This window comes from Nostoc sphaeroides, from assembly GCF_003443655.1.
GTDB lineage: Bacteria > Cyanobacteriota > Cyanobacteriia > Cyanobacteriales > Nostocaceae > Nostoc > Nostoc sphaeroides.
In genome coordinates this window covers 4,526,012-4,583,682 of the sequence record NZ_CP031941.1, presented here as the reverse complement: position 1 = coordinate 4,583,682, position 57,671 = coordinate 4,526,012, and the positions used below count along the sequence as shown (strand labels likewise).

Here is a 57,671-nt window from a genome sequence, read left to right as displayed (position 1 = left end):
TCGTAGGTTCCCCGAACGTGGAAAGCTGGTAAATTTTCAATCGTTAGGGGTTGTTCCTGGGTAATTGATAGCCGCTTGATTTCAAACCCTTGAAAATCTAGATCCAACTGTTGGCTAAGTTTTTGTTGAGTTTGCTCTAGCCCAAGTGCGATCGCTTTTTGCACTAACTCGCTAGTTGGTAGCAGTCCAATACTGCCACAAGCTGTCACTAGCACCAGCAATATTGCTATCAAAATTAACCGCACTATGTTATTCACTCCTTGTTCTGCTATTTTCATAAGAATACCTGTTATGCGAGAAATTCAGTCCTTCGACAAGCTCAGGAACCATCACTGTTAGCGTCGAGGTGTGCATTACTGCATCACCCATCCGAAACCGTGCTTGCGACTTTCACCGCACACGGCCTTTAGATACCGTCAAAAGTAGGTTTGATAATTCAGGGTAGCTTAACCGTTTTTATACGCAGAAAAATATATATCTGCGTATTTTTCATGAAAATAAATATTCATACCAATGCATTTTTCCGCATTCTTTTGGGAATCCTAAATTTAGGAAGCATTATAAACCGCAAGGTATGACTTCCTGAAATATCACGTAACTTTTAGAGGATAATTATGTCTAAACGCAAATTGCCCAAAGGCCGTAGTGTTAGTTCAGTTGCTCTAGAACCAGAAGTTGCGATCGCAATCCTTGGACTGTTTTCAGCTGCGGCTGACGGTGAAGGTATTTCTTCAACAGAAGAATATGCTTTAAGTGAATTTCTCGGTCAGGTTGGCTTATTTGAAGATTACTCTGAAGAAGACTTTGAAGAATTGACCGAAAAAGTCGTCAGCTTGATAGAAGAAGAAGAACCAGAAGATTTAATCGCCCAGTCCATCGAATCCTTACCGAATAAAGGCTATCGTGAAGCTGCATACATCACCGCTATCTTAGTAGTAGGGGTTGATGAGGAAGTACCCGAAGCTGAACAAGATTATATCTCTGAACTTCAAGAAGCCTTAAAGATTTCAGACGAACGCGCACAAGAACTTATAGATGGAGTGTTTGGCGAAGAAGAGGAAGAAGAAGAATAAGAGTATTAATTTACTCCCGTCGAACTAAGGTATTATCATCAAGTAGTTTTAAGAACTATCTGATGACCAGGAAAACTTCTCTTGGCTTGATGCTGCTGTTTCTGGGTACTCAAATTGGTGTTACCCAGCTAGCAGCTAAAGCACAAACCCCAGTTGCACCAACAACTACCACAAAATCAATTTGCTCTACCCAACTGGGAACAGCTATAGATGCTGTAATCAATCGTCCTTTATTTAGTCGGGTGCGCTGGGGAATTTTAGTGCAACCCCTGTCAACGGGGCCAGTTCTTTACAGTCGGGATGCTCAGAAATATTTTACTCCCGCTTCTAACCTGAAATTGCTGACAACAGCAGCTGCATTGCAGCAATTGGGTGCTAATTTTCGGATTCGCACCTCAATTTATCAGGATGGCAATGGTGTTTTACGTGTTGTCGGTAGGGGAGATCCCAGCTTAAGTGATACTCAACTGCAAACATTAGCACAGCAGCTAAAACAGAAAGGTATTACTCAAATTCAGCGATTGATAGCTGATGATAGTTTTATTCAAGGTGATATTGTTAACCCCACCTGGCAATGGGAAGATGTGCAGTCAGACTATGGCGCACCAGTCAGCAGCTTTATTCTAAATCAAAATATTTTTAGCTTAAAACTTGTACCGCAAGCTGTAGGTAAATCTTTACAAGTGGTGTGGATTGATCCTGGCGAGGCAAGACAGTGGCGGACAATTAATCAGTCAGTAACCGTTCCCCAAAATCAACCAAGCTACGTTAACATTACCCGTGAATTATCAGGAACAGTATTACGAATTCAAGGACAATTAACAGCAAATACTGAACCATCTTTAATAGATTTACCTGTAGTTGACCCTAATTATTACTTCTTACGGCGCTTCCGTGCAGCTTTAGCAACAGAAAAAATTCCTTTGGGACAAATATTAGTAGCAAATGGTGGTGTGAATCAAGAAGAAATAGCATTTGTAGAGTCGCCACCGTTATCTGAATTATTAGCAGAGACAAATCTAAATAGTAATAATCTTTATGCTGAAGCACTTTTGAGAGCATTAGCTGTGAAAAAACCCAGAGTGAATCAGACTAGCGCTGATGTAGGCTTGGCAGCTGTGAAAGCGAGTTTAACTCAATTGGGAGTTGATCCAGCCAATTATATTTTAGTGGATGGTTCGGGTTTATCGCGTCGTAACTTAGTGACACCAGAAGCTTTTGTACAAACTTTGCGAGGAATCGCAAGAACACCAACAGCATATATATATCGCGCATCTTTACCCGTGGCGGGTAAAAGTGGAACCTTAAAAGACCGCTTTCAATATACACCTGCTGAGGGCATTGTCCAAGCAAAAACAGGTACGTTAACGGGTGTAGTTTCTCTATCTGGATATATGAATGCGCCTAAATATGAGCCGTTGGTTTTTAGTATTCTCGTCAATCAATCGGAACAACCTGCAACAGTTTTGCGGCAGGCAATTGATGAAATTGTTGTGTTGTTAACACAATTGCAGCGTTGTTAACAAATGTTTAGAGATATAAATATCAAAAGTAAAGGGATTTTAGGCTGGTTAGCTCAAGCAAAGACAAGTGATTTTACCTTCCTAGAACGACTGGACGAAATGAGCGATCGCTATGTTGATAACTGCGATGTTTTCAGTTTAGAAGATCCAGAAAATATAGCGGATAAAGAACTTTATGATTTACTGATGACTGAATATCCAAACTGGCTAAAATTAGCTAAAATTAAGAAGTTATTACCATAAAATTTATTTACTTTAAATAAATGTCTCTTTACGATCGCCTGAATTGAACCAAACCAAATCGCAAGCTCAAAGCCCCTATTTAGCAACCTATAGACTTGAGTAGACTTCCCAAAGTCTGTTGTCAGGGATGTCAATCAACAAATCACTCAAACCTTGCAATCCCACAGCTTGAAGTTGTGGGAGTGTCAATAATTTGGAGTCCCATTATTACTAAGTCGCGTTCAACGCTGTCAATTTCGGCAACTTTAGGTAAATGTCCCCAAGGTTGAAAACCAAATGTTTCAAAAAGTTTTAAACTGGGTTGATTGTGGGCAAAAATAAAGCATAGTAAGGTCTTTAAACCCAAAGTAGGACTTTCATTAATTGCTTGTGCTAATAGTTGCCGTCCCAAACCACATCGATGGAAGCCAGGGGCTATGTAAATACTAATTTCGGCAGTAGTATTATAGGCGGGTCGCCCATAAAAGGATTGGAAACTCAGCCATCCAGCAATTACTCCCTCTACTTCGATTACCCAAAGTGGGCGTCGTGAAGGCGATCGCGCCTTGAACCAAGGAAGGCGACTTTCTACAGATACTGGCTCTAAATCAGCAGTTGCCATGCGGCTAGGAATTGCAGCATTATAAATTGCCACAATTGCAGGTAAGTCAGTTTCAGTCGCATGGCGAATAGTCATTGGTAGCGTCTCGGAAAAAATCTTGAGAAAATATTCAAAAATAATACAGCGTTACGCAAGCCGAAACACACCCTTCTCTCTTAGAAGAAGTGGTATTGTAGGGGTGCGATCGCAATCCTCGTCAAAATCATCCACAAGGGTTAAGCTTGCAAAGTTTGTTTTATCCTAAATATGGCTCTCATTTTATAATTCACCTCTATAAATCAGCTTTTGTCTATGTTTTTGTATAAAATACTACTATGAGTATTTGGGTCTTGGGAACCAGGACTCCTGACAAGAGGAGGGAATGTAAGACCAAAAAAACTACGAAGTAATTGATGGCTATTCCCGATGAATTGGGAGAGCTACGTCCGTCTTACGGCGGGGTAGCTCACAGGTTGCTTATATGTCTTCGCTCCGCAGTTCGTGCAGGGAAAAGAACCTGCCCCCTGCCCCCAAGCCCTACAGGCGTTCAATCAACTCGGTCAAACTCAGACTAGAATTAGAATGGATGTGACGTTCTCTAGTAGCCAAAGTGCCAGACTCTTTGCCATTGCGCGATCGCTATCTTGCCTTAATCGATGAAATTGTCGAAACCACCCTCAAGGGCAAAATTAGCTCTGTGGAGATGGTGTATCAAATGCTGCTTAAAGGAATTACTTCCGGGACAGGGGAAGTCTTTGAGCTAGCTTTGAGCGATCGCTTGAATGCTCTCCAAAATCAAGTCGATAGTGAAAAAGACGAACTAAAAAAAGCCAAGGCTACTCGGAGTTTGAGAGCCATTAAAACCATTCAAAGTCAATGGCAACGTTGGCAAGAGCAAAACAAGTCCACAGAAGCGATCGCCTCCGCAGTTACAGAAATTACCTCAGCTCCTGCTGACGAGCGTCTAGCCGTATTTTTACGGATTACTGACCCCAATCAGAAGTATCCGCTAAATTTGCAACAGTTACAGGAATTATCAAAAGCATTGCAGCAATTTGCCCAGGCAGATGCTGATTTAGAACAATTTTCTGAAGGGATTACCCGTGGTTTAGCTTCTTGGCAGCGATTGCAAGACAACTTGCTCAGTTGGCTGTACGAGCAAAAAGAATCTCTGGGATTTGGTGGCGTACCGGGAGAACGTGGCCCTTGGGCAAGTTGGGCGAAACAACTCAATAGTGAGTTACCCCAAGAACTGCTTCGCACCTTGGCTAGGGAAGAATCGGCAATAGAGTTTGCCGAACGACAACGGGGTATCACCCTCAGAGATTGGGTGGAAATGGCATTGATTTTACAATTCTTGCAACGAGGACTAATTAACTGGTTTGACCAACAAGCTTACGATGTTAAAGCCGGGCCAAAGTTGTCCATTTCCACATTCTTGACCTTTGCAGTGATTTGGAGTCAGTTAGCAAGTGGTTTTGGGAGCATTGGTAAAGTATACAGCAATGCCTGTTCTCAAATCATGCTCCAGATATTGCGAACCTTTGCCCAGCGTCCATATTTTCCCTTTTACGGCGGGATTTTTGCCTCTTTTACTGGCAATTATTTGCGAGATGCCCTCGATTATTTGGATGAACCATTGCGACGAGGCGAGGGAACCCAAGAAAAAGCGCGGATTTTGACACTTTTAGGTTATTCCCAGCGTGCTTTGGGACAATACCAGCGCTCACTTGATTTTCATCATCAGGCGTTAGAGATAGCCAGAAATGCAGGCGATCGCGCCTGTGAAATTGCCAATCTCAACCACCTCAGCCGCACTTACGTGCAACAGCAAAATTATGCTGAGGCAATTAACTACAGTCAACGAGCATTAATACTAAGTCGGCAAGCAGGCGATAGAACAGGAGAAGCAAACGCGCTGGTAAATTTAGGTTACAGCGAAGTGATGCAAGCTCAAGAACTGGAAAACTTAGAACCAGAAACTTATGAAGCTGCAATTAACTATTTGGAACAAGGTTTAAAATTATCAGAAAAATTAGGTGATATTCAAAGTAAAGCCTTATGTGTCAGCAGTTTAGGAATTGCTTATCTAGTAATTGGAGAACACCAAACTGCAATTAAATATCTTGAAGATGGCTTTAAAACAGCGCAAGTTTCCGGCGATTTGTATCTTCAAGGGCGAAACTTAGCTTATTTAGCAGAAGCTTATTATCACTTACAAAATTCCGAAAAAACTGTTTACACAGGCTGCTTAGGAATGTATCTTTTGGAGCAAATTGCTTCTAATGAGTGGCGACAACCAGCAGGGTTACTGACAATTTTACAAGGGCAAATCGGGGCAGAAGCTTTCCAAAAGTTCTTACAGCAACATCGCCCGAAAATTATTGCGGTTATTGGTGTAGATGGGTACGATCACATTCCGCAATTATTAGAAGAATATAAACAAGATATGTAAAAAAGTATAGCGGTTCTCGTTTACGTGAGGTACACCCGTAGGGGCACGGCACTGCCGTGCCCTTACACCTCGCGATATAATGTTGTACCGCATCTGAATGGGAACCGCTATAATTTGATTCAGGTTTAACTGCTTCCAAGTGCCGTAGCTTTCGTGTTCAGCGACTTGAAGAGCAAAAGTAGTGAATTAAGCCCCCCTTTTGAAGGGGGGTTGGGGGATCTTCCGGGGCAAAATATCACTAACACCAAGCGTATTGCTGTCTACTCAGGAAGTTTGCTTCTTATCTGTTTGGTAAGCCTGCAATAGATATTCACCATTGAAATGAATCAAATGAGTTGCATCTTCAGCAACCCAAACATCGGTTTCCCAAGCAATTTCTGCCAGATATCCCACCATTGCTTTACGACTGAGAAATGTTGTTACCATCACCAGAGGTATTTGGGCACTTCTAAATAAAACTTCAAGTTCCTTCTTCCGTTTAGGATTAATTGGGCCGTGTGAGGTTACAGCTTCAATCAGTACCAACCAGTTATTTGTTGTGAAGTGAATAATCACATCTGGCATTTTGCCATGTGAATCGATGTTAACGCCCAAATCTGCCAATGCTGCTTCATCGAAGTGGGCGAACTTTTCATCTGTATCGCCAACATAGATTAGCTTTCCGCTAGGAGTAAAACGAGGGGCAAAATCATTAATAACTTTTTCAATTAAAATATTTTGACCACCTGGTGATAAATTTTTAATTTCTCGGTTAATCACTATTGGAATACGGGACATTTCGCGCTCTTGAGCATACTGCTTTTTCAGAGTTTCAACTGAAGCAAGGTAAGTGCAGATGCTCTTTTCCCAGTCGTTAGTGGCGTAAGTTTTTAATAGTTCTAACGCACTGTTTTCAATTTGATATACAGTTTTAGGACTGTTGATAGGGCGGCTTAAATCATCTGGATTAGCAACTATCAAAGCTGCATCTAGAAATTGATGCACTGTCTGGCGGCGAACTGTTTCCCGTGTGTTGGGCTTATAGGTTTTACCATAATGTTGAGCCATAAAGTTCATCATCGGCGTAATTCCCATCAAAGGGGAAGTGGCTAATTGCCAAGAGTCTGTCGGTTTTAAGTCAAGCAACGCCAAGAGAGTTAAAGCTGATCGTTCGTTAAGCTGCGATCGCAGAAAGCCCAATTGTGTCAAAATTTGCAGCGCTTCATCAATTCGAGACTTAGTTGCAATTGGATTATTCTCTGACAGATTGGACATACTCAGTAGCTGATTTTCTATAAGTTCATCAATTTCCTGCAAAGAAGGAAACTGATCTTTAAACTCCGTCCCTAAACATAATAGCTGTGACAAATTAGGGTACTTTAATTTTCGCAAATCTGTTGCATTGACCTGAGTATGCCCATTGAACAACCGAAAAAAAGCATCAACTAAGGTTGAATTGAGATAAACAGCAAGTCCACGAGCCAAGGTAAGGCTAAGTCCACGCCCATCTTTGTGAAAGTAATTCAAGTGATTTTCAAAGCCGACATAGGCATAATTAAATTGGTCGGCATCATAAACCACTGCAACAACACGCCTTTTCTCTTCTTTCGATGAGAATCTTTTGCACAGGACATAATGCTCATTTGGTATCAGAAGATTCGCTGTTTCTTCTATATAAACTATCCCTTGAGGTTTTTTCGTTATTTTTGGATACTCTACATATCCATTCGATAAATTCACCGGGTAAATCAAAGGAACAGTATTATTTTCTGGATTTGTCCTTAAGTACTCTTTTGCTCGGAAATCTACTACCCGTCCAGTTGAAACTGTTAATCCTAAATCTTTCAATGTACATGTAAAAATTGACATTCGCCGAACGATTTGCTGGCTAATATCATCTGGAATAATATGAATAAACTGCTCTAAATCATTAGGGTGAACTAACTGCGAATATGTTACAGAGTGTGACATTATCAAGTCATCATTAGCGCCACAGCTGCTATTGATAATTACGCTGTTAGACTTTTGCTTTTGTTTTGTAGCTTGGATAATGATAGTTTCTTGCAAAACATCATCATCATTAAATGCTTCTTGCCGCGACTCAAATAGATGCACTTGCTCTAAAGCCATCATCTCTAAAAACATCTTGCGAAAGTCACGGAAATACGGCCCATTGCAAAAACTGCGCGGGGTAATCGCTACAAACTCCCCACTTGGTTTTAAAAGTTGCGCTGTTGCAGCCATAAAACCAGTATAAAGATTGCTAGTTTCCAAACCGATGGAACGCAGCAACTCGCGCACCTTGGAATGAGCATTGATTTTTAAATAAGGCGGGTTGAGAATAGCATGGGTAAATTCTGTTGCGATTGCACTATTCAATAAACCAAGCTTTTGCAGCCTGACTGCATCTTCGATAAAATCAGTCTCACGAATTTCGTAATTGAAGGAAATACCTACATGTTGACATTCCTTCTCACATAGCTTTAGAGTCTGATGCAAATATCGAATTAGAAAAGGGTCAATTTCATAAGCTACAACGCGCAAACTTGATGTGGGTTTTTGATGCTGGCATACTTGTACCACAAAAGCCGCTAGTAATGAACCGATTCCTGCTCCAGCATCAAGCAAGGATATTTCAGGCAAATCAAGGCTATTAAACATCCCAGCCATCAATTGGGCTACTGAGGCGGGAGTGAGAAACTGACCCATCGACCCTTTTTTGTCTTGCCTTAGCTTTAAACTTACTACAGCCCGATAAAGATCGACTTCTGCAAGCAAGTTTCCACTTGATAGTTTTGCGAGGCTGGTAAACTCTAAACTACTGTTATCACTTGCTACTAACGCTCTACTGCTTGATGGGACGATCACGGTCTGTCTTCTTAATTGCGATCAAGTTTACAACAACTTTACGGCATCCTAATGTCTAAGACCGATCGCGTTGTGCAAAACCTCATATCATTTCGCTATGAGGATGCATTTAATATTTATTTTAGGACTTACGCAAAACTATACGGTGTAGGGGCAATTCATGAATTTCCCCTACCTGAAAGATAAGGGTTTTGTCTATTGTTTGCGTAAGTTCTGTATTTATTAAACGAACCGCAAAGGACGCAAAGGGCACAAAGGAAGAGAGGGATCAAGTAATTATTGCAAGTTTATTTACTCAATACTCAAAGAAGTCCTGCTGATTCATATAATCGTTTGAGCATTGCTGAAATTTTTGTACCATAATCTAAATCTGCTGACCAGCGCCCTGATAGCTGATCAATTAATGGTGCAATCCCGCGTGTGACAAAGCGAAATCTTGGATCTACTACTTCTTGTACCAAAGGTTCTAAACTAGCGTAAGCTTTCAAATGTTGGATGTGTGCCCTCACTCCAATTCTGGCACTTGGAAAAGACGCAGCCTCGGCACCACCACCGATCGCACCTAAGCCTGCAAAGTTATTTTGCTCAGGTCTAATATCGCCACCAAACCGTAAAAATCCAGTTTCTACACACATTTGGCAAAAGGCAATATCATAGTTAACTCCCTCTATCCCTGCTTCTTCCCGATAAATTTTTGGGATGTCAGGAAACTGTACTAAAGCATTTTCATTATTATTTCTGAGGAATAATTGTAACTGTACTTCAGAAGTATTACCGTTCGACATCACCCGCGAAAATTGACCAGGGCAAACCACCAAATTTGATCGCAAGCTAACAGTACGCGTTGCAGCATTCCAACTGACTGCAACATTAAAATCTCGCAGTTCAATCGCTTTGACGTAAACTACTTTGCGATAGGTAATCCGATTGACATTAGCCGCTTTTGAAAGGTCAATTCGCAGAAGGTCTACTAAATCAATGGGGATGTAAGCATTACCATTAACTAAAACTCCTTGCTCTGAATAATTTTGTCCATTAATATTAATATTAATTGGCGGATAATTTGCTGCGGTCGGAGTTCCAGGAGTGGGGTCAATTGCACGACTCCAAGTCACCAATCCATCGACAATTCCCAAAGCAAAATCGCGGCGACGACTTTGCAGCAAAGCCCGATCCTCTGGATTACTGAGAAACCCCACTTGCATCACCAAAGCTGGAAGCGTTGTCTGACGACAGAATGCTAAACTACCCAATCCACTATTTGTATCTGCCTTGACTCCCCGATTCGGCAATTGGGGTACGCGGCGCAACAACGCCACTAACAACTGTTCAGCATTACTCTTGCGATCGCTATTATTAGCAATATAGAAAACGCCAGCCCCACGCACAGAAGGGCTGTTAGCTGCGTCAGATTCAATCTCTAGGGCGACATCACCCCGGCGGCCACGGGAATTGATCCAGGTGATAGTTTGGGCGGCGCTTAAGTCATCAGGAACCGCCAAAATTTCCAAATTCCGCGCCCTCAGTTCTGTGACAATCAAATCCCGCAGCAGAATCATTTCTTTAGCTTCAGTTGTACCACCTGCGATCGCACCTGGATCTACCCCTCTAGCTTCTTTGCCTCCGTGAGCCGCCGAAATAAAAATACGCCCCATTTTAAGTAATTCCTCTGATAAAATTCAATGTAAAATTATATAGATCACTCTTGGTCTAGCAACAAGAATATAATAGCCATCAGAAGTCTTTTGTCATTTATCCTTTGGTATTTCTCCAAAGTTGATGGCGAGGAACTGGGGACTGGGGACTAGGGACTAGGGACTGGGTAATAGGTAATGGGTATTTCAATCCCCAATCCCTAATCCCATGCAAATCCCCCGCTTGCACCCAGATACAATTGAGGAACTGGGGACTAGGGACTAGGGACTGGGTAATAGGTAATGGGTATTTCAATCCCCAACACCCAATCTCTCATCCCTAATCCCCAATCCCCAATCCCCAGTCCCCAATCCCTAATCCCATGCAAATCCCCCGCTTGCACCCAGACACAATTGAGGAAGTTAAACTACGGGCTGATATTGTAGATGTCGTCTCGGAATACGTAGTTTTACGCAAACGTGGGAAAGATTTCGTCGGGTTGTGCCCCTTCCACGATGAAAAATCTCCCAGTTTCACCGTCAGCCAAACCAAGCAATTGTATTATTGCTTCGGTTGTCAAGCTGGAGGAAATGCCATTAAGTTTGTCATGGAGTTGGGGAAGCGTTCTTTTGCTGATGTGGTGCTGGATTTAGCACGGCGTTACCAAGTACCTGTGCAAACTCTCGAACCCGAACAACGCCAAGAATTACAGCGTCAGCTATCTTTGCGTGAACAGTTATATGAAGTTCTGGCAACATCCGCACAATTTTATCAACACGCCCTCAGACAATCTCAAGGGCAACAGGCACTTCAATATTTGCAATCTAACCGCCAATTCAAAGAAGAAACTATACAGCAATTTGGTTTAGGTTATGCCCCCGCAGGTTGGGAAACTCTCTATCGTTATCTAGTGGAAGATAAACATTACCCAGCGCAGATACTAGAAAAAGCGGGATTGATTAAGCCACGCTCTTCCGGGGGCGGTTATTATGATGTATTCCGCGATCGCTTGATGATTCCCATCCGTGATGTGCAAGGGCGTGTTATTGCCTTTGGTGGTAGAACCCTGACGGATGAGCAACCTAAATATCTGAATTCACCAGAAACCGAGCTTTTTAGTAAAGGTAAAACATTATTTGCCCTCGATCAAGCTAAAGGTGGGATTTCTCAAGTCGATCAAGCCGTGGTGGTAGAGGGATATTTTGATGCGATCGCTCTCCACGCTGTTGGTATTAATAACGCCGTCGCCTCACTCGGTACAGCTTTAAGTTTAGAACAAGTCCGGTTAATATTACGCTACACCGAATCGAAACAATTAGTACTCAACTTTGATGCTGATAAAGCCGGCACTAATGCTGCTGAAAGAGCGATCGGTGAAATTGCCGAATTAGCATACAAAGGCGAAGTTCAGTTAAAAGTTCTCAATTTACCCGATGGTAAAGATGCTGATGAATATTTGCATAGCCACACCCCAGAAGATTATGGAGAACTGCTAAAAAATGCGCCACTTTGGTTAGACTGGCAGATTCAGCAAATTATTCAAGATCGTGATTTGAGACAGGCTACTGATTTTCAGCAAGTAACTCAACAATTAGTCAAATTACTTAAAAATATAGCTAACAGCGATACACGCAACTATTACGTTTCTTACTGTGCAGAAATACTCAGCTTAGGAGATACCAGACTTATACCCCTACGAGTCGAAAATCTGCTAACTCAAATTGCTCCTCCTCCGGCTACATACTCTAAACCTGTGTCAGCCAGAAAAGCATGGGGAAGTAGCAAATCCCCACTCCCCACTCCCTACTCCCCACTCCCCACAGAACGCAGCCTTTTAGAACACGCAGAGGCTTTATTACTGCGAATTTACTTGCATTGTCCTGAACAACGTCAAGCGATTATTGACGAACTAGAGGAGCGAGATTTGCAATTTAGTCTTTCCCACCACCGATTTTTATGGCAACAGATATTAGAAATTTCATCCGTTGATGGAGAAACAAAAAATTTTGCGTCTCAACCAGATTTAATTTCCCGCCTGCAAGACCAGTTTTTAGAATTTGGTAGCGAGATGGGGTTAATTTCCCATTTGTTTCATATCGATGAAAAAAACCAGAAAGAAATACTTCGGACTCCGCAGGTAGTTCAAGCTGCGATCGCTTGCATGGATTTAGTGATGCTTGAAAAACGCTATCGCCACTTTTTGGAATTATGGCAACAAACCGATCCAGAAACTGAACCAGAGCGATATCAATCGTATTATCAGGCTTTCTACGCTGAAAAAATCAAGCTTCAGAAAATAGACCGACAACGGTTATTTTCCATCACCGAGTTGTTATAGTCTAACTCTTTATTAGACCTGAATACATTATCAGTTAAGCATTTCTTTCAACTCTTGGAGACGCTGCGCGAATGCGCTTATACCATTTTTTTGTGAGGCTATACTAAACTCTTTTAACTTCTTTCTTTCTTTCTTTCTTTCTTTCTTTCTTTCTTTCTTTGTGTCCTTTGCGGTTCGTTTTTCTTTCTTGTACTTAAATATCAATACAGTTCAGTTAAGGATTTGTGGTACTGATTTTAAACCTGTAGAGACGCGAAATTTCGCGTCTTTACCAAGGTTTTTGGGCTTAACTGAACGGTATTGACTTAAATATAGTTTAGCGCTCGTTTAACTTCCTAATACCAATTCAATTAATGATTGCAACACATCCTTGGGTAAAGACGCGATGAATCGCGTCTCTACAAATGGTCTATTTGTCGCATTATTTTTTCCAATTGGTATAACTTTTCAAATCCCTCTAAATCCCCCTTAAAAAGGAGAACTTTAAGATTTTCTGCCCCCCTTAAAAAGAGGGGTTGGGGGGATCAAAAGCCTCTCGTGCAACGTTAAAAGACTTGCATGTACACCCTAACCTTGTAGGGCAGAGAAATGGAAGTGAGGTTTTCCAGAACCCGTGAAAAATCAACTTATTGAACAGCTAACAAAGATTAGCGATCGCGTTTAGCAGAACGGCGCGATGCCGACGAACGCGCACCAGGCTTATCGCCATTCGTGGCAGGTGGCGCTGCCTTCCGTTTAGCCGATGTCTGTGGTAAAGGTTTAGGAGTACGAGCCGGACGCTGATCACGTTCGGGTTTGGCTCTGTGTTGCCGTCCATTTGGCATTGGTTCGGCATTGCTATCGGGGTTAGGTGCAAAACCAGCCACTACTTCCCTTGGCAAGCGCTGCTCGATCAGTTTTTCAATATCTTTCAATAGAGGGTATTCATCAACGGACACCAGCGATACAGCTTCACCTGACGCGCCAGCGCGGCCAGTACGCCCTATGCGATGAACATAATCCTCCGGTACATTGGGTAGGTCGAAGTTAACTACATGAGGCAGTTCGCTGATATCAAGACCCCTAGCAGCAATATCTGTCGCCACCAATACCTGTAAGCTACCATTCTTGAACTTTGCCAGAGCATTGGTACGCACCGGCTGGCTCTTATTCCCGTGGATTGCCAGTGCTTGAATGCGGTCTTCGCCCAACTGCTTAACCAAACGGTCAGCACCGTACTTAGTGCGGGTGAACACTAGAACTTGATACCAATTATCTCGGCGAATCAGGTGAGCAAGTAATTGACGTTTCTTGTCACGGTCTACTTGATAAACTTTCTGTGCGATCGTCTCGGCGGTAACGTTGCGGCGTGCTACCTCAATCATCGTCGGGTTATTCAGCAGTCCGGCGGCGAGTGTCTTAATTTTATCCGAGAAAGTAGCGAAGAATAGCAAATTTTGTCGCTTTTTGGGCAATAGTGAGAGGATGCGGCGGATGTCATGAATAAAGCCCATGTCCAGCATCCGATCTGCTTCATCTAGCACCAAAACCTCAATATGCGACAGGTTCAGCGTCCCTTGCTGTACATGGTCTAACAGTCGCCCTGGAGTAGCGACTAGAATATCCACTCGGTTCTTCAAACGCTGTTTTTGCAGATTAATACCGACTCCGCCGAACATCACCATCGAGTTTAGCTGCAAGTACTTGCCGTACTCGCGCACGCTTTCTTCAACCTGTGCGGCGAGTTCACGAGTCGGGGTAAGAATCAGCGCCCTGATCGGCGGGTATCCCTTATATGTACCTTTGATGCTTTTGTCAGACGACAACCGATGCAGAAGCGGTAGGGTAAAACTAGCGGTCTTTCCAGTACCAGTTTGTGCCCCAGCTAGCAAATCGCTACCAGACAAGACGGCAGGAATCGCCTGCATCTGAATTGGCGTAGGTTCAGTGTACCCGCGTTCGGTAACCGCACGGATAATTTCATTGGACAAGCCGAGATTAGAAAAAGACATAAAACTCCAAAAATAACATCGGCCTGTCGCCAATGGCGGCGTCAGTCTTAGGCGGACGGATAAAAAAGCGTTGAAAGGCTGATGGGCAATAGCGCAAAGACTGAAGAGCGAGTGCCGCAATTCCACATTTTAACAGATTGTAGTCCATTGTGTGGTTAAAGTTGCTCTGATTGAGTGTTGTGTTAAATTAGCATTACTTGGAATGTAAAATGTTGAACAATTAGGAGAAATTCGTTATCGCAATCCAAAAGCAACTGATTAATTCACAAATCAAGTCACCTAGTGTCTTCTTGATTGACCATGAGAATAACAATCGTGGTCTGATCGACACCAATGAGGCGCTACAGCTAGCCGAGAGCTTAGAGCTTGACTTAGTTGTAGTCTCCCAAGGTAAAGAGGCTCCAATCGCCAAGATTCTCAACTATGGCAAGCTTCAATATCAAAAGAAAAAACGTCAGAGCCAGAGTGCTAGACCCACGGTAAAGGAAGTTCGATTTGGTCTAAACGTGGGCGTAGCTGATTACAATTTACGCATCCAACAAGCAGGTGAGTGGTTGAGTAAAGGCGATTCAGTCAAGTTTGCCATCCGTTTACGAGGCCGAGAACATCAATATCGTGACAAAGCAGGAGAACTGCTAGACCGAATTGCAAATGATCTCAGTCAAGTAGGTAAAATCCAATCGCTGGATAAACGCGCACTAGTTGTTCAAGTTATTCCTGCTTAGTTAATCTTGCGATCGCTAGAGGATATATTTGTAACAGCTTGTAAATGAAAAAACCCAGAGGCTACACTGTCGCTTCTAGGGAAAAAACATTGAGAATTATCCCCACTGAAGATAGCAAGGGGATTTTTCGCTGTCCAATAGTGGACATGAGCTTGTTCTAAGCATATAGAACAATACAGTTCAGTTAAGGATTTGTGGTACTGATTTTAAACCTGTAGAGACGCGAAATTTCGCGTCTTTACCAAGGTTTTTGGGCTTAACTGAACGGTATTGGCATATAGAATAGTAGACAACCCTGTACAATAAGGTAAAACTTTGTACAGGGTTTTGTTTGATGTATAAACCGCATAAAATGCTCAGGAGATAAATCCCCGACTTTTGGTGAGAAGCCGGGTTTCTGAGTATTGTCTTTATTTATACCCAATCAATTATCAATCCTGAGCTATTGCTAATATCCAATTAGGTGTAGTACGTCCCTTAAGACGCTATAACCAGACAAATCCCAAAGTAAATATGCAAGGAATCCAATTGCTGCCAAGCGACCATTCCAAATTTCGGCTTGAGGTGTCCAGCCAAACAGAAATTCATTGCGATCGCGCCCATTGTATTCTGCTGCAACAGGTGGTAAATCTGTAGATGGACGAGTTCCTTGAGTTGCCATTTTTTTTCTCCAATATTTACTAACTTTTCAGGTGTTTAATGTTCTAGTAGCCAACTATGCGTAAAACGTCACGAACAACGCTATAGCCTGCTAAATCCCAAAGTAAATAGGCTAGAAAACCAATTGCTGCAAAGCGACCATTCCAAATTTCGGCTTGGGGAGTCCAGCCAAACAGAAATTCATTGCGATCGCGCCCATTGTATTCTGCTGCAACAGGTGGTAAATCTGTAGATGGACGAGTTTCTTGAGTTGCCATTTTTTTCTCCGATATCAATGTTTCAAATGTTTAATGTTCTAATAGCCAACTAAGCGCAAAACGTCACGAGCAACGCTATAGCCAGCTAAATCCCAAAATAAATAGGCAAAAAAGCCAATCATTGCAAAATGACCGTTCCGAATTTCGGCTTGAGGAGTCTAGCCAAACAGAATTTAATTGCGATATTTGCCATTCCATTCTGTTGTAATTAGTGGCAAATCTCTGGAATAACGAGTTGCCATTTTTTTCTCCTCAACGATTCATTTGTTAACTTTAATGTAGCTGTTTATAACTAGACTTATTTCTGTCTATGGGTACAAACCGTAGGCACTTCTTCTGGACGATTATCAGAAACGTATTTTTTTAGACAAATCCACCTTGAGAGGGTGACTAAAAACAAATATGTAAATAAATGTAAAGACGTTATAAAAAACTATAATTCAAAAAGAATCAATCGCTACAAATAAGCAATTCAAAAGTAAAAATTAGCTATACATAATTAAGATTAGGTAGTAATTTGATTAAGATTCTCATCGAAGGATAATAAAAGTTATATCTTTCGTTGGATAGACTTTTCAATCTTTAGAGAGATGCTTTAAACAGCCAAATTCCAGCATTCTGAGCTAATGAGTTAGGTATTGCCATAGGTACAAACATACATAAATACTAAGAGTTGCTTCTCAAGAAAATCTTAATTCCCCAAATTTAAACCTTAGAAGAAGGAAATACAATGTTCCAAAGTACGGAAATCATGCTGGGATACAAACCACTATGGTGGTTGGCACAGGTTCCAGTAGAATCTTCAAACGTTACGCCAGCACAGGCATCGGCTCTCATTTCCGGGCCGCACTTTTTTGTGGCTTTAATCTCCGGCGTGATTTTAGCCTTTGCTTTCCAATTAGTTCTAACTAATCTCTCCCTTGCAGCCGGTATTTCCTACCTGGGGCACTCATCTGACTCGGATTCAGATAGTGGGGAAGCGGAAAGTTTGGGCGGTAACATTCGCAAAATTGGCACCGCAGTAGGACTTTGGACATTAGTCACTGTGACGGTCGCCTTATTTATCGCTTGTTTTCTGGCAGTGAAATTGAGCCAGGAAATCTTTAGCCCAGGATTGGGAGCGATTCTCGGTTTGGTGATTTGGGGTGCTTACTTTTTACTCCTCGTCTGGGTAAGTTCCACTACCGTAGGTTCCTTAATTGGTTCAGTCGTCAATACGGCAACTTCCGGTTTTCAGGCGATTATGGGCACAGCTACCGCCGCACTGGGTGCTAAAGCTATCAATAACCAAGTTGTAGCAACAGCTGAAGCCGCCGCCGCCGCCGTCCGCCGGGAACTAGGAAGCGCCATCGACCCTGGAAGTATCCGGGAGAATATAGAAGATTACTTAGACAAGCTGCGTCCTCCAGAGCTAGATTTGTCAAAGATTCGCAGTGACTTTGAAAATTTACTCAACGATCCGCAACTAAAAGCGATCGCAGGGACTCCAGATATTCGCAACATCGACCGCCAGAAGTTTATCGAGTTAGTCAGCAGTCGCACTGACCTTTCCAAAAAAGATGTTACTCGCATTGCTGATACCTTGTATAAAGTTTGGCAGCAAGTCGTGGGTCAGCAATCACCCACCGAAGACCGCCTGGGTGAGTTAATGGATTATCTGAAATCACTTCCAGCAGGACAAAACAAAACCGATGAACTCAACGCCAAGCTGGATCGGTTATTAGCCGAACAGGGTGGTTCCAAAGAAGCTGACCAAAACCAAAAGGCAGCCCCTAGCGCAACGCAAAGTACAATCCAGCAAGCACTATCCGCCTTAACCGCCACTGTGCTGGGACGGGCAGATTTGCCTGATTTGGATGTGGAAAAAATCTTGCGTAGTCTCACCACGGCCAAAGAGAAAGTAACTCAACAAGCAGATAAGCTAGGTTTGCCAACACCATCACAACCCTATAGCCCAATTCGGGCTGATGTCGAAAACTACCTGCACAATACTTATGCTTGGCAACTGAGTCAGGAAAAAATCGCCCAGGAATTTCGTGATGTCCTCTACGACCCAGCTGCTGATCCTGGAATAGTCCGTAGGGAACTAGAACGACTATCGCGTAACGATTTCGTCAATATCTTGCAACAACGCGGACTCCTTACCCAAGCCCAAATCCAGCGCATTGCAGATCAGTTAGAAACTGTCCGCAAAGATGTGCTAGTGATAGTCACAGGTATTGAAGAAAGAGAGATAGTCCAAGACTTGCAACGGGCAGTGGAAAGTTATCTGCTGGTTACTCCGAAAGCAGATTTGACTTCCGAAGGCATTGAGCAGAATTTCAAACCACTGGTGCAAGACCCAGATGCAGATTATGAAACTCTGACATTGCGACTAGCCCACCTAGATCGTCAGGAAATGCGGGCGATATTGCTGCAACGGAATGATGTCCAGCTATATGAAGTAGATAGCATTCTCGATGAGTTGGAAAAACAACGCGATCGCATCTTGGTAGAATCCAAAGGGCTAGCAGAACAGGCGCAATATCAAGCAGAAACCCTGTGGCTGAATGTAGAATCATATCTGCGTAATACTGGGAAATCAGAACTGAATCCTGATGCTATCCGCGCGGAGTTCAAAAAGTTACTGGAAGATCCCCAAGCTGGAATTAGCTCAATTCGGGCGCGGTTGTCTCGCTTTGACCGCGATACCTTGGTGCAATTGTTGAGTCAGCGCGAAGATTTGAGTGAAGATCAAGTTAATCAAATCATCAATGCTGCTGAGGAGTCGTGGCATAACATTCGCCACACACCTCAAGCTGTAGTGGATAAAGCCAAAGAGCAATACGACTCTGTTACTACCACGATCGCAGATTATCTGCGAAATACTGGTAAACAAGAATTGAACCCAGAAGGTATCGGGCGAGATTTGACCAGATTGTTTGAAAATCCCAAAGAGGGAGCCGTAGCACTGCGCCATCGCTTGTCGCAGGTAGACCGGGATACACTGGTGAAGTTACTCAGTCAACGTAAAGACTTGAGTGAAGAACAAGTCAATGAAATCATTGATTCCACCCAAACTTCGATTCGCAACTTTGTGCGTGCGCCTCGTCGTTTAGCTACCCGCACACAGCAAAGAGCGGCAACATTCAAAGCTTATCTGGAAGAGTATCTGCGCCAAACTGGTAAAGAAGAACTGAATCCTGAAGGTATCAAACGCGACTTACAACTACTGTTGCACGATCCGCGAGTTGGGGTAGAAACTTTTAGCGATCGCCTTTCCCATTTTGACCGTTCTACCATCATCGCCCTGCTGAAAATTCGGGAAGATATTTCCGATGAAGAAGCGGCGCGGATTGCCGATAATATTGTATCCGTAAGAGATCAATTTGTAGAACAAGTGCGGAATATCCAACGAGGCATTCAAGATGCAATTGATGGGGTTTTTGCCCGCATCCGTAACTATCTCAACTCCTTGGATCGCCCAGAACTGAATTATGATAGTATCAAGGGCGATGTTCGCACATTTTTTGACGATCCCCAGGCGGGGTTTGATGCCCTGCGCGATCGCCTATCTTCTTTTGACCGTGATACCCTAGTGGCAATCATGAGTTCTCGTGAGGACATCTCTGAGGAAGATGCCAACCGGATCATTGATCAAATTGAACGGGCCCGCAACACAGTATTGCAACGTGCAGAACGCATACAGCATGAAGCCCAACGCCGCCTAGAACAGGTGAAAAATCAAGCACAACGGCAAGCGCAAGAAACCCGCAAAGCCGCAGCTTCAGCAGCATGGTGGCTGTTTGCTACAGCATCCGTCTCCGCGGTTTTCTCTGCATTAGGAGGAGTAATCGCTGTAGTTACGCAGTAGTTTAACAAGTTTAAGTTTCTCCGCTAAATTTAAAGCCTCCTGTTATGGGAGGCTTTTTTCTGTTTGGGATGTCATATTATGTCTGCTTGATTGTTTATAGCGCAATACAGTTCAGTTAAGGATTTGTGGTACTGATTTTAAACCTGTAGAGACGCGAAATTTCGCGTCTTTACCAAGATTTTTGGGCTTAACTGAACGGTATTGGTTTATAGCGGTTCCCATTCAGATGCGGTACAATATTATATCGCGGGGTGTAGGGGCACGGCAGTGCCCATAGGTGTCAAAACAATTCAAAATTCAAAATTATCAATTTCATTATTACAATCAGTGGGGGCTTGAAACCCGCCACTGATTGTAGACCACTGATTCTTTGAATCAGTGGGGGCTTGAACAAGCGAATTAATTAATTCAAAATTATTCTTCTTACTCATTTTGAATTTTGAATTCAAAAAATGGTCAACTTAGGCTCAAAGCTAGCTTAACTGTTAGCTGACTCGCCCGCCTCGAACTGAAGTTCAAGGCTCATAGCTCAAGTCTACTGAAGTAGACTAAAGATTATTAGGTATATTTTAGTCATCTTTAGATGACTTGAGCTATTAGCAAGGAACTTCAGTTCCTTGCGGGACATGACTTATACCTTAAGTTGACACCAATGGGCACTGCCGTGCCCTCACTTAAACAAGAAGTGCTATATTAAACCAATACCTTTGGGTTAAGGGTTATTGGTGTAGATAATTGGGCTTTCAAGACGCGATAAATCGCTAGGTTTTGTTGCTAATTCTGAACTGTATTGGCTTATTAAACCCGAAGAACCTGGATATAGGATGATACCAATTTTGACATATACAAACCTGTAAATCCAGATTAAAGAAGGCTTGTGGAATTTGTAATTGGTATAACTATGCCTTTAAATATAGTCATATATGAATATCTATTACCGCTCTAATCTCAGCAATTAGATGGGTGAAAATAGATTTTATTTAATGCTTTAATATTATTAAATAACTTGCAATAAAATTTCAGCCTATTCTCGATCGTTTCGGAGTTTTTGCAAGTTAATAATTTTTACCTAGATGGCAATTTCAAATCATGGAAAATACATTAGTTGATAAAACCTTCCGTGACAGCAATGGCGATATTGTTATAGCTCAAATGCCAAACCCACCACTGATTCTTTGGATAGGAGCTAGTTTACTAACTCTAATTTTTCCAAGTGGTAACATCAATACAGTGCTAGACGTTTTGGCAACTGGCTCATTGTTTACTTGGGGGTGGCTGGAACTATTTCAAGGCGTTAATTATTTTCGCAGAGGGCTAGGTCTTGCCGCATTGATTGGTCTTATCGCATCAAAAATTTTGTGATGACAAGGAAGCGATCAATAATATTAATCAAATGGGAGTTATAGCGGTTCCCACTCAGATGCGGTACAAGATTACATTCCAAGGTGTAGGGGCACGGCACTGCCCATTGGTGTCAACTTAGGCTCAAAGCTAGCTTAACTGTTAGCTGACTCGCCCGCCTCGAACTAAAGTTCAAGGCTCATAGCTAAAGTCTACTAAAGTAGACTAAAGATTTTTAGGAATATTTAGTCTACTTCAGTAGACTTTAGCTAAAAGCCAAGGAACTTCAGTTCCTTGCGGGACATGGCTTTTATGTAAAGTTTACACGTAGGGGCACGGCACTGCCCCTACGGGTGTAACTCACGTAAACGAGAACCGCTATATTGAACTCCCGTTTCTGTTCAAAGTCCAAAATGTGAATAAAGTTATGAAGGTGACGATCGCACTCAACGAGGAGCGCTGCTTTCTATCTCAGATATGGTAGATTTTTGGCGATGTCTTGACGACAAGCCGCTTCTCTACGAGAGGCTACGCTAACGCGTCTACGCACGATCAATGTACTTCATCAAATAAATCTCCTAACTTTTCTGAAGATAAAGTAAAAACCGCTATCTACACAGGTTGTAGTGGCAACTCAGAAGTCTGGCATTTTTGAAAGTCACAGTTCGTAAACCGATACCGTTAAACACCATTTTGCTTAAACCACGCCAAAAGACGTTTCCAACCGTCCTTAGCATCTTTCTCGCGGTAGGAGGGGCGATAATCGGCAAAAAAAGCGTGGGGTGCATCGGGATAGACAATGATTTCAGATTTGCTGCTGCTAGACTTTAAGCGATCGCGCATCTGTTCTACTGTATCAAGAGTAATACCTGTATCTTTCCCACCGTAGAGTCCGAGAACGGGGACTGTCAGGGACGATGCAATATCGACGGGATACTTGGGTTGAAGTTCGGTAGCATCGCCCACAAGTCGCCCATACCATGCCACACCAGCCTTCACCTTGGGATTGTGTGCGGCATATAACCAGGTAATACGGCCACCCCAGCAGAAGCCTGTAATCCCCAATTTACCGGCATTACCTTTAGCTGATTTCACAGCCCAGTTTACAGTCGCATCAAGATCGGATAACACTTGGGCATCTGGTACTTTGGCGACAATTGGGCGAATTTCGTTTATGTTGCTTAATTTAGTGACATCGCCTTGACGGATAAATAATTCGGGTGCGATCGCTAAATACCCCAAGTTGGCAAAGCGACGGGTGATATCCTGAATATGCTCGTGTACTCCAAAGATTTCTTGAATTACCAGAACAATTGGGAAATTTTCACCAGTGGCTGGTGCTGCTCTATAGGCAGGAATTTCGCCATCTTTAACAGGAATTTTCACCGCACCAGCTACCAACCCCTTGGCATCGGTGGTGATAACTTCGGCAGAAATGGGTTGTACTGCGAGGGCAAAACCCGTCGCCACGGTGGCTGTTGCGATAAATTTGCGACGTGTTATTTCTTTCATCATCTCTACTTTACAATTGGCGAAAACTTTATTATTGCTTATCCGTACAGTACTACAATGTAAATACTACGGTTTAGCAATCAGTTTATCGTGATATTGGCTTTGTTTGCTACCTCAGTTTTCGCCTGTATAGAAATAGCGATCGCTATATAAAAAGTAACTCTTCATAGGATCTCAAACGCTACAATCATACAATTTTAGATTTGAGATTGACAAACTTTAAGTTAAATTGTATTTTTTATATGTAAATTTAAAATAGCAAAATCAAAATTTTGTATTCTCTTCAAAAGTTGACGGTAAAAATCTCAATTTAACACTTGGTATCACCGCCTAACAAAGAGCAGATATTTATTTTTCCCGATTTATCCAATCTTCACCACCAGCTAACTGACTGAGATAATCATCCATAATCGCCGGTAATTCCTTTGGCGAATAATTATATGTTAAAGCCAGTAAACTAGTAGCTGTAGTCAAAATCTGGCTTTTATCTAGCATTCCAGACAACTGAGAGCGAGTAAATTTGCCATTCATCACTTCATCACTCGCATCTGCGATCGCATCCTCAATTACTTGATCTTCTATGAATTTTTCCCATTCATTTGAATTGATATAATAAGATGTTTGATTGTCTTTTAGATTGACTTCTTTAATTTCGCGGATTGCATTGCGAATAGAAGCAGCCCAAGAATTTGTTAATCGTTTTTCTACTTGATTTTTAATCAAATGAATTAATAGAATTCTTAAAAACGATTTAATCTGCCGCAGAATTGCCTTTTTACTCATCCCCTCTAATTCATCTACAATTGCCAAAGCATCTCCATAACGTCCTTCCAAAATACTTTTTTTCAGGTCTATTAGTTCCTGGGTCATTTTTTTTACCGCCTGCGTACTTTCCAATCTTCTCCACCGGATAGCTGAGTTAAAGTTTCAGCCACAACTGTCGGTAACTCCTTAGCTGAATAGGAATAAGTTAGTGCTAAAAACTTCAACGCAGTCTGAATAAGTTGTTTCCTATCGACTATTTCAGCGAGTTGAAATTGATTATATACTCCATTCATTACTTCATCGCTAGCATCTGCGATCGCATCTTCAATCACTTCCTCTTCTATCAAAGTCTCCCACTCATCTAAATTAATATAGTAAGATTTTTTATTATCTTTGATATTTAGCTTTTTAATTTCTCTGATTGAATTACGAATAGAATTTGCCCAGGAACCAGTTAATCGTTGTTCTACTTGGTTTTTAATCAAATGAATCAACATAATGTTTAAATAAGCTTGGATATTCCGCAGAATAGCTTGTTTACTCATGCCTTCTAATTCATCTACAATTGCCAAGGCATCTGCATAACGTCCTTCCAAAATACTCTTTTTGAGGTCTATTAGTTCCTGCGTCATTTTTTTATCGCCTACCTGCTTTCCAATCTTCTCCACCAGTTAGCTGAGTTAAATTTTCAGCCACAACAGCCGGTAACTCCTTAGCTGAATAAGAATAAGTTAGCGCCAACAACTTCAGAGCAGTCTGGATTATCTGGTTCCTATCCACCATTTCAGTAAGTTGGAATTCATTGTACATTCCATTCAAAACTTCCACACTGGCATCACGCACTGCTATTTCTATTTCATCTTCAATATAAGTATCCCATTCGTTTAAATTTATATAATAGGATTTTTTATTGTCTTTGAGGTTGAGTTTCTTAATTTCTATAAGTGAATTACGAATAGAAGCAACCCAAGAATTGGTTAATCGCTGCTCTAGTTGGTTTTTAATCAAATGAATCAGTAGAATCCTTAAATAAGCTTGGATATTCCGCAGAATAGCTTGTTTACTCATGCCCTCTAATTCATCAACAATTACCAAGGCATCTGCGTAACGTCCTTCCTGAATGCAACTTCTGAGGTCTATTAATTCCTGTGTCATTTGTTATTAACCTCAAAATTTCATCATGCTAATTTGAATATAACAGTTCTCACTTGGGTTCTATACAGTCGCAACCTCACCCCGTATTTTATGGGTGCAAACAATTCCCTCTCCAAAGCATCCTACGGTGTACACACAAGTCTAAAAAAGCTCTATTTCTCATTATTGTCTTGTTACTCTCATTGCCATGAAGAGCATGGGAGTGCCTGATTCGAGGCTACTGCCTCAAGTTTTATATTGAGTCAGAGACTCAATGAATGCATTCCCAGTCGGAGACTGGGAACGAGTCAAGTCTTATCAAGCAAGGTTTTTAGGACTAGTATTGTTCACTTCTGAGCCTGTACCACTTGCAAACTCCCACCTGCATATAAAGTTGGCTCACCCACATTAAACCCAGTCTCAGTTAACAATCGAGGCAAATCAGTTTTCAACAATTGCCAAGCTGTTTCCGTTTCAAACAACAACAAAAACACTGATATTCCAGGCCAAAATATCGGATTCGTCGGAGCATGAAAATCCACCAGTGTAAACACTCCTCCTGGCTTCAACACCCGATAAACTTCACTAATAATTTTTCGCAATTGCTCAGGCTGCATCTCGTGTAATGCAACGCTGGTATGCACCACATCAAATAGATTATCTGCAAATGGCATCTTCTCGGCAAAAGCTTCGAGATAGACTGCTGATGGTACATTTTGCCGCGCTCGTTGCAAGGACTTGGGTGAAGCGTCCAATCCTGTTACATTTTGTGATAATTTTACTAAAAATTGCGTCGTTTGACCACTGCCGCAACATAAATCTAAAACCTGAGTATCTGAGTGAATTGTTAAGCCTTGCAAAGCAAGTTGTCGAAAACGGGCTTCACCACCTACACTTAAGGCTGCTAAACGAGAGATACCATCATATAGCCACTGATAACGGTAACTCCAATCCCTTAAAATTGTTGCCATTGCATATTTCCTTGCTATTAAGCTTTATATTTAATAAAGATATATTGTTAACATTAGTAAAAAACCTGAAAAGATTGGGGGAAAGTAACTGCTATGGGTCGTGTAGGCGTCTTATTACTCAATCTCGGTGGCCCCGATAAGCTAGAGGATGTCGGGCCGTTTTTGTACAACCTATTTTCCGATCCGGAAATTATTCGCCTACCATTTCGCTGGTTGCAAAAGCCCCTAGCCTGGTTTATTGCCTCACGGCGAACCAGAACATCTCAAGAGAATTATAAGCAAATCGGTGGTGGTTCTCCACTGCGGCGGATCACAGAAGCCCAAGGGCAAGCTTTAAAAGAACAGTTGAGTCATTTAGGACAAGAAGCCAAGATTTACGTGGGGATGCGTTATTGGAATCCCTATACAGAAGAGGCGATCGCACAGATCACCCAAGATAATATAGAACACCTGGTAATATTACCATTATATCCCCAGTTTTCTATCAGTACGAGTGGTTCTAGCTTCCGGCTTTTAGAAAAACTTTGGCAAGAAGACCCAAAGCTTCAACCCATTGATTACACCGTAATTCCTTCCTGGTACAAAGAACCAGGCTACCTCCAGGCAATGGCGGAACTCATAGCCCAAGAATTAGAACAGTTTCCTAACCCAGATGAGGTTCATATATTCTTCAGCGCTCACGGCGTTCCTAAAAGCTACGTTGAAGAGGCTGGCGACCCTTATCAGCAAGAAATTGAGGAATGTACTGCTTTGATTATGCAGACCCTCAATCGACCCAATGCGCACACCTTAGCTTACCAAAGTCGTGTCGGCCCAGTAGAATGGCTCCAACCTTATACTGAGGATGCCCTCAAAGAACTAGGCGCAAAGGGCGTGAAAGATTTGGTTGTCGTACCAATCAGTTTTGTCTCAGAACACATCGAGACTCTGCAAGAAATTGATATTGAATATCGGGAAGTAGCAGAAGAAGCAGGAATTCACAATTTCCGTCGTGTACCTGCTCCCAATACCCATCCAGTATTTATTAATGCACTTGCAGACTTGGTGATTAATGCGCTGAAAAATCCCAGTTTCAAGCTTTCGCAAGCTGCCCAAATGAAAAAAATGGTGAAAATGTACCCTCAAGAGGGTTGGGAATGGGGTTTGACTACTAGTGCTGAAGTATGGAATGGGCGGATTGCCATGCTGGGTTTTATTGCATTAATCATCGAGTTGATTACCGGTCATGGCTTCTTGCACATGATTGGACTTTTGCAGTGAAAAGAGTTAGGAGTTAGGAGTTAGGAGTTAGGAGTTTGGAGTTTGGAGTTTGGAGTTAGGAGTTAGGAGTTTGGAGTTAGGAGTTAGGAGTTTGGAGTTTGGAGTTTGGAGTTTGGAGTTTGGAGTTAGGAGTTAGGAGTTAGGAGTTTGGAGTTTGGGGTTTGGAGTTTGGGGTTTGGAGTTAGGAGTTTGGGGTTTGGAGTTAGGAGTTAGGAGTTAGGAGTTAGGAGTTTGGAGTTTGGCGTTGCTGATTAGATGTATGAATCTTGGTATAGAGACGTTGCATTGCAACGTCTCTACAAAGGTTTTGAAATTATGCAAGATCATTTTCATACCTGAATTCAGCAACGCCTAAATTCTTGTCCCTAGTTCTTCACTCTTAACTCCTAACTTTTCACTCTTAACTCCTAACTTTTCACTCTTAACTCCTAACTTTTTACTCTTAACTCCTAACTTTTCACTCTTAACTCCTAACTTTTCACTCTTAACTCCTAACTTCTCACTTTTAACTCCTAACTTTTCTGCCGATACCAGTCATACCATTGTTTAGCACTACGAACTGCAAACCACAGCAGTATTAAAGCAATTAATCCTCCTTGCCAGGGAGCATCAAAGGCAAAAAGTACTAGAGCAACACACAAGGTATCTTGAAGAAAGACTGCCCACAATGGTAAGCCGCGTAACCGATAGAACCAACCAACTTGAACTAGCTGGAGTACTAAAGCTAAGGAACCCCCAATACACCCAATCATCCAGCTTGGCGTTGCTGTTGCATTAGCTACTGCTAACCCCATAATTGCCCCCACGACGGGAGACATGAATAATTGAACTAGTTGTAGCAATCTTTGCCCCCATAGCTTTTTTGAGGCTAATAATTCAACTAAAGACCAACAGCTGAGGCAGGCTAACAAGATTGGTGGAGAAATGTGAGATAAAATTGGAACTTGCGACCACAAGCTACTACCCTGCAACAATCCAATAAGCAGCAGAGGTGTAGCTATTCTCATTCCTGCTGCCGCCGAGGCTGAAAGTGTGGCTAGGATTTCAATCATGAAAGCACTCGAAGCACTAATAAATAACAAGTAAATATGTGTTATTTATACTACCCAGTGCTGTCAAAAATTCCAGCACCAAATTAACAGTCTTCAGCAATGCAATACTAAAAATTTTTGGTATTTTTATAGCGTTTCCCGGCCTAGTGACGTACACTCGTAGGGGCACGGCACTGCCGTGCCCCTAAACCTTGCGATATAATTTTGTACCTCATTTGAATGGGAACCGCTATATATATCTAGGACTTACGCACTTTACAAATTAAGCATCTTATAAATCTCAAGCTTATTAAGATAAAAGCCTTGCCTTCCCTCGTTCCTGGGCTGCTGCGTGGGAATGCGATCGCTCGGAGGCTCTGCCTCCTAGTTTGACAGGAGGCAGAGCCGGACACAAGAGCATTACAAGATAGAACCTTGTAACGAGAATTCACCTTTCGTTATGTCTGTCAATGGGTAAGTTTTATATATCTTCTTTGAAAAACTTTGCGTATTTTTTGAGTAACAGGTTAGTAGTAAGCGCTTCAGCGCTCACTACAAGCAAATTAATTCCTAAATTCCCAACCGTTGATAAACCTCTTCTAAATGGCTTAGATGCTGCTGGGGGTCAAAACATACTTCTAGTTCTGCTGGGGACAACTTTTCGGTAACGCGAGGATCTTTGCTAATCAAGTCCTGGAAATTACCTTCTGGCTTGTTCCAAGCGGCGTGAGCGCTTTCTTGAACGATCGCATAAGCTTCTTCTCGCTGGCTTCCCTTGTCTATCAAGGCAAGCAGGACTTTTTGGCTGAACACAACGCCGCCGTAGCAGTTGAGATTTCGTTCCATGTTCTCAGGATAAACCAACAGGTTTTTTACCAAGTCGGTTATTTCTATTAACATAAAATGCGTCAAAGTGCAAGCATCTGGCAAAATTACCCGTTCTACAGAACTATGGGAAATATCCCTTTCATGCCAGAGAGCAACGTTTTCCAAAGCTGCACCGGCATGGCTTCTGACGAGTCGCGCCATTCCCGTCAGCCGTTCCGAACGGATGGGGTTGCGTTTGTGTGGCATTGCCGAAGAACCTTTTTGACCTTTGGAGAAAAATTCTTCAACTTCCAGAACGTCTGTTTTTTGGAGATTGCGAATTTCTACAGCAAAACGTTCGATGGATGCTGCTACCAAAGCTAATTGTTGCACATAGTCGGCATGGCGATCGCGCGAAATAACTTGCGTTGAGGCCGTATCGGGTTTGAGTCCGAGTTTTTGGCAAGCGATCGCTTCTACACGCGGTTCCACATTGGCATAAGTTCCCACCGCACCAGAAATCTTACCCACAGCGATCGTTTCGTGGAGAATTTTCAGGCGTTCTTGGTGTCGCAACACTTCTGCTAACCAGCCAGCTAACTTGAAACCAAAAGTAATCGGTTCAGCATGAATACCATGCGATCGGCCAGCCATCACTGTATGACGATGTTCCCGTGCTTTTTCACGAATTACCTGAATCAAATCTTCCAAACGTTGCAATAATATATCTAGACTGGCAACCAATTGCAGTGCTAAAGCTGTATCCAAAACATCCGAACTAGTTAAACCCAGGTGAATGTAACGTCCTGCATCACCTACATATTCGTTGACATTTGTCAAGAAAGCGATGACATCGTGGCGCACTACAGCCTCAATTTCCAGCACCCTATCGGGGTCAAAATCTGCCTTGGCCTTAATTTCCTCAACCGCCTCAGATGGGATGTAACCAAGTTCAGCTTGAGCCTCGCAAACAGCAATTTCGACTTGCAGCCAAGTTTTTAGCTTATAGGCTTCACTCCACAGATTAGCCATTTCGGGCAAAGTATAACGCTCAATCACAGTTTGGCACAGAATACAACCGTCATATTTTACAGTTTAATTAATGTAGATCGCTTTTTAGTACTGCTTTTTGCTCAGGGACGGTACTAGTTTTAGAGTCGAAGGTGATGATACTAATCCTGCCATCAGCCTCGATATATGCAAACTTCACATCTGTTAAAAATTCCACACCTTGCTGGCGTAACTTGCTCATCAACTCATCGTCTGTAATTAACTCTCGTTGCAAATGACGCTCAATCATCCGACCATTTTTTACCAGTAGCAGTGGTGGCTGATTCAGAAAACGTTGGAACTGGGGGATTTTGTAACCTAACCAGTTCAGCAAGTAACTCCAAAAAATCACAGTTCCTACCAGGATAGCGCCTTCAGTAATTGATGTATAATTACTTGCCATAGCATTTTGGGCAGCTTCAGCAAATAGCACAACTACGAGTAAATCAGTAATTCCTAGTGTTCCTAGTTGTCGGCTAGGAAGAAAACGTAGCACTGAGAATAGTGCTAAATAAACCAGCGAACCACGGATAATTAACTCAAAGATGCTGATGCTAGGAATAAAGATTGCCTGCCAATTGATAAAAAACCATTTTTCCATTAGCACTGATTTTCTTCCTTTGTTAATAGACTTCTGGAAAAAATCCAGTATCACGTTATTTATCTGTGGTCTGATTTCATCAGACTAACTTTTATTAGAGGTTAAATACTTCAACATCTATCAGAGTTACAAACATATAATCTCAGTATTCAGGGATTAAAATCGCTGATTTTTTCTTCTCTGTTTTAAACGCTTGGGCTTATTGAAAGACTGGAACAAGCGATTAATCAAATTAGAATAAGGCTTTTTCTTAGTGGACGATTGCCCCGTTGGAGCCTTGCCATTATATTCCCTGTTATCAGATAAAGGTATGGCATGTTTAGATGGAGTAATGCCGCTACCGTACCTTCTGGCATAAACTTGAGTAAACTCTGCACCGAAGAAAAGAATCTGCGCGGCATAGTTAACCCAAGCTAAGATTACCACCAGTGAACCAGCTGCACCATAGGCTGAACCAAAACTGCCATTACCTAAATATTGTCCTAACAAAAATCTCCCGATAGAAAATAAAAAGGAGGTGAGCATGGCTCCAATTAAAACATCACTCCAAGCAATTTCGACATCTGGTAGAACTTTAAAAATGAGTCCGAATAGGAACGTAGTGATGGCAAAAGAGATGATGAAATTGAGAATCTGCCAGAGGAAATCGACACCAGGTACTAAGTTACTAAAGTATGCTACTAATGCTGCTAATGCCGTACTAATTACCAGAGAAACTAAAAGTAAAAAGCCAATACCTATTACCATTGCAAAGGACAAAACCCGTAGGCGAATCATGTTAGTTACATTGCGTCCGGGTTTCGGTTTCACTTCCCAAATTGTGTTGAGGGAATCTTGCAACTCGGTAAATAAGCCAGTAGCACCTAATAACAAAACTACGACACTAATGATAGAAGCGATCGCTCCTGTTTGTGGTTTGTTAGCATTGCTAATAGCTGTTTGGATAAATTGTGCGCCATCTTTGCCGACTAAACCTTGAATTTGTCCGACGATTTGACCCCTTGCCGCTTCTTCTCCAAATACTGCCCCTGCGATCGCAATTACAATAATTAGTAACGGTGCAATAGAAAAAATCGTGTAATAAGCTAGCGCCGCCGCTAACCGTGAGGCTTTATCCTCACTCCATTCTTTGAATGTCTCTTGTAATAACTTCCAAATTGCCTGCAAATTCATTCAATCAGTCTCCTTAAGGAATCTCGCGTACTTCCTGATATATTGGATACTGATTTCATCAGTAAAGGCATCCTCCCAAGGGAGTTTGTGCAGCATCCTTGCGGAGGAATTGAGAATTTTAGGGAGCATCCCAAATGTGTAAGTTATATCAAACCCACATTATGAATTGTCATTGCGAGCGCAACGTAGTGGAGTGAAGCAATCCCATATCTTGCGATTGCTTCATTACGCTATCGCTTCATTCGCTTTTGACTTACACCTTTGTGCAAAATTGGGATGCTCCCCAATACTGCTCGGATAAGCAGGGGAGGCAGGGGAAGCAGGGGAGGCAGGGGAGGCAAAAACTCAACGCCAGCCTCCATTTCTCCCCCAGCTATTGAACAGCTTGCCTCAACCAAGAAATTCCTTAACCGAGCAGTATTGGGATGCTCCCGAATTTTATAGTGATATGAGAATGCCATAGCGCCAATTGGCGATAAGAAAGATGCACTGATGTTGATAATGTAGGAAAACAACTGTTACCTAAAAGCAATGACACGAACAGCAGCAATTACGGAAGCGATTACCACTCTTCAGGATGCAGAAAATCGATTCGGTTTTGTCCGTGTTGAAGACGAGAAATTTTTCCCAGAGTGGTATGAGGGATTGTCTGAAATTACAGAAGTAGAAAAAGCCTCTGTGGATGTCGTGCGGCGCAGGTATCTTTATCACCGTGGCGGAGGTGATTTACTAGAAGGGACAGTCCTATTATTGTTGGTGTCACCAATACTTGCACTCTCTGGATTTTACGATCCTCCTTTCAGAATTAAGGCTGAATCATCTGTGGAATTAGTGCTGGATGATGGCGAGGAAATACTGCGCGGGCGGATTGATGTTTTAGTTTTACAAAATCAGTTGTGGGTGATGGTGTTGGAGTCGAAAAAAACCACGCTGTCAGTTTGGGCGGCTGTACCGCAAGCCTTAGCTTATATGATGGCTAACCCCAACCCCAGTAAACCTGTATTTGGGATGTTGACGAATGGAGACGATATTTTATTTGTTAAAGTGACACAAACAAATACACCACAGTACGATTTGTCAAGGGTGTTTGCTCCGTTTGCATCTGCGAGAGAATTGTACGCCGTTTTGCAAATTCTCAAGCGTATTGGTGAGTTGATTTCTTCTGCGTCTTAGAGGTTGTTTGAAAAGTATCAAGCTGTATAAAGATCCCCCCTAACCCCCCTTAAAAAGGGCTAGGGTGTACACACAAGTTGAAAAATTCTCTACCCACATTTTTGTCAGAGTGAAACTGTCACACTTACCAACATCCCGCCCAGAACTGAAGTTCAGGGCTGATAGCTGAAGTCCACTCAAGTGGACTGAATTAATCATTTAGTCCACTTGAGTGGACTTTAGCTATGAGACTCGGAATTCATTCCGAGGCGGGATAGAAACGCAGTGCCAGATTTATTAATAAAGATATGGCTGCGGCAAGACTTGTGTGTACACTGTAGCTTAAAAAGGGGGGAACCGGAATCAAAGTCCCCCTTTTTAAGGCAGGCTGGGGGGATCTATTGGGCAAAATATCACTAACCGAAACGTATTGGGTGATATTTCCAGTTTAGAGGCTCAAGTGCCGAGTTCAGAGGCTCAACTTCCGAGTTCAAAGGCTCAACTGCCTAGTTCAAAGGCTCAACTGCCGAGTTAAAAGGCTCAAGTGCCGAGTTCAGAGGCTCAAGTGCCGAGTTCAGAGGCTCAACTGCCGAGTTCAGAGGCTCAAGTGCCGAGTTCAGAGGCTCAACTGTCGAGTTAAAAGGCTCAACTGCCGAGTTAAATAGAGCAGGTGCGCTACGAATTCACTGAAACCTTCTGCCTACTTTGGAAAGTCAGAAACCTTAGTGGCACTAAAGTTGTAATCAACTCCCCCAGCTGCGCCATCTGATATGTTCCAAACGTTGAATTGTCCCCCTAGCCCTAAACCGTTAATTGAGATCCATCCTGAATAAAACTGAAATGGAATTCCATTAGCAATGCGTACAAATACTATACGGCGCGAGGAAGGAGTATAGTACCCTTGCAAGGGATTTTCAAAGATAGTGCCGGAAATAGTACCGTTTGCAGATTGTGTAATGTTAAGAGTGCCAGATCTGGTGTTTGCTATTGTACTCCACCGCCCTGTAATGTTGCCTGGAGTTGCAGATTGTGAAAGGGCTACATCCGCCGATAACATCGTCATACCACCTAGCATTATGCCTGCTGCCAAAGCTGCTCGCGTTTTAAGATTCGCTGACATAAACTTTCGCTCCTGTATTTTATTTTCAGTTGGATTAGTCTTACACAATGAACCCACAAACCTATTTATGGATTCAAGTCAGTACATATACTGTTTATCTGTATCCTATACTTTATCTTCAACCCAACTATTTCTCTTTAGATTTCTTTATAAATAGCCTCTAAGCCGAAATCAAATCATTAGGAATCGCTCGTCAAATAACTTACAATCGTCCACTAAGTTGTTTCTGGACAGTGACAATTATAATCACTACTTCCCTAACTTCAATAATGTTTAGGCGACGAGCAATTTCTAAATTTTCTCTCTGAAAAAGAGCGAATCTTCTTTTAGCGTGGAAAACACAAATCACGAACTTTTCAAGCATAGTTCGTGATGTGTTTATCAGAAGTTCGTAAGATTTTCTGAAGCGTCTGCTCTGCTCTCGATTGAATATCTTAACAATCAAGAGCAGAGCATACGCGTTTACGCTTTTAACCAATAAATCAAGTCGAGCTTGGGGATGCCTACTTAGATGTAACGGCTAAACCAATGAAGTTACCTTTAGGTACATCGGCGATTTTAGTTGCAGTGCCAGTAGATAGGTTAATAGTGTAAAGAACTGAACCAGACAGTGCATAGGCAGTATTTTTGCCTTGTGCATCTGTAAGGATGTCGAACCCACTTATCGGCGCAAAGTTAACACCAAGCTTGCCGATTGTTCTGAGAGTGCCATCATTGGGTGGGTTTTGCAGTACTAACACATCAAGATCGTAATCAATGCCAAAAAGTTGAGTTGTCGTGGCTCCAGCAACTGAATTTGTGTAAGCGACACCAGTAATGTTGGGGTCAACTGTGGCGTTAACGTCATCAGTAGCATAGGCTAGGGTTTTATCGACAGTGACTGCACCAGTATCTACATTGGTACGAAAATTTTGGTCATTGCTACCTACTGTCCGTAAGCGGTCTGGTACGGGATTGAAGTCAAACCCTGACTGAAATCCTCCATTAAAGCTGCTAGATAGTTTGCTCACAAACGTAGCCCGACCAGTTCTAGGGTTGATCGTGTATATGTTGTCAGTATCTGTAACACCATAAAGCAGACCGTTTGCTGGACGGAAGTCAATACCTTGTAAGTTGCCGTCAATTCCTTTGACTTTAACTGTGAAAGCAAATCCACTCGGATCTATATTTACAAGAGTATTATTTGAGGTTAAGCCAATGAATCTTAAAGGAGACCATTTGCCTGTAACATTGATTTGAAGGATATCACCTATTTTGATGATCCCAACGTCAGCTGAAATTTTGTTAGCACTCAAGCCAAGACTTGCAGTGACTATAGCAACTACAAGGGCAATTTTACGTGTGATAAAACCTTTCATCCTACACTCCAAAATAAGGTTTTCTGATTTTGATTCAGCAAAGAATTATCCTTTTCTAAAAGGATTAATGGTTAAAGCTTACTGATTACTACAGATTACACTGAAATCATTTTTTACAGGTTAAGAAAAAATTAACTTTTTCAAAAATAGTACACTGAATCTTTCAAAAATGAACTTAAATGAAAGTTTATTTAATGCTTTATAGAAAATATCCTACTTTTCCTACTTAACCTACTTTTAACTGTTGGCTTCAACACATACTGTGGAAGTTATAAAATAGATGCGATCGCGCAACCATATTCTCTAGTTTCCAGCAAAATATTGACTTTAGCTCGCTTATCTGTTGGCTTCCACGCCCGCCCAGAAATAAATTTCAGAGGCTCATAGCTAAAGTCTACTGAAGTAGACTAAAGATTTTTGGGCGTTGCTGATTCCATGTATGATTTAGGATTTTGCATAATACCAAAACCCTTGTAGAGACGTAGCAATGCTACGTCTCTACATCCAGATTCATACTTCAATTCAGCAACGCCGATTTTTGGATGTATATTTAGTCATCAAAAGAAGACTTTCGCTATTAGCAAGGAACTTCAGTTACTTGCAGGACATGACTTTTACGTTAAGTTGACACCAATGAGCAATGCTGTGCCCTTAAAGCCTGGTCTATTTACCTGAAAATAGATAGCTATTACTACTGCATTCTATCGATTGTGCGGTACTGAATTGCTTCCGCTACATGATTGGTTTTTAGCTCATCTTCTGCCGCTAAATCTGCAATAGTCCGTGCTACTTTGAGAATGCGATCGCTTGCTCTTGCTGATAAACCTAATTTTCTAATTGCTATTTCTAATAAATTGCGGCTAGCATCATCTAGCTTGCACCATTTCTGGAGATGACGACTTTGCATGTGGGCATTGCAACGCAGATTTGCTTCTCCTTGGAAACGGGTAATGGCGCGATCGCTTGCTTGTTGCACTCGTTGTAGCACTGTTATTGATGCTTCTCCGGTAGGTTGTTGAGTAATTTCTTCTGGTTTCAACCGATTCACCGCAACTTGTAAATCAATTCGATCCATCAATGGCCCAGAAAGTTTTGCCCAATATTGCTCACGTTGACGGGGAGAACAAGTACATTGTTGGATGGTATCGCCATAGTAACCGCATGGACAGGGATTGGTACTCGCCACCAAAGTAAACTGTGCGGGAAACATTACTGATAGTTTGGTACGGGAAATTGTCACATAGCCATCTTCCAAAGGCTGGCGCAAAAATTCTAAAACATCTCGTTTAAATTCTGTCAACTCATCCAAAAAAAGTACACCGCGGTGAGATAATGAAATTTCTCCAGGACGAGGGAAGCTACCACCACCAACGAGAGAAGGCCCGGATGCTGAGTGGTGGGGACTGCGAAAAGGGCGATCGCGTACCAACGAACCGCGATTTTTCAATAAACCAGCTACCGAATGGATGCGAGTCACTTCTAAAGATTCCGCAAAACTTAGGGGCGGTAAAATACCTGGTAAGCGCCGTGCTAACATGGTTTTCCCACTACCAGGCGGGCCGACAAAAATTAGATTATGCCCACCAGCCGCCGCAATTTCTAAAGCACGACGCGCATGAGCTTGTCCTTTCACGTCATGCAAATCTGCGCCAGGGTAAGATACTGTTGCTATCTCCGTTGTACGATCAATTTGCACAGGTTTGTAACGCCCTGGATTATTTAAAAAATCCACCACATCAGACAGATGTTTGCAACCGTAAACAGCCAACTCTTGAACCACCGCCGCTTCTTGGGCATTATCAGCAGGGATAACTAAACCTGCAATTCCCATTTTTTGGGCTGCTGCTGCGATCGGCAAAACACCAGCCACCGGACGCAAACTGCCATCCAGAGAAACTTCGCCCAAGAATAGATAATCTCCCAACAAATCAGCGCTAAGTTGCTCAGAAGCCGCCAAAATTCCCACACTAATAGGCAAATCGAAACAGGGGCCTTCTTTCCGTAAATCTGCCGGAGTCAAATTAATTACAATTTTTCGCATGGGAAAGGCGAAACCTGCATTCTTCAGCGTTGCTTTGACTCTTTCTCGTGATTCTTGAATCGCTGAATCTGGCAGTCCCAAGACAACAATTCCCGGTAATCCCCCTGACACATCGACTTCTACGCCGACTTTGACGGCATCGATGCCCACAATTGATGCACTCCAAACTCTGGCAAGCATTGATTATATAACAGTAAACCTTTCAAATCTCTAGCAGATGAGTCGCTACATTGGCATTAGTGAAATTACAGAGACGATTTTTTGAGCAAAGTAGTTACACCAATTTTCAAGTAAATAGACCACGCTGTAATACCATTTCACTTTAATAATGATACAAATACGCTCTTTTGGGGCAAGGCGCAATGCCCATTGGTGTCAACTTAAGCCCAAACTCCTTTAAAATTCTCGTTTCCAGCCTCCGGCTGAAAATGCATCTCGTGGTGGCTCTGCCGCCAGTAAGGGAGGCGGAGCCTCCTAATACAATACTGCTCGGATAAGCAGGGGAGGCAGGGGAAGCAGGGGAGGCAGGGGAGGCAAAAACTCAACGCCAGCCTCCATTTCTCCCCCAGCTATTGAACAGCTTGCCTCAACCAAGAAATTCCTTAACCGAGCAGTATTGCCTCCTAATAGGCATTCCCAGTCGGAGACTGGGAACGAGATAATCTGCTAAAAGCTGCTTCTAAGCTGGTTTTCACCTTAAGTTGACACGTATCGTCTTTGCCATGCCTTTACGAGAAATCTATATGTATCAGGATTTTCGTGAATTGGTATAAAACTGGATTGCTCATTGGTGTCAAATTAACGCTAACCTCCCAATTTATCGGGGGTTGGGGGATCTCTTCTGCGTAAAGTCTTAATAAAAAACAACCAATCTAACCGGCTGCGACAACAGCACCATCATTTACTAACTTGCCATCTTCCATGTAGACGATGCGATCGGCAATATCTAGAATGCGATTGTCATGAGTAACCAAAAGAATAGTACAATGCTGTTCTTTAGCTAGGGTTTGCATGAGGTTGACCACATCTCGTCCCGATTTACTGTCAAGGGCGGCGGTGGGTTCATCCGCTAAGACTATTTTAGGACGACCGACCAACGCACGAGCGATCGCAACTCTTTGTTTTTGCCCCCCAGATAAATCATCAGGATAATAATTCAGGCGATGCCCTAATCCTACCTCCTCTAACATCTGGGCTGACCGGGTTTTCATTTCTGCCGGCGAAATATTATTATGCACTTCCAAGCCCATTCTGACGTTCTGGAGTACTGTCAGGCTACCGTGCAAGTTGTGCGCTTGGAAAATATAACCGTTACTGCGTCGCGCTTGGGTAAGTTGTCCTTTGCTAGCGCCACACAGTTCCTGTTCCAATATTTGCAAGCTGCCAGATTGGGCAGAACGTAAGCCGCCGACTAAGGTAAGAAGTGTAGTTTTACCAGAACCAGAAGGCCCAGTCATAATAATAATTTCGCCCGCGTTAATATCCAGGTTGATATCAAAAAGAACTTGCTTGCGAAGTTGACCATGACCAAAATAGTGGTCGAGATTTTTAACAGAGATGACGGGTTTGCTAGTCATAAATAGCTCGATTATTCGTGATGATTGTCATTTGTCCTTGGTCATTAGTCCTTTTGAGTAACAAATGACAAATGACAAATGACAAATGACAAATTTAAAACATATCTGCGGGGTCGGCGGACTGTAATTTACGGGTGGCGATCGCACCAGAAATTATGCACATAATCATAGTCAGAGTTAATACCGTCAATGCCCGCCCTACGGTCATATAAAGTGGTAAATTGGTAGCATTACGAGTTAAATGATAAAGCCCTAAAGGTGCGATCGCTCCTGGTATAAAGCCTAAAACTGCCAAAATTATCGCCTCTTCAAACACCACGCCTAATAAGTAGAGATTGTTATACCCCATTGCTTTGAAAGTGGCGTATTCTTTTATATGGGAATTCACATCTGTAGAAAGAACTTGATAAACGATAATCACGCCCACCATAAACCCCATTGCTACACCCAGGCTGAAGATAAAGCCGATAGCCGTATTTGTTTTCCAGTAATTTATTTCAAATTCGATAAATTCTGCTTTGGTTAAAACTTTAACATCATCATCTAAATAAGCTTCTAAAGTTGTTTTCATTTGCTTTGGGTCGTAGCCTGGTTGTAGTTGTATTAAACCTAGACTGACACCGCTAGCTTCTCGTCTGGGAAATAGTCGCAGAAAATTCTGGTCGTTGGTGATTAAAGTACCATCGGCGATGAAGGAAGCCCCGACTGAAAATAAGCCGCTAATGGTAATTGTTCGGCGTTCTATTTCGGTTGTGACAGTTTTACCTTGGTCAATTTGGGCGATCGCATCATTATAATCTCCTCTAGAGGCGCGATCGAACAAAACGGTATCTGGTAGCTTAATAGCATCTATCTGGCGATTCACATCCGCTAAGTTAAACACTTGCTGATCGGGATTGAACCCCATAACTAATATTGTCGTCTTCTGATGTGTTTGGGGATTTTTCCAATCAACAATGTTGATATACATTCCTTCTGCCGACTTTACACCTGGTATATCCATTGCTTGATACAGCCGTCGCCGCGTAAAGCTAGACATATTTGCTAGGTTGCGTGCTTGGGGACTGATGACAAACATATCAGCCTGCATACTGCGATGTAGGATTGTGTTACTTTCAAACAGGGCATTCTGAAACCCTAGCTGCATGAACATCAAAACATCGGCAAAGGCAATGCCTGACAATGCTACCAAAAGACGACCTTTTTCATGACTTAGTTGCAACCATCCTAAAGGCGTTCGCCGCCGCACTTGTTCGATTAATTTCATAAGAGGGAGTGGGGAGTGGGGAGATGGGGGAGATGGGGGAGATGGGGGAGATGAGGGAGCAGGGGGAGATGAGGAAGTGAGGGACAAGAATTAATAACCAATGCCCAATTCCTCACTCCCCACTCCCCACTCCCCACTCCCCATTCCCCATTCCCCTTAAATTTGAATTACTGCCTTAACTTGCAAATTAGTTAAGCTCGAAGCATTTTGGCTAGATAGTTTATTCAGTTGCACATGGACTTCCACTACTCTGGCATCAATATTACTAGAGGGATCAGTGTTGATTAGATTTTGCCGTTTTACCTGCATACCAATCCAATCCACTCTTCCCTCTAATTCAGTGCGTAGGGAATCACTACTTACCCGCACATCCTGTCCCGGACGCACTTTTTTGATATCACTTTGGTATACTTCTACTACTGCATACATCTGGTCGGTTTGACCTAGAGCCACAATTCCTTCATTGCCAACAGTTTCTCCGGCTCGTGTATTAATCTCCAAAATTCGACCAGCTTTAGGAGCCACAACATAAGCCTGCGCTAGTTGTACTCTAATTTTATCCGCCGTGGCTTGAGCGCTGTCTACCTCTGCTTGTGCGTTTGCTATATCTGTTGGACGGACTTCAGCAGTTTGATTCAAGTTAGCTTTTGCTTCTTTAATCTGCTGTTGCAAGCTGGCGAGGGTTTGATTCTGGTTGGCTTTTGCTTCGTTAAGTTGCTGTTGTAAGGTAGCTATAGTTCTTGTCTGAGTGGCTTGACTTTCAATTAACGCTTGAGTGGAAGTTTCGGCGTTTAAGCGTCTGCTATCAACTTCTTGGCTAGAAATTGCTCCTGCTTTATATAAAGTCTCGTAGCGCTGCACGTCAGCTTCGGCATTACGTCTCTCGGCTGCGACGCGAGCCACTGTTGCTTGCAAGCTCCGTTGTTGCCCAAGGAGTTCTGCTTCTATACGATTAATTGTGGCTTGTTGAGTTTTAATATTTCCTTCTAGTTCTACTTGCAGACGATTCACGGTAGCTTGACGCGCTCCAATTTCTCCCTGTTTGGCTCCAGCTTTTACCTGGTTAAGGCGAGATTTGGCAACTTGAACTTGTTTTTGTGCTTCAGCCAAACTAGCTTGTAAGCGATCGCGGTTGTCCATAATCGCAATTACTTGCCCAGCTTTAACGCGATCGCTTTCTTTCACCAATAGTTGCTCTACCCGATTTCCTTCACCAGTTGAAGAAGGCGCTGACAGTTTTATTACCTCTCCCTTTGGTTCCAACCGCCCTAATGCTGTGACTGTTTTTACCACAGGCTGAACTGCTACTGGGGGTTTTTGTTTCTCATTAGCTGTTGCCTGGAACTTCATCACCGCATAAACACTGATTCCGCCTATTGCTAGGGCTGTAATTATTGCAAGTAGAACAGGCGATCGCACAAGATTCTGAGAAGACCTTAAACTCTCTGAATTCCTGTTTTGCTCCATACTATTTTCCCCTTACCACCAGTAGCAACTTGTACTAAACTGTCCAGTTCAACTTATGCTAAACTAAACGGACTAGTTTAGTCAATATGATACAACTAAACTTGTCAATCAATTTGCAAAGGCATTATGCAGCAGAATACTATTCGTGCCCCCTGCCCCTCAAGAGTGCTGAGTTCCTTTTTTCCGTTAGCGGATAGCTATGGTTTAGCCCGTGCTGAGTGGGGAGTGGGCAGAGGGAAGAATAACTCCAAACTCCAAACTCCTAACTCCTAACTCAGCACTGTTTTGCCTCCTGCCCCCTTCAATGAAGGGTATATTTATTTTCGCCATTTTGTAGTGGGGCATTTTGCAGCATCTATTAATATTGTTTATAAGAAAGGATGATTAATAAATGGTACGCATCAAAGCTGGCGAAGTCGATCGAGACAATTCCGTTGATAAAGTGGAGCAAATTCTGCAAGGGGCAATGCAAGAATTCCTTCAACATGGCTATGCTGGTACAAGCATGGATCGGGTAGCAGTAGCAGCAGGTGTTTCTAAAGCGACAGTCTACAGCCACTTTCAAGATAAAGAAGGACTTTTTAAAGTACTGTTAGAGCAACTGGCAAGCAAAAAGAACAACTCCATTTTTGGCACAGAACCTATTGAGGGAGAACCAGTAGCTATACTGCACCAGGTAGCAACCAAAGCATTAGAGCAGATGCTTAATGACAAAGAACATAGTGCATTTATGCGAGTTTTAATTGGGGAATCTGGGCGTTTTCCTGAGTTAGCTCAAATTTGTGTTCGGGCGATGATTAAGCCAGTAACGGAAACTCTGACTCAGTACTTAACGGCTCCTGAATTAAAGATACCTGACCCAGAGGCAACAGCAAGAATTCTCATAGGAGCATTGGTGCATTTTCATATTACTCAAAATGTGATGCATGGAGAGGACATTATACCAATGGAAAGCGATCGCCTGATTGATGCCTTGACACACCTAATCAATAAATGCGCCGATTAGATTAGCTATTTCCCGGCGCTTGTTCGGTCGGAAGGTAAAATATTACCTTCATTGAAGATTATGTCCCAATACAGTTCAGTTAAGCCCAAAAACCTTGGTAAAGACGCGAAATTTCGCGTCTCTACAGGTCTAAAATTAGTACCAAAAATCCTTAACTGAACCGTATTGGATTATGTCCGCCAAATTACCCATAAAAAAAAGAACCCCTTCTCGCAAGCTCTTAGAGGTTGTTAAAGTATGTGCTTATAGCGGTTCTCGTTTACGTGAGGTACACCCGTAAGGGCACGGCAGTGCCCATTGATGTCAATTTAACTGATAACTGATAACTGTTGACTGTTCACTGTTTCAAAGCCAAGTCGCTTCCACACGTTCCGCGATTTTCTTGTGATTATTCATCAATACAACTGGGAATACCCAAAACAGCGCAGGGGAAATTACAACCTAGAGCCTCAATCATCGGATGATTGACAGAATTGCAACCGAGAAACAGAATATCGGCAGCTTCTGATTCAACAACTTTGTTAAGTTCTGTAGAAATGCAGCCAAATCGTAAATGAGATTTGAAGCAACCTTGCCATTCTTCAGCCAGACTTCGGGCTTGCCAGAGAATTATATCTGCTTGTTGCAGGGGAGTTACCACTGTCTGCAATTGGGGTTGAGTTAATACCTGTGTGGCAGACTTTGATATTTCACTGATTTGGTACTCAAATGTCGGCTGTTGTATTGGTAAGCTCAAGACATTTGGATACTGGCTTTTTGAATTGTCTTCCAGTACATAAACGGCTTGAACGGTGACTTCTGCATTGGTGGCTAAACGCGTTTGATGGGCAATCCAAAAGGCAATATCTAGCGCCGTATGACTGTTAGGAGATGCGTTGTATGCAACAATTAAATTAACTGATTTTGCTGTTTGAGGTTTTTGAGAAAAAGGTTTTTTTGGTTCTGGCAGCAGTACCATTTGTTCAATTAAGTCATCTCGGCCTGTGGCACTTTGCAGACGTGCTAACATTGGCTTAATTTGCACAGCTTTACTTCTCCCAATGAAATGAATTAACAATGAGAAGCAGGGCGACCAATTTGAGATTTTGGACTTCGGCTCCTTTCGACTTCGCTCAATGCAAGTCGCTCAGTCGAACGATTTTGGACTTTAGATTGAGTGACGATAACCAAAATTTAAAATCTTAAATCAATCAAGGAAACCCCAATAATAACTGTATTACAGCCAAAGTCTTGGGGGTTCCCTCCATTGCCTACGGAGTTAGCTGACGGGCTAAGACTGGAAGGTGTCTCTCGTAAGATTAGCCCCAAACATTGGTTCCTCCGTTCCAAATTCAGCTTTCATGAATTTGAATTAGGCTACCCACTAAAAAAAATGATAATCTAATTTACTCGTCTTGGGCAAAATATCGATCGAGGAAATTCAGAGCGTGGTTGCGAAGTTCAAAATATTCTTTTGAGTTTCGCATGGCAGCGCGATCGCGTGGATGTTCAAAAGGAACTTCTAATATCTCTCCTATACTAGCAGATGGGCCATTGGTCATCAAGACGATGCGATCGGACATATAAATTGCTTCGTCTACATCGTGGGTAATCATCATCACTGCTTGACGATTATTTTCCCAAATATCCAATACCTGCCGTTGTAATTTGCCACGAGTTAGTGCATCTAGCGCCCCAAAAGGTTCATCCATCAGCAACATTTTCGGACGAATTGCTAAAGCTCTGGCAATACCTACTCGTTGTTTCATACCTCCAGAGATTTCATCAGGATATTTGTCAGCCGCCGCCGTCAAGTTTACCATTGCCAAGTGTTGATTTACAATGCTAATTTTCTCGGCACGATTAGCATTTTTTAACACTTCATCCACAGCTAACCGGATATTTTCTCGTACTGTTAACCAAGGTAACAGTGAATAGTTCTGAAATACCATCATCCGTTCGGCTCCTGGCTGACGAATTTCTTTTCCATCTAGCCTTACTGAGCCGGAAGTGGCTTTTTCTAAACCAGCTACTATCTTTAGTAGGGTTGATTTTCCACAACCTGAGTGACCAATTACAGAAATATATTCATCTTCACCAATCGTAAGATTAACTCCATCTAAAACAACAAAGTTATCTTTATCAGGTGTCGGATAAGACTTGACTAAATTTTCAATTTCTAAAAAGCCACGGCGGGGCATAACTTTGGTCTGGGTATTAATAGGTAATGAAGTATATTCCATCATCAAAATGCTCCAGAAATAATTTAGTCATCAGTCAATATTTAAACTTGGGATTTCAGCTAATTTTTTTTGCAGCCTCCCAAAAATAAATCTCTTGTGGGGTGAGCATCTTGCCCGCCCTAGCTGTGCGAATTAAATGCACACAGCTTAAGACATGAAAAAGTTAGTGGGAGCATTAGCCCTGATGGCAAAACTATTTAGATAGCCCACCGGATCGCTGGGGTCGAAGCCTTTCTTATCTATAAATACTTCTGGTGGTTCGACTTTGTAATCATCCTTGGGACACTGAATGCCCATTTCAGATGCTATCTCCCGATATAAATCTGTTCTCCAGCCAAGTTCCGCTAGCTTCTCGGCATTTTTGGGAAATTCTTTAATTTGTCCCCACCGCGCGGCTTGTGTCATCAACCAGATACTTCTCGATCTCCATAAGAATGTGGAATGTTCTCCTGGCTGTTTGGGAAGGTTGTCAGGAATATCGAAGAAAATCGTGGTGTCAGCAGCTTTGATGGTGCGATCTTTGCCGTCAAAGCCGCCATAGTTGTAATTTCCGAGAATTCCCGGACTTGTAAATTTCGCAATTGGGGCATTTTTCTTTTTAGGTATAGCACCTGTAAAGGAACGGTGTGTTATGAGTTCGGCTACTTCTTGGCGGTTTTCTGCTTTGCTGCAATATTGGCAAGCTTCAATCATCGCCTTGACTAGGGAACGATAGGTGTTGGGATATTGGTCAATGAAAGATTCCATCACCCCCAAAAGTCGATCTGGGTGTCCCAACCAGACTTCTTTACCTTGTGCGAAGGTAAAGCCGATGTTTTCATTACCTGTTATTGCCCGTGTATTCCAGGGTTCTGCAACCATGTAAGCTTGCATTGCCCCAATTCGCACATTTGTCAGCATTTGGGGAGGCGGAACGATAATGACGCGAAACTCTTTAAGCGGATCAACACCTGCGGCGGCGGATAAGTAACGGATAAAGTATTCGTAAATGGCGGAACTTAATACTACTGCCCAAACTCTGTTTTCTGGTGGTTGCTTGTCAAAGTAGCCTCGGAAATCGCGCCCAAAGGCTTCTAAAGCGCCATCGCCATATTTTTCTTGATACTCGTACCACGGACGTAGCCCAAAATCCCACATGGCTTTGTTCATTGTCATGGCGTTACCGTGGCGGTGTATGGTCATGGCTGCACACAAGGGGGCCTGGCGTGCGCCTTCAGCACCAATTCTGGCGTTGGTAACAGCACCAGATACTATGGGTGAAGCATCCAGGCGACCAAAAATTAAACCGTCGCGGGAGGTGGCCCAACTGGCTTCGCGGTTGAGTGTGACGTTCAAACCATATTTGCGGAAGAAGCCTTTTTTCCAGGCGATCGCAAATGGCGCACAATCATTAACAGGAACGTAACCAACGGTAAGATCGGATTTTTCTAGGTCTTGGGATCTAACTACTGGTTGCACAGCTAAGGCTTCTTCTGTTAGTCCTTTAGCTGATCTATCTCCTGAAATCCCACAGGAGGACAGCGCCATTCCCGCCGTTGTTGCTCCTATTCCCTTGATAATATCTCGTCGAGTCCAGTTAATATCACCCATTTTTGTAGCTCCATTGGTGATTAAATGCTCACGCTTCAGGTGCAGAGTCTTATTAAATCTTGCTGTTTTGATAGCAGCCTAATTTTGTTAGTTGGAAGTTTTAGGGCGATGGGTTACTAATTCTTGGATTTTGCCCACGGCGTAATCTAAGATTAACCCAGTTACACCAATTATGAACACAGCTAAAAAGACTGAACTCAGGTTTAAGCGACTCCATTCATCCCAGACAAAAAAGCCGATACCAATACCACCTGTGAGCATTTCCACGGCGACGATTACCAGCCAAGCTATGCCTAAACTAATTCGTAAACCTGTAAAAATATACGGCAAACTTGCAGGCCAAATTATTTTTGTAATCCGTCGCCAACGGGGCATTTCTAGGACTCGTGCCACATCTAAGTAATCTTTGGGAACGCTAGAAACTCCTAAAGCCGTATTAATAATTGTCGGCCATAAGGAGGTAATAAAGATGACAAAAATGGCGGAAGGTTCTGCTAAATTAAAAATTGCTAAGGCGATGGGTAGCCAAGCTAGGGGGGATACGGGTTTAAAAATTTGAATGATCGGATTGAGTGCTAGCATTGCCGGTCTTGACATGCCAATTAGAAACCCCAGAGGAATTGCTACTATCGCACCTAACGAAAAGCCTAGTAATACCCGGCGCAAACTTGCTATTAACAACCAACCAATTCCCAAGTTGCCAGGGCCTCGCTGGTAGAAGGGATTTAAGATGTAGTCTAGATTAGCGATTAACGCTTCTGGCGGGGTGGGCATCAATTCATTATTGGCAAGTGCAACAATCCACCACAACACAATTATTCCCAAGAACCCCAATACAGGTAGAATGAAGACATCTCTGAGGATCACAGGTTTTGTTTTTTTCCACGCAGCTTGTGTTGCGATCGCTGCGATCGCAGCCAAATTTAGTTGAAATATCATTTATGACCTCAACAGATTTAAGTGCAGGTACAAAGGATCCGAGCAGTACCAGCCTTGGACACCGATGAGATCAGAACATTATAAAAATGCCGTCTCTTCAGTCTCCTCTCAATGCCTACGAAGTTAGCTGACGGGCTAGGGCTGAGAGATGCCCTTCATAAGAAAGTTATGAGTTATGAGTTATGAGTTATCAGTTATGAGTTAAATATTAGTAATTTCTAACTCCTCACTCTCAACTCCTCACTTTCTATAAGATACGCCCCACAATTTGGTTCCTCCGCTCCAGCGTTATGCACTGTGACACGCTGAATTAGGCTGACTTACTCTATATGGATACTAAATTAGGGACTTCCAAGTAAAAAAATATTCCATTGCTATTGTTGACTGTTGACCGTTGACGGTTCACGAGTTTTCAGTCAACAGTCAACAGTCAACGACTTTAATGTGGAATAATTTATTTTTTGGAGTTCCCATTATGCATAATATAACATCGATGCTCAGTAAAAGCCATCTATAATCTGAGAAATGCTGTTTATTTTAATACCCTAATTCAGTATTATTTTTTGGCTTTTAGTAATAAATTAAACTTAGTGTTTTAGTTGTGTTGTGGGTGAAGTCCTTGCACAGAAAAGCTTTGCAATGTCCAGCCAAGCATCAAGAATTTTACGTGCTTGATTAATATTTTTTAATAGAAAATAGAATATGCTGTGAAAATTTTTTAGACGGATAGTTAATCAGCAAACAAAAGAACACGTATAATCTATTCCTTTTGGTAGGTGAAATAAATTGTTAAATTTGGTATAAACTGCCTGCACTCGCTAAACTAATTGGATATGGAAGTTTACTCATCTATCTCCTAGCTGAATTTAACATAATGGATTTTAGTCAAGTACTGGCTGAAAAAACGGACACCATCCTCGATAAATGGATTCTAGCAGTTCGCAAGGATAGACGGATTGAAAGTGCTGATGATCTATCTTATACAGCAGTAAAGGATCACATCCCTGATGTTTTGAAAGCAATGGTGACAGTGCTTTCAAAATCTCAAGATAATGATATTCAGTCAATGGTTATTGCCAGTTTCCAGCATGGAGCTATTCGAGCGGAACAAGGCTTTGATCCGGCAGAAATTGCCAGAGAATATCATCTGCTGCGAACAGTAATATTTGATGCTCTACAAGCAGATTTATTGAGGGGAACACCTGAAGAGATAATTCGTTCCATGCGTTTGATTGACGCTATTATAGACGAAGCGATCGCTCGCTGTTTCAAGAGTTATGTTGAGGAGCGGTTGCGAGAATTACAGCAGTTGCAGTCATCACTAACACTCCATAATGAAGAACTTACGCGCTTAATGAGCGCCAATCAAGAGTATCTTTCGCAACTAGCCCACGAATTGAAACATCCTCTAACTTCCATTATTGGTTACTCGGATCTGTTTTTACGCCAACAACGACGAAAAACTGAGAGAAAAGACACCTCAGCCAATCTCGAACATATTGAGCGGGTACTACGCAATGGTAGACAATTACTCCACCTGATCAACGATGTATTAGAACTTTCGCGGTATGACGCAGGGCAGATAAAACTCCACCTAGCCCCCACCGATGTGCGGGAATTAATTAATAATGTCTGTGAAATGCTGGAACCTATAGCTGCTGGGAAAAATTTAAAAGTTGTAGTAGATTGCGATGGCTTTGCCAACGCCAAAGGCGAAGGCGCTCCCAAAGAGATAATCACAGATCCTTTTCAATGCCAACAAATTGTCACAAATCTTATTAGTAATGCGATTCGCTATACAGAGTCGGGGACTATTATTATAATGTGCCAGGTGTTGGATAATCAGAAATGGGCGATCGCAGTTTCTGACACTGGAATTGGCATTGCCCCAGAAAACCAAGCCCAGATATTTGAACCTTACTTTCGCGTCAGTTTTAGCGATCGCCCCTATCTCCCTGATAGTACAGGATTGGGGTTAGCGATCGTTTCGCGGTTAGTAAAACTACTCGAAGGTGAAATTAAGCTAGTCTCTGAGGTGGGAGTTGGTTCTACCTTCACCGTAATTTTGCCCTTAGAAGTGAAGATATGAGAAAGTCTCTAGTATATTTTAAAACTCATGAAACTGCATATCCCGTATGTTTCCTGACATTTTGCGGGTGAAATCCTAAAACAATTTTCTCTTTAGGAATACCTGCTGTTACTAATTCGTAGGTCACTCCATCTTCTGTGTCATCTCGTTGTACCCAGATTTTGCCATCAATAATGTCAAGATGAACTAAGCAACCGTGAATACGCTTGACACCATCCCAGCCTAGAGTTATTAGTAAATAGGTGTCATTCTCACTATCAAAGACTGCTTTACATTCAATAGCTGCATGGGAATAAGGAATTTGCGTGTAGGGTACTAATACCTCTTTAATCATGCGTCGATAATTATCTAAGGTATCCATTGGATAATCCTCTCAGTTTCTGGATTAAAAACGACTAATTTTAGATTCTCAGTTTCTATTAAAAGTGTACCAATTGGTTCCTCAAATAAAGCTGTAAATACGCTGTCGCGCACTGCCAAATATAATGTTCTTTTTGGTTCCAGACGATGGATAACAGCACGATACATGATAAATCCTCCAATGGCATTTTTGAGGTCTGCCATTTCTGAGGGACTTACAAAACTTTTGATTTCTACAGCTATTTTTTTAGTTCCTTGTTCTGCGGCTAAGAGTTGCTTGGCTCCTAAATCTACATACATATCTTTTTGACCCCACTTTAAATGTAGAGGGTCATCTGTAATTATCCAGCCTTCTTGAATTAAGGCATTCTTAACAGCATCATGATAAATATCTCTTGCAGGCATATTAAAGTACATTCATTAAAATAAGATAAAAATCATCTCTACAACAACCCTTGTTTTTTCAATTTATCTAGCGCATCTTCAGCAGCAGCTTTTTCTGCGTCTTTCTTATTCCGTCCCTTACCTTGTCCGTAAAATTTTTCATCTACCAATACTTTTGCGATGAATTCTGGCGCGTGAGAAGGGCCTCCTATTTGTTCTGTGAAATATTTGGGAGGATTTGGAGTCACGTTGCGTTGCACCCATTCTTGAAAGCGATTTTTTGAGTCTACATTAGAACGAGACACAACTATATGCTTAGGATCTACAGAATCAAATAGCGGTACTATAATTGCGCGAACTGCTTCAATATTGGAATCATTATCTAAATAGTAAGCACTAAGTACAGCTTCAAAGGTACTACTGAGCAAATTAGGATTTTGGAAACCTCCATCTCGAATAGCGCCTTTTCCTAACCGCATTCTAAAGTCTAAACCTACCTCTTCAGCGAACTTTGCTAATTGTTTCTCATCTACCAGCGCCGAACGCCGCCGGGTTAATTCATCTTCTCCCATTTCTGGGTGACACTTATATAGATATTCGCCACTCAAGAAATTCAGCAAAGCATCACCGAGGAATTCTAGGCGTTCATTATGTTCGCCTTCTCCTGGGTTTTCATGGACATAAGAACGATGCGTAAGCGCACGGCGTAGAAGTTTTTCATTATGGAATATTAGAAGTTTGTGCATTTTTAATGTCTACTTTGTATGATATTTTCTAGAATAGAAAAGGCAGGCAAAATGCCTACCTACAAGATAAGAACTTAATACAATTGATAACAGTTAAGCTTTTTGCTGCCAGGGGGGTAGAGACTGTTTCCACGAGAATTGTTGCATGAGAAACAAGAAAGTCGTAAATTTTCAAAAGAATTAGAACCGCCACGACTCTTAGGTAAAAGGTGTTCAATCGTCAGCTTATTTTGTGGTATATTCTGACGACACCACCAACAGCTAGAGCCATACAAATCACTAAGCTGCTGCTTCTTGTTACGTTTCTGTTTGGGATTCATTTGTCGATTTTCCATTTTGCTTTTGTGTGCAACAGCATTGGAATATCACGCATCTAGTGTTAACAAATTTATCTTGAGGAAAATTATCAAAAATTAATCCCCCTCTATGAAAAAATTTGCTATCTAGTAGTCTGTCAAGTTCAAATAGATGGGTAAGCGAGTTCGTAGTAAGGACTTTAGTCCTTAATTTTCTAAGCACTAAACTGCTTACTACAAACCCTCAAACTGGCTTGACAAACCACTAGGCTTTCGTTTGGTTTAAGTCTCAGCCGTAGAATTCCTGGCTTCCTACCAAGTTTCGCGTCATCCTTTCCCCTGAATGTTCAGCCAAATATCTTGTCTTCCCATTAAAATTCTAGTCAATTAGTTGACTTGACTTTTGGCTAAATAATCAGCCGAAGGGATGACACGAAGCTCGACAGGAAACTAGGAATTCTGCTGCTGAGACAGCCACCAAAAACCTGCGCTTTAGAGTGCGGTTATTTTGCTGTCTGAGGTATATATTTTCATAGCTGATGCTGGATGTCAATATAGTTATTTATGAAGATTTAGTAAAAGCATAGACGCGTAACAGCTTATTGTCAGATATCGCCTATTATCCATCAATTTTAATAATCAATTCTGGTATTATCTCAAAAGCACCATTTATTTAAATAATAAATATTTTAGTTAATAAATAATTTACGGTTTACTTTGCGCGATCGCACCATACAAAATACCTAAAATCCTCTTAATATCCTTAATATAATATTCACTCAAATCAATCTAAACTATATTACCTTCAAGTTTGAGAAATTGCCAGATAGTACCGATAGTAACAGCACCATATATAGCTTTTATTTGATTTCCACCTCTTTCGTTAAATAACTGAGCCGCTACCATTTCGGCAATACATTGGGCTAAACCAGACCTCAAATTCTCATTTTTACTTTCTACTAAAACAATCACCGGGCTACGCACAAGTAACTGCTCAGAAGAAAGACTCAAAATAAAATCACAAAAGCCATTTAGTCCTCGTTGGCTATCAACAGTAAAGTCAATTCCAGAAAAAAAGCTGATTTCATAATTAAATTTGCGTCTAATCTCTAATAAAATTGGACTGATTATCATTTCACTCCGAGCTTTTTCGGAACTTATCGTTACTGCTAAATCAACATTTTCCCTCAGAATAGTAGATAATAAATCACTACACTCTTGCTCCTGTACATTTGCGAATAGTCCAGATGATTCGTGGATAACTAACCCAAAAGAATCAATAACTTCAATAAGTTTAAAATCACTATAAGCCATAAAACTTACTCTTTTGTCTTATGACTTAATTCTATAACAAAGTTTAAAAATTCAGCTTTGGCGGAAACACCTTAGCTAAATCAATAGATAAATCAGGAAAGCAGGGAAAATTTATTACCTCATTTGACAAGAAAATTCGCTTATTTGAATAACCATATCTGCCTTGGTTATCCTGATATGGTTCACTGTAAGCTTCCAAATAATTATCGAATAAATTGAATATCCAATAATCAGTAATACCCGCTTGAGCATAGAGAGGTATTTTCACATCTTGGTCATAAGCTAAAGAAGAATCTGAAACCTCCATCACCAATAACACATCAGTCGGTTTAGGGTGAGACGAGAGATAATTATCATCTCGGTTTTGAACAATCGCAAAATCTGGTTCAGGTTCGCTCTTAGGTGGTAAAGTAATCGGGGCTTGAGATTGCAAAGTTGCCCTATCTGCTACAATTTTTGGGAGTTGCTTCCACAAATTTCTTAAACAAGTTTCATGAGCTTTACCTTTGGATGCCATTTCAATAATTTCCCCGTTAATTAATTCAATATGGTCATCTTCATGGAAAAAGCCTAATTCTCCAAGCCTGTGGTATTCATCTAGTGTGAAGCGTTTAGCCTGAGCAATACTCATAACCTTACCTCTCTCTCATTGCCATAATACTTATTCTAAATGTGCCAGAAATTGGTATGCTAAAGGCCGAGACTCGCTATAAAAGCAAACAATGCCTGCGCCTACTATCAATTCCACGATCACTGCCTTTCCCTTGAGTGCCGTAGTCGGTCAAGAAGCAATTAAATTAGCCTTGCTGTTAGCCGCAGTTGATCCTGGTTTGGGAGGAGTAGCGATCGCAGGTCGTCGCGGTACGGCAAAATCTGTAATGGCTCGTGCTATCCACGCTCTACTACCGCCCATTGAAGTTGTCAAAGGTTCAATCAGTAATTGTGACCCCAACCATCCAGAAGAATGGGACGATCAACTTTTGGCAAAGTACGCAGACAAAGACATTCAAGATGTGCCCGTCGAAATTATCCCCGCGCCTTTTTTACAAATTCCTTTAGGTATCACAGAAGACCGACTATTAGGTTCAGTGGATGTTGAAAAGTCGGTAAAACAAGGTGATACCATTTTTCAGCCCGGTTTACTCGCTACAGCAAATCGGGGTGTATTGTACGTAGATGAAATTAATTTATTAGATGACCAAATATCAAATCAGCTTTTAACAGTATTGTCTGAGGGACGCAACCAGATTGAACGGGAAGGAATTAGTTTTCAGCATCCGTGCAAATCCCTATTTATTGCCACCTACAACCCAGAAGAAGGCGGATTACGGGAGCATTTATTAGATAGAATTGCGATCGCACTCTCTGCTGACGGTGTACTCGGCTTAGATCAAAGAGTAGAAGCAGTTGAAGTTGCGATCGCTTATTCTAAATCTCCCCAAGACTTCCTCAAGCAGTACAACGAAGATTTAGACTCCCTCAAAACCCAAATTATCTTGGCGCGGGAATGGTTGAAAGAAGTCATCATCACCCATGAACAAATTGCCTACTTAGTGGATGAGGCCATTCGCGGCGGAGTTCAGGGACATCGCGCCGAGTTATTCGCCACGCGGGTTGCCAAAGCTGCGGCGGCTTTGGAGGGACGGACAACAGTTAATGCCGAAGATTTGCGCCGTGCTGTAGAACTGGTAATCGTACCACGGGCAACGGTTGTGCAGACACCGCCACCCGATCAAGCACCACCACCGCCTCCACCGCCGCCACAACAGAATCAAGAAGAACCCCAAGACGAATCTGAAGAGGAACAAGAACAAGAAGAACAGGAAGAAAATCAAGAGCAAGAACCACCCGACATCCCGGAAGAATTTATCTTTGATCCAGAAGGGGTAATCCTTGATGACAACGTGCTGTATTTTACTCAAATGGCAAAGCGGCAAGGTAAATCTGGTAGCCGCAGCGTCATCTTTTCCGATGACAGGGGACGTTACATTAAGCCGATGTTACCCAAAGGAAAAGCGCGACGCATTGCAGTAGATGCCACCTTGAGGGCTGCGGCTCCTTATCAAAAAGCACGCAGAGAAAGACAACCAGATAGAAAAGTTATTGTCGAAAAACCTGATATTCGCTCGAAACGCCTGGTACGCAAAGCCGGGGCGTTGGTAGTGTTTGTGGTAGATGCTTCTGGCTCAATGGCCCTGAATCGAATGCAATCGGCTAAAGGTGCAGTTATGCAACTGTTGACAGAAGCTTATCAAAACCGCGACCAAATAGCATTAATTCCCTTCCGGGGAGAACAGGCAGAGGTATTATTACCTCCAACACGTTCTATTGCTTTGGCGCGTAACCGTTTGGAAAGGTTGCCCTGTGGTGGGGGTTCGCCCTTAGCGCATGGTTTAACTCAAGCTGTGCGCGTCGGCTTAAATGCTCAGATGAGTGGAGATATTGGGCAAGTTGTCCTTGTAGCAATCACCGATGGGCGGGGTAATATTCCCTTAGCGCGTTCTTTGGGTGAACAGCTAGAACCAGGAGAAAAGCCAGATATTAAAGGAGAATTATTAGAAATTGCTGCTAGAATTCGTGCTTTGGGGATGCAACTATTAGTAATTGATACGGAAAGTAAATTTGTGTCTACTGGTTTTGCTAAAGAATTATCGCAAACAGCAGGCGGTAAATATTATCATTTGCCGAAAGCAACAGATCAAGCTATTGCTGCTATGACCAAAGGTGCGATCGCTGATTTAAAATCTCGATAATTAGTCATTAGTCATTTGTCATTAGTCATTTGTCAGTTGCTTTTCTACTAACCACTGACCATTGACTAATGACTACGATCCAGTTGGCATTACTTGTGGTTGCAAATAGCAAATCAAATCTTGAATTCCTTTTTGCAGATAGCGCGTTACTGTCATTGGACTAGTGCCAATGTTTTTAGCAGCATCCTTGCGAGAAAGTTCCTTCAAAAATACCATTTCAACTGCCATGCGGGGCTTTTCTTCCAACATATTGATTGCACCTTGCAGTTGTTGGCGTTCTTCTTCTTGTTGTAAAAGAACATGAGAACGAGGACAAGGAAGTGCTTCACCCAAGGTTATTTGGCAATCAACATAGTTAACTGCGGTTGCATCTAAACTCAAAGGCATCCGATTTTGAGCAGCTAACTTGGTTTCTTGCCATTCTTGCACAGATACCCGCAGGTGGCTGGCAATTTCAGCATCTTTGGGCTGACGACCTAAAGACATTGCCAAATCCTTGCGAATCTTTTGCCCTTCATTATATAATTCTTGCCAACGACGGGGAATTTTTAGTAGAGTACTGCGATCGCGCAAAAAGTGCAGCATCTCACCACGAATATATGGCACAGCAAAGGAACTAAAAGCATATCCTTGGCTAGGATCGAAACGCTCAATTGCCCTAATCAAACCAAAGTAACCGATTTGTTCTAAATCTTCATAAGGTTCATTACATTGATGGCTGAATTTATGAGCCATCTTCCGCACTAAGCCAGTATGTAACTGTACAAGTTTATTACGAAGTTTAATAGAAGGATTCTGGTGGTACAAGTGTAATAATTCTATACCATCAGTTCGTAAAGAGGACTCACTTGCTGCCATATACATTCCTTTGTTGTAACTCCTATTCCTGGGAAAATGGAGTTGCGTATATTTTCTTCTAAGCTGTTATTATTTTCCTTAGCAAGGGCAGAATAAGCTATCGTCGTTTCACTGAACTTGTAAGGAGTCGCACTCCATAATTCAGTATTTGTACGCATGATTTTGTTAACCCCTCTGTTACAGGTTATTTTTATTTTTTAGATAAAAATTTCAACCTTGGATAATCTTCTTTGTTTAGTTGTGTCCTACCTTACATAACCCGTTCCTGGTTTCTTGCCCTAAATCTTGGTAAGAATAGAAATAGGCGGAACGTTTTCCTAAAAAACACTTTTTCAATATGAGCAATACCAGTAATTTTCGTGAAGCAATCCGTGAGGCTAAATCTCACGCCCTCGTTGGCCCAAACGTAATCGCCAACGCCCTCCCCTACGTCGGTGGTGGATTGGTGCTAACAGCATTAGGAACCTACGGCGGTTTGGGAGTTATCCGTACTAACCCCGGAATCTTCTTTCCCACCTTCATTGGTGCGGTGATTTTGGAGTTAATTTTGTTCTTTGTTGCCCAAAATGTTGCCCAAAAAGGTAATAAGGGTCTTGCACTACCCCTGTTGGCAACCTACAGCCTCTTGTCTGGATATACTCTTAGTGGCTTGATATTTGTCGCTTTGAGATCCCAAGGTGTTGGTATTCAAGGCATTGGTTTAGCTGCCCTTGGTTGTGGCGTTACTTTTATTGCTGCCCGTCAAATTGGTTCAAATCTTTCTGAACAAGATGGCATGGCTTTGACGAAAACCATCAATCTTGGTGTTATCGCCTTGCTGGTTGTGTGCCTCGCCCAATTCGGGTTTGCGATGTTTGGTGTTTACACGCCAAATTGGTTAGAAATTGCCATCTCCGGTTTGGGAGTGTTTCTGTTTGTTGGGGTTTCTGTTGTCGATTTCTACATCTTGCCCCGCACTTACAGCGATGACCAATATCTGCCTGCTGCTTTGTCGATGTACCTCACTTACATCAACTTGTTTGTGTTTATTTTGCGGTTGCTAATTGCCATTAATGGTCGCGATTAATTGTCTGTAGGCGCTAACACAAGTAAAATTTTCTAAAGTAAAAACCGTGGTTAAATTTTTAGCATCCACGGTTTTTTCATCGTTTTAATAGTAGAATATGTAGCAATACAGTTAAGATAGAGCAACAAAACACTTGTAGAGACGGCGATTTATCGCCTCTTGAAAACCCAAAATTGTTGCCGTAGCCCTTAACTAGTCTCAAGTGAGCAAAACTATGCTAGAACTCTTAAACATCAAACGC

Annotated in this window: 51 protein-coding genes, 2 pseudogenes and 2 riboswitches (2 of these 55 running past the window's edge); of the genes and pseudogenes, 17 read left to right on the top strand and 36 right to left on the bottom strand. The window is 42.2% G+C overall.

What is annotated here, in order from left to right:
* Nucleotides 1-278 carry the 5' portion of a hypothetical protein gene (locus tag D1367_RS20390; protein ID WP_118167989.1) on the bottom strand. It extends 160 nt beyond the left edge of the window, so 278 of the gene's 438 nt are visible here — the first part of the coding sequence; its start codon is at nucleotides 276-278; its stop codon lies beyond the left edge, outside the window.
* A gap of 336 nt (nucleotides 279-614) precedes the next feature.
* On the opposite strand from D1367_RS20390, the gene D1367_RS20385 reads away from it, so the two are divergent.
* From D1367_RS20385 to D1367_RS20375, 3 genes are all read left to right on the top strand, one after another.
* Nucleotides 615-1,073: a tellurite resistance TerB family protein gene (locus tag D1367_RS20385; RefSeq protein ID WP_118167988.1), complete on the top strand. Its 459-nt coding sequence runs from the start codon at nucleotides 615-617 to the stop codon at nucleotides 1,071-1,073.
* 62 nt (nucleotides 1,074-1,135) lie between these two features.
* Nucleotides 1,136-2,596 carry a D-alanyl-D-alanine carboxypeptidase/D-alanyl-D-alanine endopeptidase gene (gene dacB, locus D1367_RS20380; protein ID WP_118167987.1) on the top strand — a complete coding sequence of 487 codons (1,461 nt, stop codon included), beginning with the start codon at nucleotides 1,136-1,138 and terminating at the stop codon, nucleotides 2,594-2,596.
* Nucleotides 2,597-2,599: 3 nt separating this feature from the next.
* Complete coding sequence (locus D1367_RS20375) at nucleotides 2,600-2,839, top strand: VWA domain-containing protein (RefSeq protein ID WP_118167986.1); 240 nt, start codon at nucleotides 2,600-2,602, stop codon at nucleotides 2,837-2,839.
* A 142-nt stretch (nucleotides 2,840-2,981) separates the two neighbouring features.
* Here D1367_RS20375 and D1367_RS20370 read toward each other — a convergent pair whose 3' ends face one another.
* Entirely contained in the window at nucleotides 2,982-3,515 is a 534-nt protein-coding gene (locus tag D1367_RS20370; protein ID WP_118167985.1) for a GNAT family N-acetyltransferase, read from the bottom strand.
* Nucleotides 3,516-4,029: 514 nt separating this feature from the next.
* Here D1367_RS20370 and D1367_RS20365 point away from each other — a divergent pair.
* Nucleotides 4,030-5,874 (top strand): tetratricopeptide repeat protein, encoded by a 1,845-nt coding sequence (locus tag D1367_RS20365; protein WP_118167984.1) that lies wholly within the window; start codon nucleotides 4,030-4,032, stop codon nucleotides 5,872-5,874.
* Between the two features lie 264 nt (nucleotides 5,875-6,138).
* On the opposite strand, the gene D1367_RS20360 is transcribed toward D1367_RS20365, so the two are convergent.
* Nucleotides 6,139-8,721 (bottom strand): BsuBI/PstI family type II restriction endonuclease, encoded by a 2,583-nt coding sequence (locus D1367_RS20360; protein ID WP_228674794.1) that lies wholly within the window; start codon nucleotides 8,719-8,721, stop codon nucleotides 6,139-6,141.
* A gap of 302 nt (nucleotides 8,722-9,023) precedes the next feature.
* Nucleotides 9,024-10,376 carry a hormogonium tapered terminus morphoprotein TftA gene (gene tftA, locus D1367_RS20355; protein WP_118167983.1) on the bottom strand — a complete coding sequence of 451 codons (1,353 nt, stop codon included), beginning with the start codon at nucleotides 10,374-10,376 and terminating at the stop codon, nucleotides 9,024-9,026.
* Between the two features lie 362 nt (nucleotides 10,377-10,738).
* Here tftA and dnaG point away from each other — a divergent pair, with 362 nt between their 5' ends.
* Complete coding sequence (gene dnaG, locus D1367_RS20350) at nucleotides 10,739-12,694, top strand: DNA primase (RefSeq protein ID WP_118167982.1); 1,956 nt, start codon at nucleotides 10,739-10,741, stop codon at nucleotides 12,692-12,694.
* A 647-nt stretch (nucleotides 12,695-13,341) separates the two neighbouring features.
* On the opposite strand, the gene D1367_RS20345 is transcribed toward dnaG, so the two are convergent.
* Together D1367_RS20345 and D1367_RS31840 are read right to left on the bottom strand one after the other, a co-directional pair.
* A complete protein-coding gene (locus D1367_RS20345; RefSeq protein WP_118167981.1) occupies nucleotides 13,342-14,685 on the bottom strand; it encodes a DEAD/DEAH box helicase in 1,344 nt (447 codons plus the stop codon).
* Nucleotides 14,672-14,833, bottom strand: a complete 162-nt coding sequence (locus D1367_RS31840; protein ID WP_220450965.1) for a hypothetical protein — start codon at nucleotides 14,831-14,833, stop codon at nucleotides 14,672-14,674. The genes D1367_RS20345 and D1367_RS31840 overlap by 14 nt, the downstream gene beginning before the upstream one ends.
* 142 nt (nucleotides 14,834-14,975) lie before the next feature.
* Between D1367_RS31840 and infC the strand changes: the two genes are divergently transcribed.
* On the top strand, nucleotides 14,976-15,410 hold the full coding sequence (gene infC, locus D1367_RS20340) for a translation initiation factor IF-3 (RefSeq protein WP_229473559.1): 435 nt from the start codon (nucleotides 14,976-14,978) through the stop codon (nucleotides 15,408-15,410).
* 448 nt (nucleotides 15,411-15,858) lie between these two features.
* On the opposite strand, the gene D1367_RS20335 is transcribed toward infC, so the two are convergent.
* The 3 genes and pseudogenes from D1367_RS20335 to D1367_RS32325 form a co-directional block, all read right to left on the bottom strand.
* Nucleotides 15,859-16,071 carry a high light inducible protein gene (locus D1367_RS20335; protein ID WP_118167980.1) on the bottom strand — a complete coding sequence of 71 codons (213 nt, stop codon included), beginning with the start codon at nucleotides 16,069-16,071 and terminating at the stop codon, nucleotides 15,859-15,861.
* Between the two features lie 43 nt (nucleotides 16,072-16,114).
* Nucleotides 16,115-16,327: a high light inducible protein gene (locus D1367_RS20330; protein WP_118167979.1), complete on the bottom strand. Its 213-nt coding sequence runs from the start codon at nucleotides 16,325-16,327 to the stop codon at nucleotides 16,115-16,117.
* A gap of 38 nt (nucleotides 16,328-16,365) precedes the next feature.
* Nucleotides 16,366-16,569 (bottom strand): annotated as a pseudogene (locus D1367_RS32325) (high light inducible protein).
* 488 nt (nucleotides 16,570-17,057) lie between these two features.
* Between D1367_RS32325 and D1367_RS20320 the strand changes: the two are divergent.
* Together D1367_RS20320 and D1367_RS20315 are read left to right on the top strand one after the other, a co-directional pair.
* Complete coding sequence (locus tag D1367_RS20320) at nucleotides 17,058-20,180, top strand: MFS transporter (RefSeq protein WP_118167978.1); 3,123 nt, start codon at nucleotides 17,058-17,060, stop codon at nucleotides 20,178-20,180.
* Between the two features lie 1,089 nt (nucleotides 20,181-21,269).
* Nucleotides 21,270-21,542 (top strand): hypothetical protein, encoded by a 273-nt coding sequence (locus D1367_RS20315; RefSeq protein WP_118167977.1) that lies wholly within the window; start codon nucleotides 21,270-21,272, stop codon nucleotides 21,540-21,542.
* A 660-nt stretch (nucleotides 21,543-22,202) separates the two neighbouring features.
* Here D1367_RS20315 and D1367_RS20310 read toward each other — a convergent pair.
* From D1367_RS20310 to D1367_RS20290, 5 genes are all read right to left on the bottom strand, one after another.
* The gene (locus tag D1367_RS20310; RefSeq protein WP_118167976.1) at nucleotides 22,203-23,033 is read right to left on the bottom strand and encodes a dienelactone hydrolase family protein; all 831 of its coding nucleotides are present in this window, start codon (nucleotides 23,031-23,033) and stop codon (nucleotides 22,203-22,205) included.
* Between the two features lie 348 nt (nucleotides 23,034-23,381).
* Nucleotides 23,382-23,903 carry a DUF29 family protein gene (locus D1367_RS20305; protein ID WP_118167975.1) on the bottom strand — a complete coding sequence of 174 codons (522 nt, stop codon included), beginning with the start codon at nucleotides 23,901-23,903 and terminating at the stop codon, nucleotides 23,382-23,384.
* Nucleotides 23,904-23,908: 5 nt separating this feature from the next.
* Nucleotides 23,909-24,430: a DUF29 family protein gene (locus D1367_RS20300; protein WP_118167974.1), complete on the bottom strand. Its 522-nt coding sequence runs from the start codon at nucleotides 24,428-24,430 to the stop codon at nucleotides 23,909-23,911.
* Nucleotides 24,431-24,434: 4 nt separating this feature from the next.
* On the bottom strand, nucleotides 24,435-24,953 hold the full coding sequence (locus D1367_RS20295) for a DUF29 family protein (RefSeq protein WP_118167973.1): 519 nt from the start codon (nucleotides 24,951-24,953) through the stop codon (nucleotides 24,435-24,437).
* Between the two features lie 326 nt (nucleotides 24,954-25,279).
* Nucleotides 25,280-25,903, bottom strand: a complete 624-nt coding sequence (locus D1367_RS20290; RefSeq protein ID WP_118167972.1) for a class I SAM-dependent methyltransferase — start codon at nucleotides 25,901-25,903, stop codon at nucleotides 25,280-25,282.
* A gap of 93 nt (nucleotides 25,904-25,996) precedes the next feature.
* Between D1367_RS20290 and hemH the strand changes: the two genes are divergently transcribed.
* A complete protein-coding gene (gene hemH / locus D1367_RS20285; RefSeq protein WP_118167971.1) occupies nucleotides 25,997-27,163 on the top strand; it encodes a ferrochelatase in 1,167 nt (388 codons plus the stop codon).
* A gap of 512 nt (nucleotides 27,164-27,675) precedes the next feature.
* On the opposite strand, the gene D1367_RS20280 is transcribed toward hemH, so the two are convergent.
* The 4 genes from D1367_RS20280 to D1367_RS20265 all read right to left on the bottom strand — a co-directional run bounded on the left by D1367_RS20280 (nucleotide 27,676) and on the right by D1367_RS20265 (nucleotide 31,825).
* Nucleotides 27,676-28,215, bottom strand: a complete 540-nt coding sequence (locus D1367_RS20280; RefSeq protein WP_118167970.1) for a DUF4126 domain-containing protein — start codon at nucleotides 28,213-28,215, stop codon at nucleotides 27,676-27,678.
* Nucleotides 28,216-28,764: 549 nt separating this feature from the next.
* Complete coding sequence (gene purB / locus D1367_RS20275; protein WP_118167969.1) at nucleotides 28,765-30,060, bottom strand: adenylosuccinate lyase; 1,296 nt, start codon at nucleotides 30,058-30,060, stop codon at nucleotides 28,765-28,767.
* Nucleotides 30,061-30,100: 40 nt separating this feature from the next.
* Entirely contained in the window at nucleotides 30,101-30,652 is a 552-nt protein-coding gene (locus D1367_RS20270) for a DUF421 domain-containing protein (RefSeq protein WP_118167968.1), read from the bottom strand.
* 156 nt (nucleotides 30,653-30,808) lie between these two features.
* Nucleotides 30,809-31,825 carry a YihY/virulence factor BrkB family protein gene (locus D1367_RS20265; RefSeq protein WP_118167967.1) on the bottom strand — a complete coding sequence of 339 codons (1,017 nt, stop codon included), beginning with the start codon at nucleotides 31,823-31,825 and terminating at the stop codon, nucleotides 30,809-30,811.
* A gap of 531 nt (nucleotides 31,826-32,356) precedes the next feature.
* Here D1367_RS20265 and D1367_RS20260 point away from each other — a divergent pair.
* A complete protein-coding gene (locus tag D1367_RS20260; RefSeq protein WP_118167966.1) occupies nucleotides 32,357-32,998 on the top strand; it encodes a type I restriction endonuclease in 642 nt (213 codons plus the stop codon).
* Between the two features lie 679 nt (nucleotides 32,999-33,677).
* On the opposite strand, the gene D1367_RS20255 is transcribed toward D1367_RS20260, so the two are convergent.
* From D1367_RS20255 to D1367_RS20230, 7 genes are all read right to left on the bottom strand, one after another.
* Complete coding sequence (locus D1367_RS20255) at nucleotides 33,678-34,097, bottom strand: hypothetical protein (protein ID WP_118167965.1); 420 nt, start codon at nucleotides 34,095-34,097, stop codon at nucleotides 33,678-33,680.
* A gap of 202 nt (nucleotides 34,098-34,299) precedes the next feature.
* Nucleotides 34,300-34,461 (bottom strand): hypothetical protein, encoded by a 162-nt coding sequence (locus D1367_RS31040; RefSeq protein ID WP_181984901.1) that lies wholly within the window; start codon nucleotides 34,459-34,461, stop codon nucleotides 34,300-34,302.
* Between the two features lie 139 nt (nucleotides 34,462-34,600).
* Nucleotides 34,601-35,455, bottom strand: a complete 855-nt coding sequence (locus D1367_RS20250) for a DUF4394 domain-containing protein (protein ID WP_118167964.1) — start codon at nucleotides 35,453-35,455, stop codon at nucleotides 34,601-34,603.
* A 691-nt stretch (nucleotides 35,456-36,146) separates the two neighbouring features.
* On the bottom strand, nucleotides 36,147-37,676 hold the full coding sequence (locus D1367_RS20245) for a YifB family Mg chelatase-like AAA ATPase (protein ID WP_118167963.1): 1,530 nt from the start codon (nucleotides 37,674-37,676) through the stop codon (nucleotides 36,147-36,149).
* A gap of 692 nt (nucleotides 37,677-38,368) precedes the next feature.
* Entirely contained in the window at nucleotides 38,369-39,073 is a 705-nt protein-coding gene (locus D1367_RS20240) for a DevA family ABC transporter ATP-binding protein (RefSeq protein WP_118167962.1), read from the bottom strand.
* Nucleotides 39,074-39,167: 94 nt separating this feature from the next.
* Nucleotides 39,168-40,340 (bottom strand): ABC transporter permease DevC, encoded by a 1,173-nt coding sequence (gene devC / locus D1367_RS20235; protein ID WP_118167961.1) that lies wholly within the window; start codon nucleotides 40,338-40,340, stop codon nucleotides 39,168-39,170.
* Between the two features lie 156 nt (nucleotides 40,341-40,496).
* Nucleotides 40,497-41,807, bottom strand: coding sequence for an HlyD family efflux transporter periplasmic adaptor subunit (locus D1367_RS20230; protein ID WP_118167960.1), 1,311 nt, complete (start codon nucleotides 41,805-41,807; stop codon nucleotides 40,497-40,499).
* 126 nt (nucleotides 41,808-41,933) lie between these two features.
* Between D1367_RS20230 and D1367_RS31035 the strand changes: the two genes are divergently transcribed.
* Both D1367_RS31035 and D1367_RS20225 read left to right on the top strand, forming a co-directional pair.
* Nucleotides 41,934-42,080 (top strand): hypothetical protein, encoded by a 147-nt coding sequence (locus D1367_RS31035; protein WP_181984900.1) that lies wholly within the window; start codon nucleotides 41,934-41,936, stop codon nucleotides 42,078-42,080.
* A gap of 118 nt (nucleotides 42,081-42,198) precedes the next feature.
* On the top strand, nucleotides 42,199-42,813 hold the full coding sequence (locus D1367_RS20225; protein WP_118167959.1) for a TetR/AcrR family transcriptional regulator: 615 nt from the start codon (nucleotides 42,199-42,201) through the stop codon (nucleotides 42,811-42,813).
* Between the two features lie 388 nt (nucleotides 42,814-43,201).
* On the opposite strand, the gene D1367_RS20220 is transcribed toward D1367_RS20225, so the two are convergent.
* The 4 genes from D1367_RS20220 to ntrB form a co-directional block, all read right to left on the bottom strand.
* On the bottom strand, nucleotides 43,202-43,822 hold the full coding sequence (locus D1367_RS20220) for a universal stress protein (protein WP_118167958.1): 621 nt from the start codon (nucleotides 43,820-43,822) through the stop codon (nucleotides 43,202-43,204).
* 223 nt (nucleotides 43,823-44,045) lie between these two features.
* A riboswitch (cyclic di-AMP (ydaO/yuaA leader) is annotated at nucleotides 44,046-44,160 on the bottom strand.
* A 38-nt stretch (nucleotides 44,161-44,198) separates the two neighbouring features.
* Entirely contained in the window at nucleotides 44,199-45,035 is an 837-nt protein-coding gene (locus tag D1367_RS20215) for an ABC transporter ATP-binding protein (protein WP_118167957.1), read from the bottom strand.
* A 147-nt stretch (nucleotides 45,036-45,182) separates the two neighbouring features.
* Nucleotides 45,183-46,625, bottom strand: a complete 1,443-nt coding sequence (locus D1367_RS20210) for an ABC transporter substrate-binding protein (protein WP_118167956.1) — start codon at nucleotides 46,623-46,625, stop codon at nucleotides 45,183-45,185.
* An 87-nt stretch (nucleotides 46,626-46,712) separates the two neighbouring features.
* Nucleotides 46,713-47,564: a nitrate ABC transporter permease gene (gene ntrB, locus D1367_RS20205; protein WP_181984899.1), complete on the bottom strand. Its 852-nt coding sequence runs from the start codon at nucleotides 47,562-47,564 to the stop codon at nucleotides 46,713-46,715.
* A gap of 97 nt (nucleotides 47,565-47,661) precedes the next feature.
* Nucleotides 47,662-47,891: riboswitch (cyclic di-AMP (ydaO/yuaA leader) on the bottom strand.
* A 67-nt stretch (nucleotides 47,892-47,958) separates the two neighbouring features.
* Between ntrB and D1367_RS32870 the strand changes: the two genes are divergently transcribed.
* The gene (locus tag D1367_RS32870) at nucleotides 47,959-48,081 is read left to right on the top strand and encodes a hypothetical protein (RefSeq protein ID WP_267255639.1); all 123 of its coding nucleotides are present in this window, start codon (nucleotides 47,959-47,961) and stop codon (nucleotides 48,079-48,081) included.
* A gap of 357 nt (nucleotides 48,082-48,438) precedes the next feature.
* The gene (locus tag D1367_RS20200; RefSeq protein WP_118167955.1) at nucleotides 48,439-49,653 is read left to right on the top strand and encodes a sensor histidine kinase; all 1,215 of its coding nucleotides are present in this window, start codon (nucleotides 48,439-48,441) and stop codon (nucleotides 49,651-49,653) included.
* A 25-nt stretch (nucleotides 49,654-49,678) separates the two neighbouring features.
* Here the strand turns inward: D1367_RS20200 and D1367_RS20195 are convergent, their stop codons facing one another.
* The 6 genes from D1367_RS20195 to D1367_RS20170 all read right to left on the bottom strand — a co-directional run bounded on the left by D1367_RS20195 (nucleotide 49,679) and on the right by D1367_RS20170 (nucleotide 53,384).
* Nucleotides 49,679-50,014, bottom strand: coding sequence for a XisI protein (locus D1367_RS20195; RefSeq protein ID WP_118167954.1), 336 nt, complete (start codon nucleotides 50,012-50,014; stop codon nucleotides 49,679-49,681).
* Complete coding sequence (locus tag D1367_RS20190) at nucleotides 50,002-50,418, bottom strand: XisH family protein (RefSeq protein ID WP_118171597.1); 417 nt, start codon at nucleotides 50,416-50,418, stop codon at nucleotides 50,002-50,004. Before D1367_RS20190 ends, D1367_RS20195 begins: the two co-directional genes overlap by 13 nt.
* 38 nt (nucleotides 50,419-50,456) lie before the next feature.
* Complete coding sequence (rnc, locus tag D1367_RS20185; protein WP_118167953.1) at nucleotides 50,457-51,143, bottom strand: ribonuclease III; 687 nt, start codon at nucleotides 51,141-51,143, stop codon at nucleotides 50,457-50,459.
* 74 nt (nucleotides 51,144-51,217) lie between these two features.
* Nucleotides 51,218-51,478 (bottom strand): HNH endonuclease, encoded by a 261-nt coding sequence (locus D1367_RS20180; protein WP_118167952.1) that lies wholly within the window; start codon nucleotides 51,476-51,478, stop codon nucleotides 51,218-51,220.
* A 750-nt stretch (nucleotides 51,479-52,228) separates the two neighbouring features.
* The gene (locus tag D1367_RS20175; RefSeq protein ID WP_410477570.1) at nucleotides 52,229-52,753 is read right to left on the bottom strand and encodes a hypothetical protein; all 525 of its coding nucleotides are present in this window, start codon (nucleotides 52,751-52,753) and stop codon (nucleotides 52,229-52,231) included.
* Nucleotides 52,754-52,796: 43 nt separating this feature from the next.
* The gene (locus tag D1367_RS20170) at nucleotides 52,797-53,384 is read right to left on the bottom strand and encodes a Uma2 family endonuclease (protein WP_118167951.1); all 588 of its coding nucleotides are present in this window, start codon (nucleotides 53,382-53,384) and stop codon (nucleotides 52,797-52,799) included.
* Between the two features lie 91 nt (nucleotides 53,385-53,475).
* On the opposite strand from D1367_RS20170, the gene bchD reads away from it, so the two are divergent.
* Nucleotides 53,476-55,506 (top strand): magnesium chelatase ATPase subunit D, encoded by a 2,031-nt coding sequence (gene bchD / locus D1367_RS20165; protein WP_118167950.1) that lies wholly within the window; start codon nucleotides 53,476-53,478, stop codon nucleotides 55,504-55,506.
* A gap of 72 nt (nucleotides 55,507-55,578) precedes the next feature.
* On the opposite strand, the gene D1367_RS20160 is transcribed toward bchD, so the two are convergent.
* The gene (locus D1367_RS20160) at nucleotides 55,579-56,364 is read right to left on the bottom strand and encodes an RNA polymerase sigma factor SigF (RefSeq protein WP_118167949.1); all 786 of its coding nucleotides are present in this window, start codon (nucleotides 56,362-56,364) and stop codon (nucleotides 55,579-55,581) included.
* Nucleotides 56,365-56,701: 337 nt separating this feature from the next.
* On the opposite strand from D1367_RS20160, the gene D1367_RS20155 reads away from it, so the two are divergent.
* Together D1367_RS20155 and D1367_RS20150 are read left to right on the top strand one after the other, a co-directional pair.
* Nucleotides 56,702-57,430, top strand: a complete 729-nt coding sequence (locus D1367_RS20155) for a Bax inhibitor-1/YccA family protein (RefSeq protein WP_118167948.1) — start codon at nucleotides 56,702-56,704, stop codon at nucleotides 57,428-57,430.
* Nucleotides 57,431-57,644: 214 nt separating this feature from the next.
* A pseudogene (locus tag D1367_RS20150) lies at nucleotides 57,645-57,671 on the top strand (PCRF domain-containing protein); it runs 1,108 nt beyond the window's last position.

What these genes read in the sequence shown, in the direction of transcription:
- D1367_RS20155 (WP_118167948.1), top strand. Translation starts at nt 56,702, where the DNA reads ATGAGCAATACCAGTAATTTTCGTGAAGCAATCCGTGAGGCTAAATCT.
- dnaG (WP_118167982.1), top strand. Translation starts at nt 10,739, where the DNA reads ATGCAAATCCCCCGCTTGCACCCAGACACAATTGAGGAAGTTAAACTA.
- tftA (WP_118167983.1), bottom strand. Translation starts at nt 10,376, where the DNA reads ATGGGGCGTATTTTTATTTCGGCGGCTCACGGAGGCAAAGAAGCTAGA.
- D1367_RS20230 (WP_118167960.1), bottom strand. Translation starts at nt 41,807, where the DNA reads ATGGAGCAAAACAGGAATTCAGAGAGTTTAAGGTCTTCTCAGAATCTT.
- ntrB (WP_181984899.1), bottom strand. Translation starts at nt 47,564, where the DNA reads ATGATATTTCAACTAAATTTGGCTGCGATCGCAGCGATCGCAACACAA.
- D1367_RS20375 (WP_118167986.1), top strand. Translation starts at nt 2,600, where the DNA reads ATGTTTAGAGATATAAATATCAAAAGTAAAGGGATTTTAGGCTGGTTA.
- D1367_RS20320 (WP_118167978.1), top strand. Translation starts at nt 17,058, where the DNA reads ATGTTCCAAAGTACGGAAATCATGCTGGGATACAAACCACTATGGTGG.
- D1367_RS20255 (WP_118167965.1), bottom strand. Translation starts at nt 34,097, where the DNA reads ATGTCAGCGAATCTTAAAACGCGAGCAGCTTTGGCAGCAGGCATAATG.
- D1367_RS20310 (WP_118167976.1), bottom strand. Translation starts at nt 23,033, where the DNA reads ATGAAAGAAATAACACGTCGCAAATTTATCGCAACAGCCACCGTGGCG.
- D1367_RS20295 (WP_118167973.1), bottom strand. Translation starts at nt 24,953, where the DNA reads ATGACACAGGAATTAATAGACCTCAGAAGTTGCATTCAGGAAGGACGT.
- D1367_RS20290 (WP_118167972.1), bottom strand. Translation starts at nt 25,903, where the DNA reads ATGGCAACAATTTTAAGGGATTGGAGTTACCGTTATCAGTGGCTATAT.
- D1367_RS20175 (WP_410477570.1), bottom strand. Translation starts at nt 52,753, where the DNA reads ATGGCTTATAGTGATTTTAAACTTATTGAAGTTATTGATTCTTTTGGG.
- D1367_RS20270 (WP_118167968.1), bottom strand. Translation starts at nt 30,652, where the DNA reads ATGGAAAAATGGTTTTTTATCAATTGGCAGGCAATCTTTATTCCTAGC.
- D1367_RS20260 (WP_118167966.1), top strand. Translation starts at nt 32,357, where the DNA reads ATGACACGAACAGCAGCAATTACGGAAGCGATTACCACTCTTCAGGAT.
- D1367_RS20180 (WP_118167952.1), bottom strand. Translation starts at nt 51,478, where the DNA reads ATGGAAAATCGACAAATGAATCCCAAACAGAAACGTAACAAGAAGCAG.
- D1367_RS20245 (WP_118167963.1), bottom strand. Translation starts at nt 37,676, where the DNA reads ATGCTTGCCAGAGTTTGGAGTGCATCAATTGTGGGCATCGATGCCGTC.
- D1367_RS31035 (WP_181984900.1), top strand. Translation starts at nt 41,934, where the DNA reads ATGCAGCAGAATACTATTCGTGCCCCCTGCCCCTCAAGAGTGCTGAGT.
- rnc (WP_118167953.1), bottom strand. Translation starts at nt 51,143, where the DNA reads ATGCACAAACTTCTAATATTCCATAATGAAAAACTTCTACGCCGTGCG.
- D1367_RS20225 (WP_118167959.1), top strand. Translation starts at nt 42,199, where the DNA reads ATGGTACGCATCAAAGCTGGCGAAGTCGATCGAGACAATTCCGTTGAT.
- D1367_RS20210 (WP_118167956.1), bottom strand. Translation starts at nt 46,625, where the DNA reads ATGGGTGATATTAACTGGACTCGACGAGATATTATCAAGGGAATAGGA.
- devC (WP_118167961.1), bottom strand. Translation starts at nt 40,340, where the DNA reads ATGAAATTAATCGAACAAGTGCGGCGGCGAACGCCTTTAGGATGGTTG.
- D1367_RS20265 (WP_118167967.1), bottom strand. Translation starts at nt 31,825, where the DNA reads ATGAATTTGCAGGCAATTTGGAAGTTATTACAAGAGACATTCAAAGAA.
- D1367_RS20190 (WP_118171597.1), bottom strand. Translation starts at nt 50,418, where the DNA reads ATGCCTGCAAGAGATATTTATCATGATGCTGTTAAGAATGCCTTAATT.
- D1367_RS20215 (WP_118167957.1), bottom strand. Translation starts at nt 45,035, where the DNA reads ATGGAATATACTTCATTACCTATTAATACCCAGACCAAAGTTATGCCC.
- D1367_RS20170 (WP_118167951.1), bottom strand. Translation starts at nt 53,384, where the DNA reads ATGAGTATTGCTCAGGCTAAACGCTTCACACTAGATGAATACCACAGG.
- D1367_RS20385 (WP_118167988.1), top strand. Translation starts at nt 615, where the DNA reads ATGTCTAAACGCAAATTGCCCAAAGGCCGTAGTGTTAGTTCAGTTGCT.
- D1367_RS20315 (WP_118167977.1), top strand. Translation starts at nt 21,270, where the DNA reads ATGGAAAATACATTAGTTGATAAAACCTTCCGTGACAGCAATGGCGAT.
- D1367_RS20345 (WP_118167981.1), bottom strand. Translation starts at nt 14,685, where the DNA reads ATGTCTTTTTCTAATCTCGGCTTGTCCAATGAAATTATCCGTGCGGTT.
- D1367_RS20280 (WP_118167970.1), bottom strand. Translation starts at nt 28,215, where the DNA reads ATGATTGAAATCCTAGCCACACTTTCAGCCTCGGCGGCAGCAGGAATG.
- D1367_RS20335 (WP_118167980.1), bottom strand. Translation starts at nt 16,071, where the DNA reads ATGGCAACTCAAGGAACTCGTCCATCTACAGATTTACCACCTGTTGCA.
- D1367_RS31040 (WP_181984901.1), bottom strand. Translation starts at nt 34,461, where the DNA reads ATGCTTGAAAAGTTCGTGATTTGTGTTTTCCACGCTAAAAGAAGATTC.
- D1367_RS20160 (WP_118167949.1), bottom strand. Translation starts at nt 56,364, where the DNA reads ATGGCAGCAAGTGAGTCCTCTTTACGAACTGATGGTATAGAATTATTA.
- hemH (WP_118167971.1), top strand. Translation starts at nt 25,997, where the DNA reads ATGGGTCGTGTAGGCGTCTTATTACTCAATCTCGGTGGCCCCGATAAG.
- D1367_RS20250 (WP_118167964.1), bottom strand. Translation starts at nt 35,455, where the DNA reads ATGAAAGGTTTTATCACACGTAAAATTGCCCTTGTAGTTGCTATAGTC.
- dacB (WP_118167987.1), top strand. Translation starts at nt 1,136, where the DNA reads ATGACCAGGAAAACTTCTCTTGGCTTGATGCTGCTGTTTCTGGGTACT.
- D1367_RS20195 (WP_118167954.1), bottom strand. Translation starts at nt 50,014, where the DNA reads ATGGATACCTTAGATAATTATCGACGCATGATTAAAGAGGTATTAGTA.
- D1367_RS20330 (WP_118167979.1), bottom strand. Translation starts at nt 16,327, where the DNA reads ATGGCAACTCAAGAAACTCGTCCATCTACAGATTTACCACCTGTTGCA.
- bchD (WP_118167950.1), top strand. Translation starts at nt 53,476, where the DNA reads ATGCCTGCGCCTACTATCAATTCCACGATCACTGCCTTTCCCTTGAGT.
- D1367_RS20305 (WP_118167975.1), bottom strand. Translation starts at nt 23,903, where the DNA reads ATGACCCAGGAACTAATAGACCTGAAAAAAAGTATTTTGGAAGGACGT.
- D1367_RS20300 (WP_118167974.1), bottom strand. Translation starts at nt 24,430, where the DNA reads ATGACGCAGGAACTAATAGACCTCAAAAAGAGTATTTTGGAAGGACGT.
- D1367_RS31840 (WP_220450965.1), bottom strand. Translation starts at nt 14,833, where the DNA reads ATGGACTACAATCTGTTAAAATGTGGAATTGCGGCACTCGCTCTTCAG.
- D1367_RS20240 (WP_118167962.1), bottom strand. Translation starts at nt 39,073, where the DNA reads ATGACTAGCAAACCCGTCATCTCTGTTAAAAATCTCGACCACTATTTT.
- D1367_RS20370 (WP_118167985.1), bottom strand. Translation starts at nt 3,515, where the DNA reads ATGACTATTCGCCATGCGACTGAAACTGACTTACCTGCAATTGTGGCA.
- D1367_RS20200 (WP_118167955.1), top strand. Translation starts at nt 48,439, where the DNA reads ATGGATTTTAGTCAAGTACTGGCTGAAAAAACGGACACCATCCTCGAT.
- D1367_RS20220 (WP_118167958.1), bottom strand. Translation starts at nt 43,822, where the DNA reads ATGTTAGCACGTCTGCAAAGTGCCACAGGCCGAGATGACTTAATTGAA.